Raw genomic sequence first — 54,487 nt, 5'->3', positions numbered from 1 at the left:
CACCGTCCAGGTCTATCGCTTCGGCGAGCTGGGCGAGTCAGACGACATCATGGAGCAGACCCAGGCCGGCATCCTGCAGTTCGTCAACCAGTCCCCCGGCTTCACCGGCGCGCTGATCCCCGAGGCGCAGATCTTCTTCGTCCCCTACCTGCTGCCCACCGATGAAGAGACCGTCATCGAGTTCTTCAACACCAGCGTGGCCATCAACGAGATGTTCCCGGAGCTCTACGCCGAGCAGGGCCTGGAGCTGCTGAAGATGTACCCGGAAGGCGAGATGGTCGTCACCCTGGACGAGCCCTTCACCTCGCCGGAAGACCTGCGCGGCAAGAACATCCGCACCATGACCAACCCGCTGCTCTCCGCCACCTACCGTGCCTTCGGCGCCAGCCCGACGCCGCTGCCCTGGGGCGAGGTATACGGCGGCCTGCAGACCGGCATCATCCAGGGCCAGGAGAACCCGATCTTCTGGATCGAGTCCGGCGGCCTCTACGAGGTCTCCCCGCACCTGGTCTACACCGGCCACGGCTGGTTCACCACCGCCATGATGGCCAACCAGGACTTCTTCGACGGCCTCTCCGAGGAGGAGCAGCAGCTGGTGCGTGACGCCAGCGAGCACGCCTACGAGATCATCATCGAGCACATCTCCGGGCTGGCCGACGAGTCCCTGGCCAAGATCCAGGAGGCCTCCGACGAGGTCACCGTGACCCGCCTCGACGAGGAGCAGATCGAGGCCTTCCGTGCCCGTGCTCCCGAGGTCGAGGAGGAGTTCATCGAGATGACCGGCGAACGCGGCCGCGAACTGCTCGAGCAGTTCCACGCCGACCTGGAGGCCGTGAGGGCCGACTGATCCCGGAGGATCAGCGCCACCGCAGCGAGCAAGGGGGTAGCCGGCAGGCTGCCCCCTTTTGTCTTCGACGCCCCGGACCCGTCGCGCCGGTTTCCCACGCCCCGCCCGGCCACCCGGCCGGCCACTCAGCGTTGAAGGCTCGACGGCATGACCCAGCCTGACAGCGTACTCTCGAAGAACGACAGCAATCATCGTGCGTGGGGAACGGACAGGAGCCCGCCGACATGGAAATGAACGAAGACGACATCGCCGAGAAGAACTACCGCTCGACGCTGCCCGGCCCGCTCGGGCCCATCGACACCTGGATCAGCCGCATCGAGGCGGTGATCCTGGCCATGGGCGTGATCCTCATGGCCGTCAACACCATCGCCAACGTGCTGAGTCGTTTCCTCCTCGGCGAGAGCCTGCACTTCTCCGAGGAGATCAACCGCATCCTGATCGTGATGATCACCTTCGCCGGCATCGGCTATGCGGCGCGCCACGGCCGACACATCCGCATGTCGGCCATCTATGACGCCGTGCCCACCGGCGGGCGACGCTGGATGATGATCATCATCTGCCTGTTCACCGCCGTGGTGATGTTCGTGCTCTGCTACTACTCGATCGGCTACATCTCCACGCTCTATGGCCGCGGGCGCGTGCTGCCCTCGCTGAGCATCCCGGTCTGGATCATGTACATCTGGGTACCGGTCGGCTTCGCCATTACCGGCATCCAGTACCTGCTGACCGCCATCAAGAACATGACCTCCCGCGACGTCTACCTCTCGACCCACGTGGTGGATGGCTACAAGGACACGGAAACGGAAGTCTGATCCCGAGCGAGGCACACCCCCATGACAACCATCATCCTCTCCATCATGATCGTGCTGCTGCTGCTAGGCTTCCCGATGATGATCCCCCTGGCCACGGCGGCCTTCGTCGGCTTCTACATGACTTTCGGCGGCCTCGGCCAGATGGAGACCCTCATCCAGCAGATGATGGGTGGCATCCGCCCCACGGCGCTGATCGCCGTGCCGATGTTCATCCTCGCCGCCGACATCATGACCCGCGGCCAGTCGGCCAACCGGCTGATCAACATGGTCATGGCCTTCGTGGGCCACATCAAGGGCGGCCTGGCCGTCTCCACCGCGGCCTCCTGCACCCTGTTCGGCGCGGTCTCCGGCTCCACCCAGGCCACCGTGGTCGCCGTGGGCTCGCCGCTGCGCCCGCGGATGCTCAAGGCCGGCTACAAGGACCCCTTCACCCTGGCGCTGATCATCAACTCCAGCGACATCGCCTTCCTGATCCCGCCGAGCATCGGCATGATCATCTACGGCGTCATCTCGGGGACCTCCATCGGCGAGCTGTTCATCGCCGGCATCGGGCCGGGCCTGCTGATCCTGGCCATGTTCTCGGCCTACTGCGTGGCCTACGCCTACATCAACAAGGTGCCCACGGAGCCCCGCTCCACCTGGAAGGAGCGCGCCATCTCGGTCAAGGACGCCCTCTGGCCACTGGGCTTCCCGGTGCTGATCGTCGGCGGCATCTACGGCGGCGTCTTCAGCCCCACCGAGGCGGCGGCGGCCTGCGTACTCTACGCGGTGCTGCTGGAGTTCGTGGTGTTCCGCTCGCTGAAGCTGCACCACATCTATGCCATCGCCAAGTCCACCGGCCTGATCACCGCGGTGGTGTTCATCCTGGTGGCGGTGGGCAACGGCTTCTCCTGGATCATCTCCTTCGCGCAGATCCCCCAGGCGATCCTGGAGGCGGTGGGCGTCAACGAGGCCGGGCCGATAGGCGTGCTGATCGCCATCTCGGTGGCCTTCTTCGTGGCCTGCATGTTCGTCGACCCCATCGTGGTGATCCTGGTGCTGACGCCGATCTTCGCCCCGGCCATCGCCGCCTCCGGCCTGGACCCGGTGCATGTCGGCGTGCTGATCACCCTGCAGGTGGCCATCGGCTCGGCGACGCCACCCTTCGGCTGCGACATCTTTACCGCCATCGCCATCTTCAAGCGCCCCTACTGGGAGGTGATCCGCGGCACCCCGCCCTTCGTCTTCATGCTGGTGCTGGCGGCGGCGCTGATCATCATGTTCCCGCAGATCGCCCTGTTCCTGCGCGACATGGCGTTCCGCTGATCCAAGGAGGCATTGACGATGTTCAATCGGATACTGGTACCGGTGGATGGCTCCAAGGGGGCCCTCAAGGCCCTGGAGAAGGGCACGGGGCTGGCGCTGCTGACCGGTGCGGAGCTCTACATCCTGTGCGTCTTCAAGCATCACAGCCTGCTCGAGGCGTCGCTCTCCATGGTGCGCCCCGACCGCCTCGACCTGCCCGACGACGCCCTCAAGGAATACGCCACCGAGATCGCCGTGCATGCCAAGTCCCATGCCATCGAAATGGGCGTGCCCGTGGAGAAGGTACGGGCCTTCGTCAAGGGCGGGCGCCCCTCGCGCACCATCGTGCGCTTCGCCCGCAAGCGCGAGTGCGACCTGATCGTGATCGGCGCCCAGGGCACCAACGGCGACAAGAGCCTGCTGCTGGGCAGCGTGGCACAGCGCGTCGCCGGCTCGGCCAACTGCCCCACCCTGGTGGTCTGAGCGCCGCCCTGCCGGGCCGGTTCTGCCCCGCCGCGTGCGGGTGCGGAACCGGCCCGGCCCTGTTAGAGTCCCATGGACCTCACCCACCGACGGCGCCATGGCGCCTGACCCACAAGGGCCTGTCCATGAAGAGACTGCTGACTACCGCCTCCCTCACCACCCTGCTCGCGGCCGCCCCCCTGGCGCTTGCCGCGCCGGAGACCGACGAGGAACGCCTCGGCTACAGCCTGGGCGTGACCCTCGGCCAGAGCATCCAGCAGGACGTCAACGACCTGGACGTCGACGCCTTCACCCAGGCGATCCGCGACGTCTTCGCCGGCGACGAGCTGGCCATGAGCGACGAGGAGATGGCCGACGCCCTGATGCGCTTCCAGCAGGAGGCCATGGCCACCCGCCAGGCCGAGGCCGAACAGCAGGCGGAGGCCAACCGCAGCGAGGGCGAGGCCTTCCTGGCGGCCAATGCCGAGGAGGAGGGCGTCGAGGTGACCGAGTCCGGCCTGCAGTACCGGGTCCTGGAAGCCGGTGACGGCGACACCCCCGGTGCCGAGGACAGCGTCGAGGTGCACTACGAGGGCACCCTGATCGACGGCACCGTCTTCGACAGCTCCTACGAGCGCGGCGAGCCGGTCAGCTTCCGGGTCGACCAGGTCATCGACGGCTGGCAGGAGGCCCTGCAGCTGATGAGCGTCGGCGATACCTGGGAGATCGTGATCCCCGCTGAGCTCGCCTATGGCGCCCAGGGCCAGGGGCCCATCGGCCCCTACGAGACGCTGATCTTCAGGGTCGAACTGCTCGACGTGATCGGTGACTGAGACCGCCATGCTCCGACGCTGCCTGCCGCTCGCCGGCCTCACCCTGGCGGGGCTGGCGGCCGCTCCCGTCGCCGCCGACCGGCTTCCCGACCTGCCCCGCCTGGCCACTGCCGCCGACGACGTCAGCGTGGTCGGCGTCTCCTCGGGAGGCTACATGGCCACCCAGCTGGCCGTCGCCTGGCCGGAACGCTTCAGCGGCCTTGGCGTGCTGGGCGCCGGTCCCTGGTCCTGCGCCCAGGGCACCCTGCGCCGGGCGCTGGGCCAATGCATGACCACCCGCCTGGGGCCGCCCGACCTGGACGAACTGGAGGCGCGCCGCCTCGGCTACCTGGAGCGCGACCTGGTGGGCAAGAGCGAGGACCTGGCCGAGCTCAGGGTCTTCGTCTGGCACGGCGAGGAGGACGATACGGTCGCCCCCGCGCTGGGCCGCGCCCTGGCCGAGCAGTTCCGGGGCTGGCTCGCGAATCCCGACCAGCAGCTCAGGGCCCGGGAGAGCGAGCGGGTCGGCCATGGCTGGCCCATCGGCCACCACGCCGAGCCGGCCCCCGCCACCGAGCTGGCCGGCTGCCGCCAGGGGGGCGGCACCCATGTGCTGAACTGCGACCTGGATATCGCCGGCGAGGCGCTGGGCTGGCTGCATGGCGAGCTGGCACCGCCGGCAGTGCCCGAGGGCCAGCTGCTGGCCTTCGACCAGGCCTCGGTGCGCGACGCCAAGGGCCTGGACGATGCCGGCTACCTGTTCGTGCCGGCGGCCTGCGAAGCGGGTGGGTGCGACCTCACGGTGGCCCTGCACGGCTGCGGGATGGGCGTCGAGCAGATCGGCGAGACCTTCGTCCGCCACAGCGGACTGAACGAGTGGGCGACCCGCAACCGGCGGGTGGTGCTCTATCCCCAGGCGGAGACCAGCCTGGCCAACCCCCAGGGCTGCTGGGACTGGTGGGGCTTCGCCGAGAGCACCTGGCAGCTCGATCCGCTCCATGACAGCCGCGAGGGGACCCAGGTCCGCGCGCTGATGGCGATGATCGAGCGCCTCCAGGAGTCGCCTCGCTGAGGCGAGGCCGCCGCGGCGCTAGAGCGCGTCGCGCAGCGCCGACAGCAGGCCGTGGGGGGCCGGCGAGTAGAGCACCCGCCGGAGGATCCGCCCCTCGCGGTCGACCAGGTAGAGCGAGGAGCTGTGGTCGATGGTATAGGCCATGGCCGACTCGGGCGTCTCGACCCGGCGCCACACCACCCCGTAGCGCTCGGCGATCTCCTCGAGCTGCGCCTCGGAGCCGGTGGCGCCGATGAAGGCGTCGCCGAAGAAGCCGGTATACTCGGCCAGCCGCTCCAGGGTGTCGCGCTCCGGGTCGACCGAGACCATCACCGGCACCACCCGCTCGCGACTCGCCTCGTCCAGCTCGGAGAGCGCCTGGCGAACCACCGCCATGCTCATGGGGCAGACGTCGGGGCAGTAGGTATAGCCGAAGAACAGCACCGCCAGCTGGTCCTCCTCGAGCTGGCTCAGCGAGAAGTCGCCGCGGGTCGAGGGCAGTTCCACGGGTCCCCCGCGCATGTCGCTGTCGGCATCGCCCGCCAGCTGCTGGTACCAGCCCAGGCCACCCACGGCCAGCGCCAGCACGATGACCGCCACGCCGGCCCAGATCCCCTTCCGCTTCATAGCGCACTTCTCTCCACGTCGAAATCGAATCCGCTGCCGATCCGCCCCCGGCCGGTGTCGACCACCACCCGGGCCCGCCAGGGCATCACTGCCTCGGTGCAGATCGGCACCTGTCCCTCGCCGCGAAAGACCCCGTCTCCCTGGCGGCGCAGCGGGTAGCGGTGCAGCCCCATGTCCATGTCGCGGCCGACGAAGTCGACCCTCACGGACTCGGCCTCGACGCCCGACAGGGTGACCGTCATCGGCAGGATCTCCAGGGCGCGGATCTCGCCCTCGGCCCCCAGGTCCAGGCGCAAGCTGCCGGTGCCACCCAGCGAGGCGACGCAGGGCCCGAGCTGCAGGTCGCAGCCGGCCTCCTCGGGAAACCAGTGCACCGACTCTCCCCCGCGAAGACTGTAGCTGGTGAGGTACCAGAGTGCCACGGCGACGGTCACCAGGGTGAAGAGGATCAGCAGCCGCAGCAGCGGGGGGCGCGAGACGGCGGTCTCTGTCGGCAAGGAACGGGACATGGCGGCGAACGCGGCACTCCATGGGAAGGCGTGATGGCGGTAAGCTTATCAGCATTCGCCTGTGGCAGAGTGCGCAAGGATGTCGCAGGGTACGCCGACGACGAGGAGACCGACATGCCGGGAGTGGCGAATGCACTGGGCCCCCTGTTCCTGCTGATCCTGCTGGGCGCCGTGCTCGGCTGGGCGCGCCAGCCGGGGGGCGACTTCTGGCCGCGGCTGGAGCGGCTCATCTATTTCCTGCTGTTCCCCGCCATGCTGGTCTCGACCCTGGCCACCGCCGACGTCAGCCAGGTGCCGGTGACCCGCCTGGCCGGGGCGCTGCTGGGGGCCATGGGCCTGTTCGGCGCCCTGCTCTGGGCGCTGCGCGGCTGGCTCGGCCTGGAGGCGCCCGCCTTCACCTCGGCCTTCCAGGGATCGCTGCGCTTCAACACCTATGTCGGGGTCGCCGGCGCCGCCGCCCTGCACGGTGGCCCGGGCGCCACCGTGGCGGCGGTGGCCGTGGCGCTGATGGTACCGGTGGTGAACGTGCTCTGCGTGGCCAGCTTCATCGCCGCGGGAACGCTCGGCGCTGGCAGCCTCGGCAAGAGCCTCGCCGCCCTGGTGCGCAACCCGCTGATCCTCGGCTGCCTGATCGGCATCGGCTTGAACGTCAGCGGCATCGGCCTGCCGGGCTGGAGCGAGGCCACCGTGGAACTGCTGGGACGGGCCGCCCTGCCGCTGGGCCTGGTGGCAGTGGGCGTGGCCCTGCGCCCCGCCGCCCTGATGCGGCTGGACCGGGGGGTGTGGGCCACCAACCTCGTCAAGCTGGGGCTGATGCCGGCCCTGGTGCTGGCCCTCGCCCTGGCGCTGGGCCTCGACCCGGTAAGCCGCGACGTGGCGCTGCTGTTCGCCGCGCTGCCCACCGCCACCTCGGCCTATATCCTGGCCCGGCAGCTGGGCGGCGATGCCGAGATGATGGCGGCGCTGATCACCGGACAGACCCTGCTGGCCATGGCCACCCTGCCCCTCTGGCTGCGCCTGGCCGGCGCCGGGTGAGGCAGCCAATAAAAAAGATTCGCATTTCTGTTGACGCAGTAAACGAGAATGATTACTCTTTCTTCATGGCGTTGATGAGGCGCCATGCCACGGCAGGAACCGCCAGTCGCCTGCCATGGTTTCTCCCTCCTCATTGCTAGTCACGGTCTTGCCGCCGCCCCATCGAGGGCGGCTTTTTTTGGTGTGGAGGGTCCCTCCTCATTGCTGCTCTTTACCACCCCAGGGTCTTGCCGCCGCCCTCACCCTACAAAAAACGATGCCCCCGCACGGGCGAGGGCATCGGGGGAGCGAAGCGAGCCTGATCAATCGTCGCGACGGTAGATCAGGTCCCAGACGCCGTGGCCGAGCTTCTCGCCGCGGGCCTCGAACTTGGTGAGCGGCCGGAACTCCGGTCGCGGCACATAGGGGGCGGTCTCCGGCGCAGCGGTGTTGGCATAGCCCGGGGCGGCATCCATCACCTCGGCCATCCACTCGGCGTAGGCCTCCCAGTCGGTGGCCATATGGAAGGTGCCGCCGACCTTGAGCCGACGGCGCACCAGTTCGACGAAGGCGGGCTGCACGATGCGCCGCTTGTGGTGCTTCTTCTTGGGCCAGGGGTCGGGGAAGAACAGCTGCAGGGTGTCCAGGCTTTCCTCCGGCAGGCACTCCTCGAGCACCCGCAGGGCGTCCTCCCGGTAGACCCGCAGGTTGGTCAGGCCGCGCTTGTCGGCCTCGTCGAGCAGCTTGCCCACGCCCGGGGCATGCACCTCGATGCCGATGAAGTCGGTGTCGGGATGGGTCTCGGCCTGCTCGATCAGCGAGGCACCCATGCCGAAGCCGATCTCCAGTACCCGGGGGGCACGCCGGCCGAACAGGGCGTCGAGGTCCTGGCGGCCGTCGGCCAGGGTCAGCCCCAGCCGCGGCCAGACCTCCTCGAGGCCGCGGGTCTGGGCCTGGGTCATGCGCCCGGCACGCAGCACATAGCTCTTGATGCCGGGGCGGTGCAGGGGCGCATCCGGGCCTTCCGGCCCGGTGGTGGCGGTATCGTCGCGGGACTGGTCACTCATGGGGCGGTCGAGGCTCTCGTTCTGGGCGCCTGTTTCAGGCGTTCGTTGCGGGCGATCGATGGACGCGTCAGCCGTTGATGCGGCCGGCGAAGGGGGAAGAGGGGTCGGCGCTCTGGCGGCGCGGCATGCGCCCGGCCAGGAAGGCCTCGCGGCCGGCCTCGACGGCCTTCTTCATGGCGCCGGCCATCAGCACCGGCTGGCGGGCATGGGCGATGGCGGAGTTCATCAGCACGCCGTCGCAGCCCAGCTCCATGGCCAGGGCGGCATCGGAGGCGGTCCCGATCCCGGCATCCACCAGCACCGGCACGCCGGCCTGCTCGATGATCAGGCGGACGTTGTGCGGGTTCTGGATGCCGTGGCCGGAGCCGATCAGCGAGCCCAGCGGCATGATGGCGCAGCAGCCCAGGCGCTCGAGCTCGCGGGCGACGATGGGGTCGTCGCTGGTGTAGACCATGACGTCGAAGCCGTCGGCGATCAGCGTCTCGGCGGCGGCCAGGGTCTCGACCACGTTGGGGTAGAGGGTCGTCTCGTCGCCCAGCACCTCGAGCTTGACCAGGCTGTGGCCGTCGAGCAGCTCCCGCGCCAGCCGGCAGGTGCGTACGGCATCCTTGGCGGTGTAGCAGCCGGCGGTATTGGGCAGCAGGGTATAGCGTTCCGGCGGCACCACGTCGAGCAGGTTGGGCTCGCCGGCCTCCTGCCCCAGGTTGGTGCGGCGCACCGCGAAGGTGACCACCTCGGCCCCGGAGGCGGCGATCGCCTCGCCGGTCTCGTCGAAGTCACGGTACTTGCCGGTTCCCACCAGCAGGCGGGAGGTGAACTCGCGCCCGGCGATACGCAGCGGCTGGTCCTGGAAGAAGTCTGTCATCGCGTCTGCCTTGTGTCGTTGTCTCGGGAGATCACCGTGGCCTCAGCCGCCACCGATGGCATGCACCACCTCGACCCGATCGCCCTCGGCCAGGCGGGTCGCGGCGTGCTCGCTCCTCGGCACGATCTCCTCGTTGACCTCCACGGCGATACGCCGGCCGGCGAGCCCCAGGGACTCGAGCAGCTGGGTGATCGTGGGGGCCGGGGTGAGCTCGGGCGCCAGGGTATGCGCCTCGCCATTGAGCTGGATCTGCATGGCGTCCTCTCTGCGCTATCGATGCTCTCGTTATCTGGCCGCTGGGCCCGCCGGACGGGCAGGAATCGCGGGCCCCCATTGTAGCCGACTCGGCCCGCGCGGGGTACGGTAGCGGCCATGACGTTCCCACCTCTCGGGGCTGATCCGGCAGCAGGCTTTCGAGGAGGCGCTGTGAACCCCTCTCTGGGCGCTACCGATGCCATCCCTGGCATAGGACCTCCTCTCCACCCTGCTCCCGGCGCCCCTCGTGGCTGAGCACCCGATATCGACCTGACCAGGATGCCATATGAGGGAGAACGGAATGCAGGACCGAGGCTGGTGGCTGGGGGCGGCGCTGTCGGGCGCCGTGGTGGTGATGGCGGGGGCCTTCGGCGCCCACGCCCTGGAGGGACAGCTGGCCCCGCGGCTGGCGGCGGCCTTCGAGACCGGGGTGCGCTACCAGGCCTGGCACACCCTGGCGCTGCTCGCCGTGCTGGCCTGGCGCGCCACCCGGCCCCTGGCCGGGCAGCGCCTGGCCATGGGCCTGTGGGCGGCCGGCATGGGGCTCTTCTCGGGCTCGCTCTACGCCATGGCGCTGACCGGCCTGGGCGGCCTGGGCATGATCACCCCGCTGGGTGGCGTGCTGCTGATCGCCGGCTGGCTGGCACTGGCGTCGGCCGTGCTGCGCGCCGGCTGAGCGGGCCAGGGATCAGTCGCGATCGGGCAGGGCGTAGGTGGCGGTGACCAGCGCCACCGGCGCCTCGTCGCCAGCCGAGAAGAGCTGCACCTCCCCCACCGCCAGGCGCCGGCCGAGCTTGAGGATGCGGGCGTTGGCGATCAGGTCCCGGTCGCCGCTGGGCCGCCGCAGGAAGCGGCAGTGCAGGTCGCTGGTCACGGCCATGGGCTCGGGGCCGATCTGGGCGAGGATCGCCACGTACAGCGCGACGTCGGCCAGGCCCATCAGGGTCGGGCCGGAGACGCTGGCCCCGGGGCGCAGGTGCTCGTCCTCGATCGCCAGGCTCACGGTGGCCCGCATGTGGCCGACGCCCTCGATCGTCCCGGAGCGCTGGGGAAAGACGTCGTCGAGGAAGTCCTCGATGGCGGCGGCGGTCATCACGGTCATCGGCTGGCTCCTGCGGGTCACGGCGAGGGACGATGGCCTCAACATAACCGAAAGCGCCCCGGGCAGGTACCCGGGGCGCTTCACGTTCGAACAGGTGAAAGCAGGAACAGCTCGAGGCTGTCTCGGCGACAGGCCATGACAACTTCACGACCTGTCCCCGACGCCTTGCATTGACGCCTTACTTGGCCTTGTGCACGGCGCGCCAGTGGTGCAGCAGCGGCTCGGTGTAGCCGGCGGGCTGAACGCGGCCCTTGAAGATCAGGTCGCTGGCGGCCTGGAAGGCACTGGAGCCCTCGAAGTTCGCGCTCATCGGCGTGTACTCCGGATCACCGGCATTCTGCTGGTCCACCACCTTGGCCATGCGCTGCAGGGTCTCCTGGACCCGCGCGGCATCCACCACGCCGTGGTGCAGCCAGTTGGCGATGTGCTGGCTGGAGATCCGCAGGGTGGCACGGTCCTCCATCAGGCCCACGTCGTGGATGTCCGGCACCTTGGAGCAGCCCACGCCGTGCTCGACCCAGCGCACCACGTAGCCGAGGATGCCCTGGCAGTTGTTGTCGAGCTCCTGCTGGATCTCCTCGTCGGACCAGTTGGCCTCGGCGGCCACCGGCACGGAGAGCAGGTCGTCCAGGAAGTCCGGCTCGCCCTGGGCCTCCAGCTCGCGCTGGATGGCGGTGACATCCACCTGATGGTAGTGCAGGGCGTGCAGGGTGGCGGCGGTGGGCGACGGCACCCAGGCGGTGTTGGCGCCGGCCTTGGGATGGCCGATCTTCTGCTCGAGCATGGCGGCCATCAGGTCCGGCATGGCCCACATGCCCTTGCCGATCTGGGCACGGCCGCGCAGGCCGCAGGCCAGGCCGACCTGGACGTTGTTCTTCTCGTAGGCCTGGATCCAGGCGGCGCCCTTCATGTCGCCCTTGCGGATCATCGGGCCCGCCTCCATGGCGGTGTGCATCTCGTCGCCGGTGCGGTCGAGGAAGCCGGTGTTGATGAACACCACCCGCGAGGCGGCCTCGGCGATGCACGCCTTGAGGTTCACCGTGGTGCGGCGCTCCTCGTCCATGATGCCCATCTTGAGAGTATCGCGGGCCATGCCGAGGAGGTCCTCGATGCGGCCGAACAGCTCGTTGGAGAAGGCGACCTCCTTCGGCCCGTGCATCTTCGGCTTGACGATGTACATGGAGCCTGCGCGGGAGTTGCGCGGCTCGTCCTCGCCCTTCTTCAGGTCGTGCAGCGCGATCAGGCCGGTGACGATGCCGTCGAGGATGCCCTCCGGCAGCTCGTTGCCCTCGGCGTCGAGCACCGCCGGGGTAGTCATCAGGTGGCCGACGTTGCGCACGAACATCAGCGAGCGGCCCGGCAGGGTGACGGTCTCGCCGTCGGCGTTGGTCCAGCGGCGGTCGCCGTGGAGGCGGCGAGTGATGGTCTTGCCGCCCTTCTCGACCTGCTCCTCCAGGTCGCCCTTCATCAGGCCTAGCCAGTTGCCGTAGACGCCCACCTTGTCCTCGGCATCCACCGCGGCCACGGAGTCCTCGCAGTCCATAATGGTGGTCAGCGCGGCCTCGACCACGACGTCCTTGATGCCGGCCGGGTCGGTCTTGCCGATGGGGTTGCTGGGGTCGATCTGGATCTCCAGGTGCAGGCCGTGGTTCACCAGCAGCAGCGACTCGGGGCTGGCGACGTCGCCACTGAAGCCGACCAGCTTGCCCGGGTCCTTGAGCCCGGTCTCGCGGCCGCCCTCCAGGGTCACCACCAGGTGGCCGTCACGCAGGGCGTACTTGACGGCATCGCGGTGGGAGCCGGTGGCCAGCGGGGCCGCACGGTCGAGCACACCGCGGGCGTAGGCGATGACCTTCTCGCCGCGCCGGGGATTGAAGCTCGTGCCCTTCTCGGCGCCGTCCTCCTCGGAGATGGCATCGGTGCCATAGAGGGCGTCATAGAGGCTGCCCCAGCGCGCGTTGGCGGCGTTCAGCGCATAGCGGGCGTTGCTCACCGGCACCACCAGCTGGGGGCCGGCCTGGACGGCGATCTCGCGGTCCACGTCGGCGGTGGTGACCGCGACGCTGGCCGGCGCCTCGACCAGGTAGCCGATCTCCTTCAGGAAGGCGCGGTAGGCGGCCATGTCGCCCACCGGGCCGGGATTCTCGCGATGCCAGGCGTCCAGCTGCTCCTGCAGGCGGTCACGCTCGGCGAGCAGTTCGCGGTTCTTCGGGGTCAGATCGTGAAAGAGGGCGTCGACGCCGGCCCAGAAGGCCTCGGCGTCGACTCCGGTGCCCGGGAGCGCCTGCTCGTTGATGAAACGGTCCAGCTCGGCGGCCACCTGAAGGCGGTGGCGAGTGACACGTTGGGTCATGGTGCATCTCCTCGTGCGGGGCAACCGGCCGGTGCGCTGCCGGGCTGCCGGGATCAGGGGTGAGTGACTGCATCAAGGGGATTTTGTGGAAAATACTTCCATATGTAAACCCGCAAACCGCCGTCAGCGCCGCTCGCTAGACCAAAAGATAAGGCAGGACGCACCGCAGCGCCCGCATTCGATGGCCTCGCCCACCGCATGAGGCTAGCATGGGTGAGCCCCCGCGGAGGACTCGATGAGCGACTTCACCCCCCTGCAGGCCCTGGGTCCCGTCAGGCTGGTCACACCGGCCGCGGCAGCGCCCGGCGGCGACCACCTGGAACGCTACCTGGGCCACTACGGCCTGGCGCCGCTGCTCGCCGAGCACGTGGGCCTGCACGTGGGCTACGTGGAGGCCGGCAACTTTCGCCTCTGGACCCAGGTATGGAGCCCGGCCCGACCGGTCGGCACCGCCTTCGTGGTCCACGGCTACTTCGACCACCTGGGGCTCTATCGCCACCTGCTGGAGCGCCTGCTCGACCGCAACTGGCGGGTGGTGCTCTGGGACCTGCCCGGCCACGGCCTCTCCAGCGGGGCCCGCGCCTCCATCGACGACTTCGATGACTACGGGGGCTGCCTGCACGCCCTGCAGCAGCATCTGGAGGAGGAGGGCCTGGCCCCGCGCCCCTGGATCGGGGTCGGCCAGAGCACCGGCGCGGCGATACTCGCCACCGATGCGCTGACCCGCGGCGACGACGGGCACTGGGCCGGCCTGGCCCTGCTGGCCCCGCTGGTGCGCCCCTGGGGCTGGAACCAGTCCAGCTGGCTGCACCTGCTGGTGGGGCCCTTCGTGCGCTCCATCCCGCGCAAGTTCCGCGCCAACTCCACCGACAGCGACTTCGCCGACTTCCTGCGCGAGGGCGACCCGCTGCAGGCCGATCGCGTGGCCATCGGCTGGGTCAGCGCCATGCGACGCTGGATGCCCCGGCTGCTCGCCCTGCCTCCCAACCCGGTGAAGACCCTGATCCTGCAGGGCGAACAGGACCTGACCGTGGACTGGGAGTGGAACCTCAACGTGCTGGAGCGCAAGTTCCCCAACGCCGAGATCCACCGCCACCCCGAGGCGCGCCACCATCTGGTCAACGAGGCGGAACCGATTCGCCAGTCGCTCTTCGACACCCTGGACCGCTTCATCGACGCCCTGGAGCCCACCGCCTCTCGACAGGAGACCGACCCGCCATGACCGCCCACCGGCTCTTCCCGCTGGCCCTGCTGCCGCTGCTGCTGATCGGCTGCGCCGCCGCCCCCGACCGCCCCGAGACCCTGCGCCAGGCCTTGCTCAACCTGGGCGAACGCGCCGCCGGCCGCGTGATGGAGGCCCCGGCCCTGCCCCACCCGCCATCCGGCCAGGTGCTGCTGCTGGCCGCTCCCGAGGTGAACGGCAGCCTCGCCATCGGCCGGGAGCGCTTCCGGGAGAGCCTGACCCGGGCCCTGCTGGCGGTGAGCGAGGGTCCCCAGGTGCTGGACTGGAACGAGGCCATGGCCGAGGGCAACGGCGACAACCAGTGGCGCCTGGAGAGCCGGCTGATGGCCGATGGCCCGCGCCTGCAGCTCTCCGACCGGGAGCTTTTGCCCTACCGGCTGACCCTGGTGCTGCGCCGCCCGGGCAGCGAGGAGGTCCTCTGGGAAGAGAGCCTCCAGGGCGCCCTGGACGCCACCGCGCTGTGAGTCAGCCCTTGAGCAGGCGATCGAGCTGCCGATAGCCGATCGCCTCGATCAGCTGCTCGCGCTCCGGCTTGGCCGCCCCTGCCAGGTCGGCCAGGGTCAGGGCCACCCGCAGCACCCGATGGTAGGCCCGGGCCGAGAGCTTGAGCCGCTCCAGCACGCCGGCCAGCCAGGCCCGGTCTGCCGCCCCCAGGTCGCAGGCGGCGTCCAGCTCCCGCCCCGCCAGGTGGGCATTCAGCCCCCCGCGCGCCAGCTGACGCGCCCGCGCCGCCACCACCCGGGCCCGCACCGCGGCCGATGACTCGCCGGCCTCCCCGGCGGTGAGCTGCTCCGGCGGCAGCGCCGGCACCTCCACCTGCAGGTCGATGCGGTCGAGCAGCGGGCCGGAGAGGCGTGCCTGGTAGCGCTGGATCTGAGCGGCCGTGCAGTGGCAGGCCTGGCGGGGATCGCCGAGGTGGCCGCAGGGGCAGGGGTTCATGGCGGCGACCAGCTGGAAGCGGGCCGGATAGCGACGCTCGTGGCTGGCCCGGGCGATATGGATCTGCCCCGATTCCATGGGCTCGCGCATCACCTCCAGCACGTGGCGGGAGAACTCCGGCAGCTCGTCGAGGAACAGCACGCCGTGATGGGCCAGGGATATCTCCCCCGGGCGCGGCCTGGAGCCACCGCCTACCAGCGCCACGGCGCTGGCGGTATGGTGCGGCGAGCGGAAGGGGCGCCGCCCCCACCCGGCAGCCAGGGGCAGGCCGCTCACCGACCGCACCGCCGCCACCTCCAGCGCCTCCTCCTCGGAGAGCGGCGGCAGGATGCCCGGCAGGCGGCTGGCCAGCATGGTCTTGCCGGTGCCCGGCGGGCCGGCGAACAGCAGGTTGTGGCCGCCGGCGGCGGCGACCTCCAGGGCCCGGCGGGCCAGGAACTGGCCCCTGACCTCGGCGAGGTCGGGCAGCGAGGTGTCGGCCTCCGGCGGCGACGCCAGCCGATGGGGCACGATGGGCGCCTGGCCCAGCAGGTGCGCCACCACCTCGAGCAGGTCGTCGGCGGGGAGCACCTCGAGGTTGCCGGCCAGGGCCGCCTCGTCGGCATTGGCCCGCGGCACGATCAGGCGCCGTCCCTTCCGGCGGGTGGCCATGGCCAGCGGCAACACGCCGGTCACCGGCCGCAACCGGCCGTCCAGCGCCAGCTCGCCGGCGCTCTCGATGCCGTCGAGGGCTCCGGGGGGCACCTGTCCCGAGGCCACCAGCAGACCCAGGGCGATGGGCAGGTCGAAGCGTCCGCCCTCCTTGGGCAGGTCGGCGGGCGCCAGGTTGAGCGTGATGCGTCGCAGGGGGTAGTCGAAGCCGGCGTTGACCAGGGCGCTGCGCACCCGCTCGCGGCTCTCCTTCACCGCCGCCTCGGGCAGCCCCACCAGGGTCATCCCCGGCAGGCCGTTGGCCAGGTGCACCTCGACCTGCACCTCGGGAGCCTCCAGGCCGAGCCCGGCCCGGGTGTGAACGATGGCCAGCGTCATGGGCGATCCCTCGCATGTCGTCTGCCCTCAGGCTAGTCCAGACGACGGCGGGGCGCCCGGCAGGGCTCAGCGACCGGCTTCGCCGCCGCCGGCATCCTCCTCCGGTTCGCCGGCATCGTCGCCCGCCTCGGGGCCGTCCGAGACGAGTTCGGCCGGGGCCTGCCCCTCGCCGGTGCGCTCCTCCAGCAGCGCCTCCAGGGCAGCGACCTGCTGCTCCAGGGCCTCCACCCGCGACCGGGTGCGCTGCAGGACGTCCATCAGGATGTCGAAATCCTCCCGGGACACCAACTCCAGGCGGTCGAAGGCACCGCGCACCACCTGCTGGATGCCCTTCTGCACCTCTTCCGGCGCCTGGGACGCGCCCTGGAGGCGGTCGCCGATCTGCTGGGCCAGGCGGCTGATGCGGTCGTGGCTCACCATGCTCTCTCTCCTGCTCGTATCAAGGGTCGCCTACAGGATACGCATGGCCCGGGCGGAACGCATGCCCGGCTTTCGCCCCGCCATGGCGCATCTGCACCACGGCCCGGCACCCTGTTGGTGCATCGCCCTTGACGAATAGTCGACGGCCGGGCTCGCATCGCCCGCAACCACCCCACAATCGACTGATAACACATGCATTTTCATCCTGCTGGCACGCTTTACGCTTGAGCATGGCAAGCCGGCACCGGCAGCCGACATCCAAGCCAACCGTGGAGACATGGGATGAAACTCATCACCGCCATCATCAAGCCCTTCAAGCTGGACGACGTCCGCGAGGCGCTGGCCGACAACGGCGTCCAGGGCATCACCGTCACCGAGGTCAAGGGCTTCGGCCGCCAGAAGGGCCATACCGAGCTCTACCGCGGCGCCGAGTACGTGGTCGACTTCCTGCCCAAGGTCAAGGTCGAGGTCGCCGTGGACGATTCGCGCCTGGAGACGGTCCTCGACGCCATCTGCAGCGCCGCCAACAGCGGCAAGATCGGTGACGGCAAGGTCTTCGTCACCCCGCTGGAGGACGTCATCCGCATCCGCACCGGTGAACGCGGCGCCGACGCCGTCTGACCGTTCCCCCTGCCCCTGGAGAGACTGCCATGAGTGAACTGACCGAATTGAGCTATGCGCTCGATACCTTCTACTTCCTGATCTGCGGCGTGCTGGTGATGTGGATGGCCGCCGGCTTCTCGATGCTGGAAGCCGGGCTGGTGCGTTCCAAGAACACCGCCGAGATCCTCACCAAGAACGTGGCCCTGTTCGCCATCGCCTGCACCATGTACCTGCTGGTGGGCTACTACATCATGTACTCCAGCCCCGAGGGCGGCATCCTGCCCAACCTGGGCTTCCTGCTGGGCGGCGAGAACAGCGTCGACGCGGTGCTCGCCGGCGGCGATGACGCCCCCTACTACTCCATGCGCGCCGACTACTTCTTCCAGGTGGTGTTCGTGGCCACCGCCATGTCCATCGTCTCGGGCGCCGTCGCCGAGCGCATGAAGCTGTGGGCCTTCCTGGCCTTCGCCGTGGTGATGACCGCCGTGATCTATCCGGTCTCCGGTTTCTGGACCTGGGGCGGCGGCTGGCTCGACGCCGCCGGCTTCTCCGACTTCGCCGGTTCCGGCATCGTGCACATGGCGGGTGCCGCCGCGGCCCTGGCCGGCGTGCTGATCCTCGGCCCGCGCAAGGGCAAGTACGGCAAGGACGGCAGCATCTACGCCATCCCCGGCGCCAACCTGCCGCTGGCCACCCTGGGCACCTTCATCCTGTGGATGGGCTGGTTCGGCTTCAACGGCGGCTCCGAGCTGAAGGTCTCCGACGTCGACTCCGCCAACAACGTCGCCCAGGTCATGGTCAACACCAACGCCGCGGCCGCCGGCGGCGTGATCGCCGCGCTGATCCTGGCCAAGCTGTGGTTCCGCAAGGCCGACCTGACCATGGCCCTCAACGGCGCCCTGGCCGGCCTGGTGGCCATCACCGCCGAGCCGCTGGCGCCCTCGGCGCTGGGCGCCACCCTCATCGGTGCCGTGGGCGGCGCCATCGTGGTGGCCTCCATCGTCGCCCTGGACAAGCTGAAGATCGACGACCCGGTCGGTGCCATCTCCGTGCACGGCGTGGTCGGCATCTGGGGCCTGCTGGCCGTGCCGCTCTCCAACGCAGACGCCACCTTCGGCGCCCAGCTGCTCGGCATCGTCGGCATCTTCGCCTGGGTGTTCGGCGCCAGCCTGGTCGTCTGGCTGATCCTCAAGGCCGTGATGGGCATCCGCGTCAGCGAGGAAGAGGAGTACGAGGGCGTCGATCTCGCCGAGTGCGGCATGGAGGCCTATCCCGAGTTCAGCGTCGCCAAGAAATGATCCCCATGGCGACGCCCACCGAGTGAGCTGGCGTGCTCCTCCTGGCCCCTTCGGGGGCCTTTTTTATTCCCGCCCCGCGCGGTGTATGCTAGAGGACAATCAGGCGCAAGCGGGTGGCCCGTCCACCGCACCGAACAGACGAGGAGTCCGACCATGAAACTGGTGACCGCCATCATCAAGCCCTTCAAGCTCGACGACGTGAGGGAGTCCCTCTCGGAGATCGGCGTCCAGGGCATCACCGTGACCGAGGTGAAGGGGTTCGGCCGCCAGAAGGGCCATACCGAGCTCTACCGGGGCGCCGAGTACGTGGTCGATTTCCTGCCCAAGGTGAAGCTCGAGGTCGCCGTGGACGACGACATGGCCGAGAAGGTGATCGACGCCATCACCCAGGTGGCCAATACCGGAAAGATCGGCGACGGCAAGATCTTCGTCACGCCGCTGGAGCAGGTGATCCGCATCCGCACCGGCGAGACCGGCAAGGACGCGGTGTAAGCGCCGAGCGCCGAGCGCCGAGCGCCGAGCGCCGAGCGCCGAGCGCCGAGCGCCGAGCGCCGAGCGCCGAGCGCCGAGCGCCGAGCGCCGAGCGCCGCAGGATGATGCCTGCGGCCTACCAAGTTCCAAACGAAAATCCCACCGGATACCGGGTCCGGTGGGATTTTCATCTTAAGCCACGACACTCCAGCCCGTTGCCGATCTGCTGGGCGCCGGGCGCTCGGTGCTAGGCGCTTACTTCTCCACGAAGGCCCGCTCGATCACGTAGTCGCCGGGGTCGCCCATGCGCGGCGAGATCTTGAAGCCCAGGTCGTCGAGCAGCGCGCTGGTCTCGTCGAGCATCGCCGGGCTGCCGCAGATCATGGCGCGGTCCTGCTTGGGATCCATGGGCGGCAGGCCGATATCCTCGAACAGCTTGCCCGTGCGGATATGGTCGGTGAGGCGCCCCATGGTGTGGAAGTCCTCGCGGGTCACCGTGGGGTAGTAGACCAGCTTCTCGGCGATCTCCTCGCCCAGGTACTCGTGGGCCGGCAGCTCCTGCTGGATGAAGTCGGCGTAGGCCAGCTCGCTGACATTGCGCACGCCGTGCACCAGCACCACCTTCTCGAAGCGCTCGTACACCTCCGGATCCTGGATCAGGCTCATGAAGGGCGCAAGGCCCGTGCCGGTGGAGAGGAAGTAGAGGTTGCGCCCCGGCAGCAGGTCGTCGGTCACCAGGGTGCCGGTGGGCTTGCGGCTCACCATGATCTGGTCGCCGACCTTGAGGTGCTGCAGCCGCGAGGTCAGCGGGCCATCGGGCACCTTGATGCTGAAGAACTCGAGGTGGTCCTCGTAGTTGGGGCTGGCGATGGAGTAGGCGCGCATCAGCGGCTTGCCGCCCACCTCCAGGCCGATCATCACGAACTGGCCGTTCTTGAAGCGCAGGCTACGCTCACGGGTGGTGCGGAAGCTGAACAGGGTGTCGTTCCAGTGGTGAACGCTGAGGACCTCTTCCAGGGCAAACTTGCTCATGCCGGCTCCTTGATGTTCCCGAACATCTGATATTCTTGAAAAGAATAAATAGACGGATAATATTTGCGTTGAATTCTAAGGGAGGGCGGGTTATCTGTTAAATGGATTGTATGGATAATGCTTATCCATATCCTTGATATAGGTCAGAGGAGGCACGTGCCATGCGCTACACCCTGCGCCAGCTGGAGGTCTTCGTCGCCGTGGCCCAGCACGAGAGCGTCTCCCGGGCGGCCCGCGCCCTCTCGCTCTCGCAGTCGGCGGCCAGCACCGCCCTGGCCGAGCTGGAGCGCCAGTTCGATTGCCAGCTGCTGGACCGGCTCGGCAAGCGGCTGAAGCTCAATGCCCTGGGGTTCCAGCTGCTGCCCAAGGCGGTGGCCCTGCTCGACCGTGCCGAGGAGGTGGAGGAGCTGCTGCGCGGCCAGCAGGGCATCGGCACCCTGGACGTGGGTGCCACCCTGACCATCGGCAACTACCTGGCCACCCTGCTGATCAGCGATTTCATGCAGCGCTACCCGGGCAGCCGGGTGCGTCTGGCGGTCCGCAACACCCGGGCGATCATCGAGGACGTGCGCCACCACGAGCTGGACCTGGGGCTGATAGAAGGCCACTGCGAGGCGGATGACATCATCACCCAGCCCTGGGTGGAGGACGAGCTGGCGGTCTTCTGCTCGCCCCGCCACCCCCTGGCCGGGGCCGGCGAGGTGGAGCTGGAGCGGCTGCTGCGCGAGGCCTGGATCATGCGCGAGCAGGGCTCCGGGACCCGCATGACCCTGGAGCAGGCCGCCCGCCATCGCCGCGGACGCTTCAATATCCTGCTCGAGCTGGAGCACACCGAGGGGATCAAGCGCGCGGTGGAGTCCGGGCTCGGCATCGGCTGCGTCTCGAAGCTGGCGCTGCGCGACGCCTTCCGCCGCGGCAGCCTGGTGCCGATTCCCACGCCGGAGCTGGACCTGAGCCGCCAGTTCGCCTTCATCTGGCACCGCCACAAGTACCTGGCCACCGGCATGCGCGAGTTCCTCAAGCTGTGTCGCCAGATGACCGAGGGAATCACGCGCAGCGACCAGATCGACCTGCCGCCGGTGCCCTGACGCCTGCGCCGCCGCGTCCTGTGCACCAACGGCAGCGGGCCCGGCAACGATGGCCGGGCCCGCGGGAGGAGACGGGGCTGGGGGGCGGGGTCAGCGCATGTCGCTGACGGCCTCCTGGATCTCCTCCAGGCTGGCCTTGGAGAGGTCCTTGGCCAGCGAGTGGATCACCAGCTTGGTGGTGGGGCCATCGAGCTTGTCGCGCAGCTGGCCCAGGAAGCGTGGCGGCGCCACCAGGATCAGCTTCTCCATGGTGTTGTCGACCCGGGCCCGGTAGATGCGCTCGGCAACCTCCTTGGCAAAGATCGTCTCCTCGTGGGTGCGGGCGGTGCTCTCCCCGCCGGAGGAGCGCGACGACGTGGACATGGACTCGTGCACGTCCGCCCCGCGATCGGTCACCAGATCGCCCTCATGCAGCCGGTTCGCGGCATGCACCAGGCTGTCCAGCTCGACCAGCTTGAGGGCATCACGCGTGAAGATCCTGGCCCGTGCTGCATCCGCCACCACGATATAGGTTGTCATAGCCGCTCCTTGATGCCGGTGGATGGGCGGGCGCCGTGCCGCGGTATCCCGCGGGGCACCCGCCTCTTGTTCAACATTGGCAATCCCGCCCGGGTTGGTCAACCCGCATCGGCCGCTGCACGGGAGAACTGCACCGGCGCGTGATCTGGGGTAGCATCCCGTGATGCTGGCACGGATGCCAGCGGGCCTCATCATCACGATGTGCATCCCCCGGGAGGACCCCCGATGCGACAGCTGCTGTTTCCCCGCCGCCCTCTGGGCCGCACCACCCTGATCACCTGTCACCTGCTGCTCCAGCTCGGCCTCGCAGCCGGCGCGATGCTGTGGCTGGCACCCCGCACCCCCTGGCTCGCCCCGCTGGGCTGGGCCGAGGCCTGGCCGGGCCTGGCCCTGGGCGGCGGCGCCTGGCTGCTGGCCGTCATCGGCCTGCGCCTGCTCGCCGAGCTGTGGCTGCTCCCCCACCATCTGGCGGCCCTGCGTCCCGGCTTCGCGCCGGGCGCCGTGATGACGCGCTCCTTCGACCGCCGGCCGGCGGTGCACGGCCAGGACACGGCCTGGACCAGCGAGGCGCGCACCATGGCCGCCCCGGAGGAGAGCGTCGGCCGCCCCCGGGTGACCCGTCCCGCCGAGCGCCTGCACCCGCGCGACAGCGAACCGACGCTGGACCTGGCCGCCGAAGGCGAGCCTGACCCGGCGCGGCGTCGGGAGCCACGGCTCTGACCCGCCGCCCCCGGCATCGCCGGGGGCCTTCGCGACTCAGTGGCCGAGGATCTGGCTGAGGAACAGCCGGGTGCGCTCCGACTGGGGGTCGTTGAAGAAGGGCTCCGGGGCGTTCTCCTCGATGATCTGACCCTGGTCCATGAAGATCACCCGGTCGGCCACGGTCTTGGCGAAGCCCATCTCGTGGGTCACGCAGAGCATGGTCATCCCCTCGCGGGCCAGCTCGACCATGACATCGAGCACCTCCTTGATCATCTCCGGATCCAGCGCGGAGGTGGGCTCGTCGAAGAGCATCACGTCCGGGTGCATGCAGAGCGAGCGGGCGATGGCCACCCGCTGCTGCTGGCCGCCGGAGAGCTGCCCCGGGTACTTGCGCGCCTGCTCGGCGATCTGCACCCGCTCCAGGTACTGCATCGCCTGGGCCTCGGCCTCGCGACGGGACTTCTTCTGCACCCACATGGGCGAGAGGCAGCAGTTCTCCAGCACCGTCAGGTGCGGGAAGAGGTTGAAGTGCTGGAAGACCATGCCGACGCTGCGGCGGACCTGCTCGATGCGCTTGACGTCCTGGGTCAGCGGCACGCCGCCCACCACGATCTCGCCCTGCTGGTGCTCCTCCAGGTGATTGATGCAGCGGATCAGCGTCGACTTGCCGGACCCCGAGGGGCCACAGATGACGATGCGCTCGCCGCGCTTCACCGTGAGGTCGATATCCCGCAGCACGTGGAAGTCGCCGTACCACTTGTTGACGCCGCGCATCTCGACCATCGGGGTCTCGGCGCCGGCCTGGGACTGGGTTGCCTGTTCACTCATTGTCGTCGTTCCTCGATTCGGGTGGCGCCGCTTCCTAGCGTTGATGGCCGGTATGCAGTTTCCGCTCCAGATACTGGCTGTAGCGCGACATGCTGAAGCAGAAGATCCAGAACATGAACGCGGCAAACACGTAGCCCTCCAGGGCGAAGCCCAGCCAGCGGGAGTCGGACAGCGCCGCCTGGACGATGCCCAGCAGGTCGAAGAGCCCGATGATCATCACCAGGGTGGTGTCCTTGAACAGCGAGATGAAGGTGTTGACGATGCCGGGGATCATCATCTTCAGCGCCTGGGGCAGCACGATCAGCCCCATGCGCATCCAGTAGCTCATGCCCAGCGCCGCGGCGGCCTCCTCCTGCCCCCGCGGGATCGCCTGCAGGCCGCCGCGGATCACCTCGGCCATGTAGGCGCTCTGGAACAGGGTGATGCCGATCAGCGCCCGCACCAGGCGGTCGACGCTGACCCCGGTGGGCAGGAAAAGCGGCAACATCACCGAGGCCATGAACAGGATGGTGATCAGCGGCACCCCGCGCCAGAACTCGATGAACACCACGCAGAAGCTCTTGACGATGGGCATCTGCGAGCGGCGCCCGAGGGCCAGCAGGATGCCGATGGGCAGGGCCGCCACCATCCCCACCACGGCCAGGATCAGGGTCAGCATCAGCCCGCCCCAGCGGTGGGTCTCCACCAGGGGCAGGCCGAAGTGGCCGCCGTAGAGCATCACGTAGGCGAACACCGGGAAGGCCAGCAGGGTCGCGATGGCCACCCAGCGCTTGAAGGGCAGCCGCGGGATCGCCAGCCAGGCGATCAGCACCGCGAAGCTGGCGAAGACGAGGTTCACCCGCCACAGCTCGTCGCGGGGGTAGAGCCCGTAGATGAACTGGGTCAGGCGGGCGTTGACGAACACCCAGCAGGCGCCCTCCCGTGAGCAGTCGTCGCGGCTGGTGCCGATCCAGTCGGCGTTGATGAAGGCCCACTGGATCGTCGGCGTCAGCAGCACGTAGAGCAGGTAGAGGCCCACCAGGGTGAACACCGTGTTCACCGGGCCGCTGAACAGGTTGGCGCGCAGCCAGGCCAGGGGGCCCACGGTGCGGATCGGTGCCGGCCGCGCCTCGATCATCTTGTCGTTGTGTGTCATGGCGCCTCTCCTAGCGTTCCACCAGCGCCACGCGGGCGTTGAACCAGTTCATGAACATCGACACCAGCAGGCTGATGGTGAGGTAGACCGCCATGGTCATGGCGATCACCTCGATGGCCTGCCCCGTCTGGTTGAGGGTCGTGCCGGCGAACACCGAGACCAGGTCCGGGTAGCCGATGGCGGTGGCCAGCGAGGAGTTCTTGATCAGGTTGAGGTACTGGCTGGTGAGCGGCGGGATGATCACCCGCAGCGCCTGGGGCACCACCACCAGCCGCAGCACCAGCCCCTGGGGCAGGCTCAGCGCCTGGGCCGCCTCGGTCTGGCCGTGGGGGATCGCCTGGATCCCCGAGCGCACGATCTCGGCGATGAACGAGGCCGTGTAGATGGAGAGCGCCAGCCACAGGGCCAGGAACTCCGGGATCACCGTGATGCCGCCGCGGAAGTTGAAGCCGCGCAGCTCCGGCACGTCCCAGGTCACCGGCACCCCGGTGACCACCAGCACCGCAAGCGGCAGGCCGACAATCAGCGCCAGGGATATCCAGCCCGCCGGCAGCCGCCGGCCGGTGGCCTCATGGCGGCGCTTGTTCCAGACGATCAGGGCGATGCTGGCGACCACGGCGACGGCCAGGGCCAGCGGGATCAGGCCGAAGCCGGACTCGAAGAGCGGCTCCGGCAGGAACAGGCCGCGCACGTTGAGGAACACCGCCTCGCCCAGGGACATGCTGTCCCGGGGGCTCGGCAGGGCGCGCAGCACGGCGAAGTACCAGAAGAAGATCTGCAGCAGCAGCGGGATGTTGCGGAAGATCTCGATGTAGCCGCTGGCCAGCCGGGCGATCAGCCAGTTGGGCGACAGCCGGGCGATCCCCACCGTGAAGCCGATGATCGTCGCCGCCAGCACGCCGAGGGCCGAGACCAGCAGGGTATTGAGCAGCCCGACCAGGAAGGTGCGGCCGTAGGTGCTCTGGGAGGAGTAGTCGATCAGGCTCTGGACGATGCCGAAGCCCGCGGTGTTGTTGAGAAAGCCGAAGCCAGTGGTGATGCCTCGCTGGGCGAGGTTCGCCTGGGTATTGCCGATGATGAAGATCAGGAAGGCCGCCACGGCGGCCACCAGCAGCAGCTGGAAGATCAACGCCCGCTTGGCGCGATCGCGCCAGAACGGCGGCCTGGGGCCCGCCGGCCGGGCCTGGGGTCTTGTGGACATGGGGGAGGTCTCCGCCTGGATCCGTCAAGCAGCGTGCGGGACCGCCGGCCCGGGATCCCCGGGGCGGCGGTCGGGTCGATTCCCCGGTGCCGGGCGGCACCGGGGGGCCGCTCAGCGGATCGGCGGGGCGTACTGGATGCCGCCCTCGGTCCACAGGGCGTTGATGCCGCGCTCGATCTCCAGCGGGGAGCCCATGCCGACGTTGCGGTCGAAGCTCTCGCCGTAGTTGCCCACCTGCTTGATGATGTTGTAGGCCCAGTCGGCGGACAGGCCCATGCCCTCGCCGTAGTTGCCGTCCTGGCCGAGCAGGCGCGCGATGTCCGGATCCTCGGACTCGAGCATCTCGTCGACGTTGTCCTGGGTGATGCCCATCTCCTCGGCGTTGAGCATGGCGAACAGCGACCACTTGACGATGTTGAGCCACTGGTCGTCACCCTGACGCACCACCGGGCCCAGCGGCTCCTTGGAGATGATCTCCGGCAGGATCATCGAGGCGTCCGGCTCGGCGAGCTGGATGCGCAGCGCGGCGAGCTGGGAGGTATCGGAGGTCAGCACGTCGCAGCGGCCGGCATCGTAGCCGCCGACGGTCTGCTCGGAGGTGTCGAAGACGATGGGGTCGAACTCCATGTCGTTGGCGCGGAAGTAGTCGGCCACGTTGAGCTCGGTGGTGGTGCCGGACTGCACGCAGATCGCCGCGCCATCGAGCTCCTTGGCGCTGGTGATGCCCATGTCGCGGTGGATCATGAAGCCGATGCCGTCGTAGAAGGTCACGCCGGTGAAGTTGAGGCCCAGGGTGGTGTCGCGGGTGGTGGTCCAGGTGGTGTTGCGGGAGAGCACGTCCACCTCGCCGGACTGCAGCGCGGTGAAGCGCTCCACGGCGTTGAGCGACACGTAGCGCACCGCCTCGGAATCGCCGAACACCGCGGCCGCCACGGCGCGGCAGACGTCGACATCCAGGCCCTGCCACTCGCCCGCGTCGTCCGGGGCCGAGAAGCCCGGCAGGCCATCGCTGACGCCGCACTGGACCGCGCCACGGTCGCGGGTCTCCTCGAGGGTGGAGGCCTGGGCGACGGAGGTGGCCGCGAAGGCCAGGGCGCCGGCGGAGGCCAGCAGGAGCAGCTTGTTGTTGTTCAGCATGGGGATCTTCCCTCGCATCTTGGAGTGTTGTTCGTGTTGTCACGCATGCCCGCAGCATGCGCGATGACTGCAGCAAGGATCATTCCATATCCGCCGGGTGCCAGGAATCCTGTGCTTTCAACGCTGCCGGGGGAGTGGAATCCCCGCCCCCGTGATACGGCCACGGCGCCGCCCTGGCGCACGGAGAGGCCCGGCGGCACCCCGGCGGTGCGTCAGGTGCGCCGAACGCGAGGCGCCCCGCGGCCGGTCTCGGCAGCGGGGCGCCAGGGGGTCGCGGGCGGGACCCTCGCGGCTCAGGCGCGCGGCCGCAGTCCCCGCCGCAGCAGGTGGAGCAGCACCACCGCGAAGGCGGCGCCGAGGGAGTTGGCGAGGATGTCGGCCCAGTCGCCGCCGCTGCGCCCCGGCACCGGGACCTGGGCAACTTCGATGGCGATGCCGAAGAGCACGGCGGCCAGGAAGGCACGCGGCAGGCGCACCCCGGCCAGGCCGATCAGCCCGGCCAGGCCGGCGTAGCCGACGAAGTGATTGAACTTGTCCCAGGGCAGGTTCGAGGGCATCTCGCTGCCCGGGGTCAGGCTGCCCAGGGCGATGGCCAGCGCCCCCAGGACGGCCAGCGCCGCCCACAGGCGGCGCCGGTCATGCAGGCCTCTCAGCCGGTTCCGCCAGGCCCCTTCAGCCATGCTGGATCCGGCGGTGGTAGGCCGGGCTCAGCTCGTGCAGCGCCTCCATGAAGGCGGTGACGTTGTCGGGGTTGGTGAACTGGCTGATGCCGTGGCCCAGGTTGAACACGTGCCCGGGGCCGGCGCCGTAGCTGTCGAGGATGCGCGCCACCTCGGCACGGATCGCCGTCGGGCGGGCGAACAGCACGTTCGGGTCCAAGTTGCCCTGCAGGGCCACCTTGTGGCCGACCCGGGCGCGGGCGTCGGCGAGCTCGGTGGTCCAGTCGATCCCCACGGCATCGGGGCCCGCCAGGGCGATGTCCTCGAGCCACTGGCCGCCGTTCTTGGTGAACAGGATCACCGGCACGCGCCTGCCGTCGTGGTCGCGGATCAGGCCGGCGACGATCTGCTCCATGTAGCGCAGCGAGAACTCCAGGTAGGCCGGGGTGGAGAGCGCCCCGCCCCAGGTGTCGAAGATCTGCACCGCCTGGGCGCCGGCACGGATCTGGGCGTTGAGGTACTCGGTGACCGCCGTGGCCAGGGTATCGAGCAGGTCATGCATCACGCTGGGCGTGTCGTAGAGCATGGTCTTGACGTGGCGGAAGTCCTTGCTGGAGCTGCCCTCGACCATGTAGGTGGCCAGGGTCCAGGGGCTGCCGGAGAAGCCGATCAGCGGCACCCGGCCGTTCAGCTCGCGACGGATGGTGGAGACCGCGCGCATCACGTAGTCCAGGTCGCGCTCGGCGTCGGGCACGGCGAGCGCCGCCACGTCCTCGGCGCTGCGCACCGGCTTGCGGAACTTGGGTCCCTCGCCGGTCTCGAAGTAGAGCCCCAGCCCCATGGCGTCGGGGATGGTGAGGATATCCGAGAAGAGGATCGCCGCATCCAGCGGGTAGCGCTCCAGGGGCTGCAGGGTGACCTCGCAGGCCAGGTCCTGGTTGCGACAGAGGTCCATGAAGTTCCCGGCCTCGGCGCGGGTGGCGCGGTACTCCGGCAGGTAGCGGCCGGCCTGGCGCATCATCCACACCGGGGTGCGGTCCACAGGCTGACGCGCCAGGGCGCGCAGAAAGCGATCGTTCTTGAGTTCCATGCAGGCGGTCATCCACGGGAAATGTGGGCCATATTGTACCCGATCATGGCGCCAGGGGCTGCGGTCGTGAGCCCGGCGCGGCTTCCTGCTAGAATAGGCCCCCACCCGCCGGCATCGCCCTGCCGTGGACCAAGAAGGGCCTGACACCGAGGTACCCCGTGACGATCCGATTCATCGCCGCCTCCCGGCTGCCCACCCCCTGGGCCACCTTCACCATGCATGGCTTCGAGGATGAAGCCACCGGCAAGGACCATATCGCCCTGACCCTGGGCGACGTCGCCGACGGCGAGCCGGTGCTGGGGAGGGTCCACTCCGAGTGCCTGACCGGCGATGCGCTGTTCTCGATGCGCTGCGACTGCGGCTACCAGCTGCAGGAGGCCCTGAAGCGCATCGCCGAGGCGGGGCGCGGGGTGCTGCTCTACCTGCGCCAGGAGGGGCGCGGCATCGGCCTGCTCAACAAGATCCGCGCCTACCACCTGCAGGATCAGGGGGCCGACACCGTGGAGGCCAACGAGCGCCTCGGCTTCGGTGCCGACCTGCGCCGCTATGACCTCTGCGTGCCGATGCTCGAGCACCTTGGCGTCGCATCGCTTAGACTGATGACCAACAACCCGCGCAAGGTCGAGGCCCTGACCAGCGCCGGCGTGCGCGTGGTGGTGCGGGTCCCGCTGACCACCGGCCTGAACCCCCACAACGAGCAGTACCTGTCCACCAAGGCCGGCAAGCTCGGCCACATGATGGCGCTGGGCGACTTCACCCAGGCCAGCGACGTGGACATCGAACGCAAGCCCTGAGGACGGGAACCCTTCCCGCCATCGGGGCGTCCCCTGACCAGGGAGGAGACCCGATGAACCGCTCATCCCGCGAGACGGACACCCCCTTCAGCGTCGTCGAGGAGTGGCTGCACAGCATCAGCCACGGCATCGGCGCGGTGCTGAGCCTGGCCGGGGCCACGGTGCTGCTGGTGCTGGCCAGCCTGGCGGCCCACGTGGACCCCTGGAAGCTGGCCGGTATCGGCCTCTACGGCACCAGCCTGGTGCTGCTCTACACCGCCTCGACGCTCTACCACGGCGTCCGCCACCCTCGCCTCAAGCGGCTGTTCCAGCTGCTGGACCACTGCGCCATCTACCTGCTGATCGCCGGCACCTACACGCCCTTCCTGCTGGTCAACCTGCGCGGCCCCACCGGCTGGACGCTGTTCGCCGTGGTCTGGTCCCTGGCGCTGGGGGGCATCGCCTGCAAGCTGCTCTGGCCCCACCGCTTCGCGGCGCTGCGGGTGGGGATCTACCTGCTGATGGGCTGGCTGATCCTCTTCGCCGGCGGAGAGATGGCCGAGCGGCTATCCGCCACGGGCATCGCCCTGCTGGTGGCCGGCGGCCTCACCTACACCCTCGGCGTGCTCTTCTACGCGATCCGCGCGATCCCCTTCAACCACGTCATCTGGCACCTCTTCGTGCTGGGCGGCAGCGCCTTCCACTACTTCGCGGTCTATACCGCCGTGCTGCCCCACGGCGTCTGACCCGGGACAGGCGACCGCCCCGCCCCTCGGCGAGGGAGACGGGGCGGCAGGGCGGCCTCGGCCGCGAGGCGCGGAACGCTCAGGGCAGCCGGGCGCGGATCGCCGCCTCGATGCCCTCGGCGTCCAGGCCGCACTCGGCCAGCAGCTCGGCGGGCTTGCCGTGCTCGACGAAGGCGTCAGGCAGCCCCAGGTTGAGCACCTCCGTCTTCACACCCTCGGCGGCCAGCAGCTCGTTGACCGCGCTGCCGGCGCCGCCGGCCACCACGTTCTCCTCCAGGGTCACCAGCAGGTCGTGGTCCGCGGCGGCGGCCAGCACCGCCTCGCGGTCCAGCGGCTTGATGCTGCGCATGTTGAGGTGGCTGGCATCAAGCCGCCCGGCCACCTCGGCGGCCGGCGTGTTGAGGCTGCCGAAGGCCAGCAGGGCGACCCGGCGCCCCGGCTCGGCGCGGCCCTCGCGGCGCACCCGAGCCTGGCCGATGGCGATGGGCGCCAGGTGGGCGGGGATCTCGACCCCGGGGCCGGTGCCCCGGGGGTAGCGCACCGCGGCGGGGCCGGGGTGGTGATAGGCGGCGCTCAGCATGGAGCGGCACTCCGCCTCGTCGGCCGGCGCCAGCACCACCAGGCCAGGCACGCAGCGCAGGTAGGAGAGGTCCAGGCTACCGTGGTGGGTGGGGCCATCCTCGCCCACCAGGCCGGCGCGGTCGATGGCGAAGGTGACGTCGAGCGCCTGCACCGCCACGTCATGGATCAGCTGGTCGTAGCCGCGCTGCAGGAAGGTCGAGTAGATCGCCACCACCGGCTTCATGCCCTCGCAGGCCATGCCGGCGGCCAGGGTCACGGCGTGCTGTTCGGCGATGGCGACGTCGAAGTAGCGCTCCGGGTACTCCCGGGAGAAGCGGATCAGGTCGGAGCCCTCGCGCATGGCCGGGGTGATGCCGATCAGCCGCGGGTCGGCGGCGGCCATGTCGCACAGCCAGTCGCCGAAGACGTTGCAGTACTTCTTCTTCGGCGGGGAGGGCGGGCTTGCCGGCGGCCTGACGGGCTTGAGCGGCGGCGGCACCTCGCCGTTCTTCTCAAGCTTGGTGATGGCGTGGTAGCCGATGGGGTCCGCCTCGGCGGGCAGGAAGCCGCGCCCCTTGCGGGTCTTGACGTGCAGGAACTGGGGCCCCTCCAGGTCGCGCATGTTGCGCAGGGTCTGCACCAGCAGCGGCAGGTCGTGGCCGTCGATGGGGCCGATGTAGTTGAAGCCCATCTCCTCGAAGAGCGTGGCCGGGCTGATCATGCCCTTCATGTGCTCCTCGGTGCGCCGCGCCAGCTCCAGGGCCCCGGGCAGGTGGGAGAGCACCTTCTTGCCGCCCTCGCGCATGGTGGTGTAGGGCTTGCTGGCCAGGATCCGCGCCAGGTAGCTGGCGATGCCGCCGACGTTCTCGGAGATCGACATCTCGTTGTCGTTGAGCACCACCAGCAGGTTGGCGTCCACGTGGCCGGCGTGGGCCAGGGCCTCGAAGGCCATGCCCGCGGTCAGCGCGCCGTCGCCGATCACCGCGCAGACGCGGCGCTGCTCGCCGCAGGCGCGGGCGGCCAGGGCCATGCCCAGGGCCGCCGAGATGGAGGTGCTGGAGTGGCCCACGCCGAAGGTGTCGAACTCCGATTCGGCGCGGCGCGGAAAGGCCGCCAGGCCGCCGTAGTGGCGGATGTTCGGCATCGCCTCGCGGCGCCCGGTGAGGATCTTGTGGGGGTAGGCCTGGTGGCCCACGTCCCATACCAGGCGGTCATGGGGCGTCTCCAGCGCCTGGTGCAGGGCCACGGTGAGCTCCACGACACCGAGGCCGGCCCCGAAGTGCCCCCCGGAGACCCCGACGCTGTAGAGCAGGTAGGCGCGCAGCTCGTCGGCCACCTGCGCCAGCTGCGCGGTGGTCATGGCGCGCAGCGCGGCCGGCGTCTCCAGGGTGTCGAGCAGCGGCGTGGCCGGGCGCTCGACGGGAATGTCATCGAACAGCTTCATGGGCTCATCTTGTCGGGTCAGTGGTCACGCTCGATCATGTATCGCGCCAGCGCCGCCAGCGGCATGGCGGGCTCGCCCAGCGGCTCCAGGGCGGCGACGGCCTGCTCGACCAGCTCGGCGGCCCGGCGACGGGCCCCCTCGAGCCCGAGCAGGGCGGGATAGGTGGGCTTGTCCCGGGCGGCGTCGGCCCCGGAGGCCTTGCCCAGGGTGACGGTATCTCCGGTGACGTCGAGCACGTCGTCGTGGATCTGGAAGGCCAGGCCGATGGCCCCGGCATAGGCCCCCAGGGCCGCCAGGCGCGGGTCGGCCTCGTCCACCGCCACCAGGCCGCCCAGCCGCACGGCCGCGCGAATCAGCGCGCCGGTCTTGTGGCCGTGCATGGTGGCCAGGGCCGTGACATCGGGGTGGCCGCCCACGGCGGCGAGGTCCAGCGCCTGGCCGGCCACCATGCCGTCGCGGCCGGCGGCCTCGGCCAGGGCGAGGATCAGCGCCGGGAGCCGTGGATGACCGGCCCGCGCCAGCACCTCGAAGGCCAGCGCCTGGAGGGCATCGCCGGCCAGGATCGCCGTGGCCTCGTCGAAGGCGCGGTGCACCGTGGGCTGGCCGCGGCGCAGGTCGTCGTCGTCCATGGCCGGCAGGTCATCGTGGACCAGCGAATAGGCGTGGACCAGCTCGATGGCCATGGCCGGGGCGTCCAGGGCGTCGTCCGCCGCGCCCAGGGCGCGGCCGGCGGCATAGACCAGCACCGGGCGCAGCCGCTTGCCCCCCACCAGCACGCCGTGGCGCATGGCGGCGTCGAGCCGCGGCGCGGGCGCCGCACGATCGACGAAGAGCGCCGCCAGGCCGGCGTCCACCCGGGCTCGATCCGCGGCCAGGCGGGCCGTCAGGGCGTCAGCGTTCACCGTCATCCTCCGCCGGCGGGGCGGCGAAGGGCTCGAGCTCGACGCCCCCGTCCGGCCCCTCGGTGAGGGTCCGCACCTTGAGCTCCGCCTCGTCGAGGCGCCGCTGGGCGTCGCGGGTCAGCCGCACGCCCTCCTCGAAGGCGGACAGCGAGCCCTCCAGCGACAGCTCGCCGGACTCCAGCCGCTCCACCAGCTGCTCCAGCCGCTCGACGGTGGCGGCGAAATCCATCGTGGCCGCCTCGCCGGCCTGGGGGCCGTCCGGCCGCTCGTTGCGCTCTGCCATGGTTGTGTCTGCCACGATCCTCGGGTCGGTCGGGATTGCCGAAAGGCCACAGTATACACGCTCCCCCCGGGGGGTCGTCTGCCCCGGCACCGCATCGGCGAACATGCAGGCGCTTCATCATGGCGCGCAGCATTTTCATCCTGGCTCATCCGACGCCTGTGGTAGAATCGGCGCCCTCCCACCTTACCTGACACTGCATGCGGCTCGCGCCGGAAGGGGTTGATTCAACCATGGCCAAGACGTCCCTGGACAAGAGCAAGATCAAGATCCTGCTGCTCGAGGGGGTCCACCAGAGCGCGGTGGACAATCTGCACAACGCGGGATACACCAGCATCGAGCACCTGCCCACCTCGCTGGACGAGGCGGCGCTGATCGAGAAGATCCGCGATGTCCACTTCATCGGCATCCGCTCGCGCACCCAGCTCACCGAGCGGGTCTTCGCCGCCGCCGAGAAGCTGGTGGCGGTGGGCTGCTTCTGCATCGGCACCAACCAGGTCGACCTCAACGCGGCCCTGGTACGCGGCATCCCGGTGTTCAACGCCCCCTACTCCAACACCCGCTCGGTGGCCGAGCTGGTGCTGGCCGAGGCGATCATGCTGCTGCGTGGCATCCCCGAGAAGAACGCCCGCGCCCACCGCGGCGGCTGGCTGAAGTCGGCGAAGAACTCCCATGAGGCCCGCGGCAAGACCCTGGGGATCGTCGGCTACGGCAGCATCGGCTCGCAGCTCTCGGTGCTGGCCGAGTCGCTGGGCTTCGACGTCATCTACTACGACGTGGTGACCAAGCTGGGCATGGGCAACGCCCGCCAGGTGCCCAGCCTCGACGACCTGCTGGCCCGCGCCGACGTGGTCAGCCTGCACGTGCCCGAGCTGCCCTCCACCAAGTGGATGATCGGCGCCGAGCAGATCGCCCGCATGAAGGAGGGCAGCATCCTGATCAACGCCTCCCGTGGCAGCGTGGTGGTGATCGAGGCCCTGGCCGAGGCCCTCGCGGCCGGCCGCCTCAACGGCGCCGCCATCGATGTCTTCCCGGTGGAGCCCAAGGGCAACGACGAGGAGTTCGTCAGCCCGCTGCGCGGCATGGACAACGTGATCCTGACCCCCCACGTGGGCGGCTCCACCCTGGAAGCCCAGGAGAACATCGGCATCGAGGTCTCAGAGAAGCTGATCACCTACTCCGACAACGGCACCACCGTCACCTCGGTCAACTTCCCCGAGGTCGCCCTGCCGGCCCACCCGGACAAGCATCGTCTGCTGCACATCCACGACAACGTGCCGGGAGTGCTCTCCGAGATCAACCGGGTGCTCTCCGAGAACGACATCAACATCTCCGGCCAGTACCTGCAGACCAACGAGAAGGTCGGCTACGTGGTGATCGACGTGGACAAGGCCTATGGCCCCCAGGCCCTCGAGGCCCTGCGCCAGGTGGAGCACACCCTCAAGGTCCGCGTGCTCTACTCCGAGACCAACAGCGCGGCGTAACCCCCCTCGCCGCCGCACCGCCCGGGGCCGCCGTGTCGCCACGACACGGCGGCCCTTCGCGTCCGGGCCCACCGGCACGGCGCCCCCTCCTTTGGTCGCAGCCCGCCCGACAGCGCCGCCACAGGCGCTAGGCTGACGCCTGCCGAACCGACCGGAGAGACCGATGACCGACCCGACCGCCCCCGTGCTGCGCCAGGACCACGACGGCGTGACCACCCTGACCCTCAACCGCCCCGGAAGCTTCAACGCCCTTTCCGAGGAGATGCTGGAGGCCCTGCAGGCCGAGCTGGCACGGCTGGCCGACGATGGCGGCGTGCGCTGCGTGGTGATCGCCGCCGAGGGGCGCGCCTTCTGCGCCGGCCACGACCTCAAGCAGATGCGCGCCAACCCCGACAAGGCCTACTACCAGACCCTGTTCGCCCGCTGCGGCGCGGTGATGCAGGCCATCGTCGAGCTGCCGGTGCCGGTCATCGCCCGGGTCCAGGGGCTGGCCACCGCCGCCGGCTGCCAGCTGGTGGCCAGCTGCGACCTGGCGGTGGCCGCGCGCTCGGCGCGGTTCGCCGTCTCCGGCATCAACGCCGGACTGTTCTGCTCTACCCCGGCGGTGGCGCTGTCGCGCAACGTGGCCCGCAAGCGCGCCATGGAGCTGCTCTTCACCGGCGAGTTCATCGACGCCGAGACCGCCCGCGACTGGGGGCTGGTCAACCGGATTGCCGACGACGCGGCCCTCGATACCGCCGTGGCCGAGCTCACCACCAGCATCTGCGCCAAGAGCGCGGTGGCGGTGCGCACCGGCAAGGCGATGTTCCAGCGCCAGCTGCAGATGCCGCTGGACGAGGCCTACGCCTTCGCCGGCGAGGTGATGGCCTGCAACATGATGGCCGAGGACGCCGGCGAGGGCATCGACGCCTTCATCGAGAAGCGTGCCCCGCAGTGGCGGGACCGCTGAGGCGCCTGCCACGGGCAATGGAAGCCATTTCCGCAACCGAGACAGGGCCGTGGCGACACGGTATCCTGTCCGCTGGCGTACCAACGCGGCACGAGGAGAGACCGGGTGAGTGAAGTCAAGCGCAGGACGGCGGGGCGCCCCGCCGGATCAGGCAAGTCGGCCAGTGGCCACAGCCAGTCACTGGTGCGCGGGCTCAACCTGCTCGAGCGCCTGGCCGCCAGCCCCGGGGGCCTGGCGCTCTCCGAGGTGGCCGAGCAGGCCGACCTGGCGCCCTCGACGACCCACCGCCTGCTGCAGGCGCTGCAGAGCCAGGGCTTCGTCACCCAGGACAGCGAGCTCGGCGTCTGGAAGATCGACGTGAAGACCTTCCGCATCGGCAACAGCTTCCTCGAGGCCCGCGACTTCGTGGCTACCAGCCGCCCCTTCCTGCGCCGCCTCACCGCCCTGACCGGCGAGACCGCCAACCTGGGCATCCGCGATGGCGGCACGGCGGTGTTCCTCGCCCAGAGCGAATCGTCGCAGATGATGCGCATGATCACCCGGCTGGGCTCCCGCGCCCCGCTGCACGCCTCCGGCGTCGGCAAGGCGCTGATGGCCTGGCTGCCGGACGACGAGTTCGAGCGCATCCTCGCCGAGCAGGGCCTCGCCCGGGTCACCGAGAATACCCTGCACACGCCGGAGACCCTGCGCGAGGGAATGGCCGAGATCCGCCGCCAGGGCTTCGCCTGCGACCGCGAGGAGCACGCCATCGGCCTGCAGTGCGTGGCCGCCTGCATCCACGACGAGCACGGCATCCCGCTGGCCGCCATCTCGGTCTCGGGGCCCAAGGCGCGCATCCCCGAGTCGCGGCTCCCCGAACTCGGCGAACTGGTGCGCACCACCGCCGCCGAGATCACCGCCCTGCTGGGCGGACGGGTGCCGGAACCGCCCGCCTCCCCGGGGCCATGACGCGCCTCGCCTGCCGGCTGCCCCTGCTGGCCGTGGCGGTGATGCTCACCGCCACGGCCCAAGGTGACCTGCTCCCGCAGGGAGATCGGGTCATCGACACGGCGCAGTCGCTGGTATGGCAGCGCTGCAGCAAGGGGCAGGCCTTTGCCGACGAACGCTGCCAGGGGACGGCCACCCGGATGACCTTCCTGGAGGCCCGAGCCGAGGCCAGGGCCCGGCACAGCCGGGCGTGCCCCTGGCGGCTGCCCCGCTTCCACGAGCTGAACGCCCTGCGGCTGCCGAGCCCCGCCGAGCACGGACCGGCGATCGACACCGCCGCCTTTCCGGATACCCCGGCCGGCTGGTACTGGACCGAGGCCAGCGCCGGCGGTCACTCCCAGCAGGACTGCTTCGTGGACTTCGCCGGGGCGGGCAGGACCCGCTGCAACATGGGCGGCAGCTTCTACCTCAGGCTGGTGATGGATCATGACGGCGAGGCGCCTTCCCCCACCTGCCGCACGCCCTGAGCGCCCCTTCGATGGCACGAGGCAACCTGACACACTTCCTGTGGTAAGATCCTTCGCAACCGTAACATTCGGCTGCCATGGCCCGGACGCCCTCGAGGCCAGGGCCCTTTGCAACTCCTGGAGAGAGGGAACCGGCTCGTATCATGTCATCCGCCACCGAATGCGTCTCCGCCCTCATCGATGACTTCCAGCAGCGCCGTCCGATCCGTGCCGGCTCGCTGATCATCACCGTCTACGGCGATGCCATCGTGCCCCGCGGCGGTACCGTCTGGCTGGGCAGCCTGTCGAAGCTGGTGGAGCCCATCGGCATCAACGAGCGGCTGGTGCGCACCTCGGTCTATCGCCTGACCCGGGAGACCTGGCTGCAGGGGGAGAAGGTGGGCCGGCGCAGCTACTACAGCCTGAGCGGGCCGGGGCGGCGCCGCTTCGAGCAGGCCTTCAAGCGCGTCTATCACGGCGTCCAGGCGCCCTGGTCGGGCCAGTGGACCCTGGTGCTGCTGAGCCAGCTGGACAGCAGCCGACGCCAGAAGGTGCGCGACGAGCTGGAGTGGCTGGGCTTCGGCCACTTCGCCCCGGGGCTGCTCGCCCACCCCATGCTCGGCCGCAGCGAGGCCATGGCCGCCCTCCAGGAGCTGGGCGCCGCCGACGAGGCCATCGTGCTGCAGACCGAGGCCCTGGAGCCCCTGGCCAGCAAGCCGCTGCGCCTGCAGGTGCGCGAGAGCTGGAACCTCGACGAGCTGGCCGAGCATTACCAGCGCTTCCTGACCCTCTTCCGCCCGCTGTGGAAGGCGCTCAACGAGGAGAACCACCTCGACGAGGAGGCCTGCTTCATCGCCCGCACCCTGCTGATCCACGAGTACCGCCGGGTGCAGCTGCGCGACCCCCAGCTGCCCGACGAGCTGCTGCCCACCGCCTGGGAGGGGCGCAACGCCCACCAGCTGTGCCGCAACATCTACCGCATGATCTACCGCCGCGCCGAGAGCTGGCTCGACCGCCACCTGGAGACCGCCGAGGGTCCCCTGCCGGCCCCCGGCCCCAGCTTCTACCGACGCTTCGGCGGGCTGGACTAGGGCCCTGTGGCCGGCGCCTGCGCCCGGCCGACCCCACACGCGAACGCCCCCTGCCATGGCTCATGGCAGGGGGCGCTTGCTTCGTCACCGCCGGCAACGCCGGCGTGTCCCGTCACCTCATGAGCGGTCCTGCTGGCCCAGGGTCTGCTGCTTGGGCTGGGTATCGCCGGCGTTCAGCCGCGGCCGGCCGGCCTCCAGCTCGGCCAGCGGCTCGCAGGGCTCCAGGCTGTCGCGGCAGCGCTCGGTCAGGCGCTGGTACTCGCGGGTGCCCTGCTGCTTCCAGGCGATCTCCTCGTCGCTCAGCTCCCGCTTGACCTTGGCCGGCGCGCCCATCACCAGCGACCGGGGCGGGCACTCGAAGCCGGTCTTGACGAAGGCCGCCGCGGCGACGATGGAGCGGGCGCCGATCACCGCGTTGTCCATCACCACGGCGTTCATGCCCACCATGGCGTCCTGGCCCACCACGCAGCCGTGCAGCACCGCGCCATGGCCGATATGGCCATCCTTCTCCACCCGGGTGACGCAGCCGGGGAAGCCATGCATCACGCAGGTGTCCTGGAGGTTGGCCCCCTCCTCCAGCACCAGCTGGCCGAAGTCGCCGCGCATCACCGCGCCGGGGCCCACGTAGCAGCCCGGGCCGACGATGACGTCACCGATCAGCACCGCGGTGGGATGCACATAGGCGGTGGGGTGTACCACCGGGGTGACCCCCTCGAGTCGATAACAGGGCATCTGGTGTCTCCTCAGTCAGGCTGGCCGTGGCGACGGCTCTGCACCACCACGAAGCGACGGGCCACGAAGCCCTGGTCGCACAGGGAAGCGTTGGCCGCCGGGTTGCCGCCGGTGGCGTGGAAGTCGCTGAAGGCGGCGGACTGGTTGACGAAGACGCCGCCGTCCAGATTCAGCGACAGCGGAGCCGCCACCGCCATGGCCAGCTCCTCGAACTGCTCGGCCACGGCGTCATCGGTGGTGTAGGCCCCCAGGGTGATGGCGCCCTTCTCGCCGATCACCTCGCGGGCGAGCCGGATGCTGTGGGCGGTGCTGTCGGTGGCGATCACGAAGCTGATCGGGCCGAACCGCTCCTCGCCGAAGGCGTCGCGCCGGCTGGCGTCCACCTTGAGCAGCAGCGGGGTGTGGATGCGCGCCCGGGGGTACTGGGCGTGCTCGCGGGGCTCGCTGTCCAGCAGCACCTCGCCCAGGCCGCGGCACGCGTCGATGCGGGCGGCGGTGGCCGGCGACTGGATGGCCCCCAGCACGGCGCAGGCACGGTCGTTGTCGGAGAGGAACGTCTCGACGGCCCTGGCCAGGGCGCCGGCCACCTCGTCGAAGGAGAGTCGGCCCTCGGCGGTCCTGATGCCCTCCTTCGGCACGTAGATCGCCTGGGGACTCGTGCACATCTGGCCGGCGTAGAGACTCAGGCTGAAGGCGAGGTTCTGGGCCACCGGCTTGATCTGCTCGACGCTGTCGATGATCACGGTGTTGATGCCGGCCTTCTCGGTGAAGACCTGGGCCTGGGTCGCGTTCTGCTCCAGCCACTCGCCGAAGGCGTTGGAGCCGGTGAAGTCGATCAGCTTCACGGCCGGCTCCAGGGCCAGTTGCTTGGTCACCGGGGCCTCGGCGGTATCCGGCACCAGGCTGACCAGGCAGGGGTCGAAGCCGGCCTCCTCGAGCACCTCCTGGGCGACCCGGGCGGTCATGGCCACCGGCAGGATGGCGGCCGGGTGCGGCTTGAGGATCACCGGGTTGCCGGTGGCCAGGCTGGCGAACAGCCCCGGGTAGGTGTTCCAGGTGGGGAAGGTGGAGCAGGCCACCACCAGGGAGATGCCGCGGGGCACGATGTGGTAGCGCTTGTCGAGCACCAGGGGGTCATGCTTCCCCTGGGGCTTCACCCACCTGGCCGTCGCCGGCACCCGGGACATCGCCTGCCAGGCATAGGTCACGGCCTCGAGGCCGCGGTCCTGGGCGTGGGGGCCGCCGGCCTGGAAGGCCATCATCGGCGCCTGGCCGCTGGTGTGGGTCACCGCCTGGGCAATGTCCGGGCTCATGGCGTTCAGGCGCGCCAGGATCTCCAGGCAGACACCCACCCGGGCCTCGGCGCCGGCGTCGCGCCAGGCGGGCATCGCCGCCTGCATCGCCGCGATCAGCGCGCCCTGCTCGGGCTGGTCATAGGTCACGCCCAGCTCGAAGCCGTAGGGGGAGGCCTCGCCACCCACCTGGCCGGCCACCGCCGGCACCTTGAGGGGGAAGGGCCGTCCGAGCAGGGCCTCGAAGCGCCGGGAGGCCCCCTTCACCGCCTCCTCCGGATACTTCTTGATGTTCTCGGGAAAGGGGCTCCAGAAACCGCGGCTGGTAATGGCCTCGACGGCCTGGTCGAGGGTCTCGCGGTGACGGTCGAACAACTGCTGGGCGTGTCGTGACATTGCGGTTCCTGCGCAGCGGGAGGCTGTATTCGATACGATATTGATAGAAAGACTATCCATAGCGTAACAAAACATCAAACCCCGACTCGCCACGCCTTCTCCCGGGCGCCCGAGACAAGCCCAAAGTCCATATTAATATCAGATGGTTACGGGAGAACACCGCGTCACCAGCGGCGGGTTTCGACCATGGTATAACCTCGCCTTCCGGGCGGGCGATTTGCTGTCACAACCTCCTGAAAAGCAAGCCGAATCCTTGGGGCCTACGGCATAAACGATACATCATGTCGACCACGTTCGATTTGATGCGTATCAAAAAAAACCTATACTCGACCCAGGCTCACCCGCACTGACCGCGGGCCCTTGCCGTGCCTACCCCGTGCCGAAGACGAGGACACCATGCCGAATCACCTGATCGTCGAGGAGCCGCAGAGAGGGGTGCTGCGCATCACCCTGCACCGCCCGGAGGCGCTTAACGCCCTCAACACCGCCCTGCTGGGGGAGCTGGCCGAGTCCCTCACCGCCGCCGAGCAGGACCCCGAGGTGCGCGCCGTGGTGATCACCGGCAGCCAGCGCGCCTTCGCCGCCGGCGCCGACATCAAGGAGATGGCCGAGCGCGACCTGGTGGGCATCCTCGAGGATCCCCGCCAGCGCCACTGGGCCACCATCGCCCGCTTCGGCAAGCCGATCGTCGCCGCCGTCAACGGCTTCTGCCTGGGGGGTGGCTGCGAGCTCGCCATGCACGCCGACATCCTGGTCGCCGGCGAGGACGCCCGCTTCGGCCAGCCCGAGATCAACCTCGGCATCATGCCCGGCGCCGGCGGCACCCAGCGCCTGGTGCGCGCCGTGGGCAAGGCGCTGGCCACCCAGATGGTGCTCACCGGCGAGCCGATCTCCGCTCGCCGCGCCCGGGAGGCGGGCCTGGTCAGCGAGATCACCCAGCCCGAGCTGACCGTGGAGCGCGCCATCGCCATCGCCGAGACCATCGCCACCAAGGCGCCGCTGGCCGTGCGCCTGGCCCGGGAGGCGCTGCACAAGGCCGAGGACACCGACCTGGCCACCGGCCTGCGCTTCGAGCGCCACGCCTTCACCCTGCTGGCCGGCACCGACGATCGCGAAGAGGGCATCCGCGCCTTCCAGGAAAAACGCCCCGCCACCTTCAGCGGCCACTGAACACAGGAAATCGATCATGAGTGAAGCGCCCCTGCTCTACACCGTGGAAGACGGCGTCGCCCGCCTCACGCTGAACCGCCCCGACAGCCTCAACAGCTTCAACGCCGAGCTGCACGCCGAGATGCGCCAGGCCCTCAAGGCCGTGCGCCAGGACAGCAGCGTGCGCGCCCTGCTGCTCACCGGCAACGGCCGCGGCTTCTGCGCCGGCCAGGACCTCTCCGACCGCAACGTGGCCCCCGGCGCCGAGGCGCCGGACCTGGGCGAATCCCTCGAGAAGCGCTACAACCCCATGCTGCGCGCCCTGCGCGACCTCCCCTTCCCCACCGTCTGTGCGGTGAACGGCGTGGCCGCCGGCGCCGGTGCCAACATCGCCCTGACCTGCGACATCGTGCTGGCGGCGCGCTCCGCCAGCTTCATCCAGGCCTTCTGCCGGATCGGCCTGGTGCCGGATTCCGGCGGCACCTGGAGCCTGCCGCGCCTGGTGGGCATGGCCCGCGCCAAGGGGCTGGCCATGCTGGGCGACAAGCTCAGCGCCGAGCAGGCCGAGCAGTGGGGCATGATCTGGAAGGTGGTGGACGACGAATCCCTGCAGGACGAGGCGCTCACCCTGGCCCGCCACCTGGCCACCCAGCCGACCCGGGGCCTGGCGCTGATCAAGCGCGCCCTGCACGCCAGCGCCGACAACGACTTCGACGCCCAGCTCGACCTGGAGCGCGACCTGCAGCGCCTGGCCGGCCGCACCGCCGACTACCGCGAGGGCGTGGCCGCCTTCATGGAGAAACGCCAGCCCAGCTTCAAGGGGGAGTGACCATGCTCGTCCTGACGACGGCTCACGCGCTTGGTGCGCGGATGGACAAACGCGCTTCACACACCAGCTTCAAGGGGGAGTGAGATGCCCGCCCTCGCAACCCACGACATCATCGCCGTGATCGGCGCCGGCGCCATGGGCGCCGGCATCGCCCAGGTGGCGGCCCAGGCCGGCCATCCGGTGCGCCTCTACGACAACCGCGACGGCGCCGCCCGGGCCGGCATCGATGGCGTGCGCCGCCAGCTCGAGAAGCGCGTGGCCCGGGGCAAGATGGCTCAGGACGAGGTCGACGCCATCATCGCGCGCATGGCGCCGGCCGCCACCCTGGCGGAGCTTGCCGACAGCCGCCTGGTGGTGGAGGCCATCGTCGAGAACCTGGAGGTCAAGCGCGGCGTCTTCGCCGAGCTGGAGGCCCTCTGCGGCCCCGACACCCTGCTCACCAGCAACACCTCCTCGCTCTCCATCACCTCCATCGCCGCCGGCCTCGAGCGCCCCGAGCGCGTGGCCGGCCTGCACTTCTTCAACCCCGCGCCGGTGATGAAGCTGGTCGAGGTGATCTCGGGCCTGGCCACCGACGCCGAGGTCGCCGAGACCCTCCATGCCACCGCCGCGGCCTGGGGCAAGGTGCCGGTCCACGCCAGCTCCACGCCCGGCTTCATCGTCAACCGCGTCGCCCGCCCCTTCTACGCCGAGGGGCTGCGCCTGATGCAGGAGGGCGTGGCCGCCCCCGCCACCCTGGACGCCCTGCTGCGCCAGGCCGGCGGCTTTCGCATGGGGCCCTTCGAGCTGATGGACCTGATCGGCCACGACGTCAACTACGCCGTGACCCGCTCGGTGTTCGACGCCTACTACGGCGACACCCGCTTCGAGCCCTCCCTGGTGCAGCAGGCACTGGTGGAGGCCGACCGACTGGGGCGCAAGAGCGGCCAGGGCTTCTACGACTATCGAGAGCGTGAAGGGCAGCGTGACGGTGCCACCTCCGTCGCGCCCGACTTCGCTCCCGCCGCCGAGGCCGAGCTGCCGCCGCTGGTGGCCGAAGGCCAGCTCGGCGCCATCGCGCCGCTGGTGGCCCGCGCCGAGGCCGCCGGTGTCGCGGTGGTGCGCCGGGAGAGCATCTCCGGCGAGGCCCGCCTGCGCCTGGGCGGCCTGACGCTCGCGCTGAGCGACGGTCGCTGCGCCGCCGAGCGTGCCCGGGACGAGGGCCTCGAGGCCCTGGTGCTGTTCGATCTCTGTCTGGACTACGGGCACGCCAGCGCCATTGCCCTGGCGGCAAGCCCCGGCGTCGACGCCGAGGCCCGCGAGCAGGCCACCGCGCTCTTCCAGCGCCTGGGCCTGGACGTTGCCTGGCTCACCGATACCCCTGGCCTCGCGGTGCTGCGCACCGTGGCGATGCTCGCCAACGAGGCCGCCGACGCCGTGCTCCAGGGCGTGTGCAGCGCCCGGGACGGCGATCTCGCCATGCAGGCCGGCGTCAACTACCCGCGCGGGCCCCTGGCCTGGGCCGATGCGCTGGGCCTGGCCTTCGTCCACCGCACCCTGACCCACCTGCAGCAGAGCTACGGCGAGGAGCGCTACCGCGCCTCCTTCCTGCTGCGACGCAAGGCCCTGGCCGAGGAGACCTTCCATGACTGATCGCGATCTGAGCCCCCAGCAGCTGGCCGAGGCCTGCGCCGACGCCATGTTCTCCCGCGACAACGCCAGCCGGGGCCTGGGCATGCGCATCGAGAGCGTGGCCCCGGGGCGCGCCGTGCTGACCATGACCGTGCGCGAGGAGATGGTGCAGGGCCACGGCCACTGCCACGGCGGCTTCATCTTCACCCTGGCGGACTCCGCCTTCGCCTTCGCCTGCAACAGCTATGACGAGGCCACCGTGGCGTCGGGCTGCAGCATCGACTACCTGGGCCCGGGCCAGCTCGGCGACGTGCTCACCGCCACCGCCGAGGAGCGCAGCCGCCGCGGCCGCACCGGTATCTACGACATCACCGTGCGCAACCAGCACGGCGATGAGGTCGCCCTGTTCCGCGGCCGCTCCTACAAGATCCGCGGCACCGTTCGCCGCCTGGAAGAGACCGCCGCAGAGAGCCAAGCATGAAAGACGCCCTGATCATCGACGCCATCCGCACCCCCATCGGCCGCTACGGCGGCGCCCTCTCCCCGGTACGTCCCGACGACCTGGGCGCCGTGCCCCTGCGCGCCCTGATGGCGCGCAACCCCACGGTCGAGTGGACAGAGATCGACGACATCTTCTACGGCTGCGCCAACCAGGCCGGCGAGGACAACCGCAACGTGGCCCGCATGTCGGCGCTACTGGCCGGCCTGCCGGTGGAGGTGCCCGGCACCACCCTCAACCGCCTGTGCGGTTCCGGCATGGACGCCATCGGCAACGCCGCCCGCGCCATCAAGGCGGGCGAGGCGGGGCTGATGATCGCCGGCGGCGTCGAGTCCATGTCCCGGGCGCCCTTCGTGATGGGCAAGGCCGAGCAGGCCTTCTCGCGCAGCGCCGAGGTCTTCGACACCACCATCGGCTGGCGCTTCGTCAATCGCCAGATGAAGGCGCAGTTCGGCATCGACTCCATGCCGGAGACCGCCGAGAACGTCGCCGAGCAGTTCAACATCTCCCGGGAAGACCAGGACGCCTTCGCCCTGCGCAGCCAGCAGCGCACCGCCGCCGCCATGGAGGCGGGCCGCCTGGCCGAGGAGATCGTTCCCGTCGAGGTGCCGCGCCGCAAGCAGGCGCCGCAGGTGGTCGATACCGACGAGCACCCCCGTGCCTCCACCACCCTGGAGCAGCTGGCCAAGTTGCCCACCCCCTTCCGCGAGGGCGGCAGCGTCACCGCCGGCAACGCCTCCGGGGTCAACGACGGCGCCTGCGCCCTGCTGCTCGCCTCGCCGGAAGCCGCCGAGCGCTACGGACTCCGGGCCCGCGCCCGGGTGGTGGGCATGGCCACCGCCGGCGTCGAGCCGCGCATCATGGGCTTCGGCCCGGCCCCGGCGAGCCGCAAGGTGCTCGAACAGACCGGCCTGACCCTCGACCAGATGGACGTGATAGAGCTCAACGAGGCCTTCGCCGCCCAGGCGCTGGCCGTGACCCGCGACCTCGGCCTTCCCGACGACGCCGGGCACGTCAACCCCAATGGCGGCGCCATTGCCCTGGGCCACCCGCTGGGCATGAGCGGGGCCCGCCTGGTGACCACCGCCCTGCATGAACTGGAACGCCGGCAGGGACGCTACGCGCTGTGCACCATGTGCATCGGCGTGGGTCAGGGCATCGCCCTGATCATCGAGCGCCTCTGAGACAGCGCACAACAACATCCCCTGCGACCGGAGATTCCCGATGAACCAGACCGTGAAGCGTATCGACACCGCCAGCCTCGACCCCCTGGAGACCGCCAGCCTCGACGAGCTGCGCGCCACCCAGGTCCAGCGCCTGCAGTGGAGCCTCAAGCACGCCTACGACAACGTGCCCTTCTATCGCGACTCCTTCGACCGCGCCGGCGTGCACCCCGAGGATGTCAGGAGCCTCGAGGACCTAGGCAAGCTCCCCTTCACCACCAAGGCCGACCTGCGCGACCACTACCCCTTCGGCATGTTCGCCACGCCGATGAGCGAGATCGTGCGGGTCCACGCCTCCAGCGGCACCACCGGCCAGCCCACCGTGGTGGGCTACACCCAGCGTGACATCGACACCTGGGCCGACGTGGTGGCCCGCTCCATCCGTGCCGCCGGCGGCACCCGCAACGACAAGGTGCACGTGGCCTACGGCTACGGCCTGTTCACCGGCGGGCTCGGCGCCCACTACGGCGCCGAGCGCCTGGGCTGCGCGGTGATCCCGATGTCCGGCGGCCAGACCGAGAAGCAGGTCCAGCTGATCCGCGACTTCCAGCCGGACATCATCATGGTCACCCCCTCCTACATGCTCAACATCGCCGACGAGATGGAGCGCCAGGGCATCGACCCGCACCAGCTGCCGCTGCGCGCCGGCATCTTCGGCGCCGAGCCCTGGACCAACGACATGCGCCTGGCGCTGGAGCGGCGCCTGGGCATCGACGCCCTGGACATCTACGGCCTCTCCGAGGTGATGGGGCCGGGGGTGGGCATGGAGTGCCTGGAGACCAAGGATGGCCCGACCATCTGGGAGGACCACTTCTACCCCGAGATCATCGACCCGGTCACCGGCGAGGTGTTGCCGGACGGCGAGTATGGCGAGCTGGTCTTCACCACCCTCACCAAGGAGGCGCTGCCAGTGATCCGCTACCGCACCCGCGACCTCACCCGCCTGCTGCCGGGCACCGCGCGTCCCATGCGCCGCATCGACAAGATCACCGGCCGCAGCGACGACATGCTGATCATCCGCGGGGTCAACGTCTTCCCGACCCAGATCGAGGAGCAGCTGCTCAAGATCGAGCAGCTCTCCCCCCACTACGAGATCGAGGTCACCCGCCAGGGCAACATGGACATGGTCCGGGTCCGCGTCGAGGCATGCAGCAACGACGTGGCCCGGGACCCGGTGACCTGCGAGCAGCTGGGCAAGCACCTGCAGCACGCCATCAAGACCTACGTGGGCATCAGCACCCAGGTCGATGTCTGCGGCGTGGAGGAGGTCATGCGCTCCGTCGGCAAGGCCAGGCGCGTCAAGGACCTGCGCTGATCGACAATTGCGACACAGATTAAACTTTTGGATCTTGTTTATCGTGTCGCTTTTACGGTCTATCTGCTATGCTGAGCTGACAGCTCGAGCAGCACAGGCTCAAATCCAACAATGGAGAGTGTCACGATGTCCTCCGAACAGCAGCTATCTCTTCAAGAACAGCAGTTTATGGACAAGATCAAGGCTGAAGAGAAGATCGAGCCCAAGGACTGGATGCCCGAGAAGTACCGCAAGAACCTGATACGCCAGATCTCCCAGCATGCGCATTCCGAAGTCATCGGGATGCAGCCGGAGGGCAACTTCCTCACCCGGGCCCCCTCCCTGCGCCGCAAGGCGATCCTGCTGTCGAAGATCCAGGATGAGGCCGGCCACGGGCTCTACCTCTACAGCGCGGCGGAGACCCTGGGAATCTCCCGCGACGAGATGATCGAGGCACTGCAGAGCGGCCGGGCCAAGTACGCCTCCATCTTCAACTACCCGGCCCTGACCTGGGCCGACATGGGGGCGATCGGCTGGCTGGTGGATGGCGCAGCCATCGTCAACCAGGTATCCCTGCAGCGCACCTCCTATGGCCCCTACTCCCGCGGCATGATTCGCATCTGCAAGGAAGAGAGTTTCCATCAGCGTCAGGGCTACGACATCATGCTGAGCCTGGTCAACGGCAGTCCCGAACAGAAGGCCATGGCCCAGGACGCGCTGAACCGGTTCTACTGGCCGGCACTGATGATGTTCGGTCCCCACGACTCCGAGTCCGCGCACTCCGCCAAGTCCATGGAGTGGAAGATCAAGCGCGAGACCAACGATGACCTCCGGCAGAAGTTCATCGACCAGACCGCGTCACAGATCGAATTCCTGGGGCTCGAGCACCCGGACAAGGACCTGAAGTGGAACGAGGAACGCGGCCACTACGACAGCGGCGAGATCGACTGGGAGGAGTTCCATAACGTGATCGCCGGTAACGGTCACTGCAACCGTCAGCGCCTGGAGCACCATATCAAGGCGCACCAGGAAGGCGCCTGGGTGCGTGAAGCGCTGGCTGCCTACAACGCCAAGAAACAAGCCAAGCACACCGAAGCCGCCTGAGGAGTTATCGTCATGCAAGACAACGCCCTGGAACTCTTTGAGGTCTTTATCCGCTCCAAGCGCGGGCTCGACCACAAGCATGTCGGCAGCCTGCACTCCGAAGACCACGAACAGGCGCTGGAGTATGCCCGAGATGTCTATACCCGACGCAGCGAAGGCGTAAGCATCTGGGTGGTCAAGTCAAGCGACATCTGCGCCTCACAGGAAGACGACGCGGAAGACTTCTTCGATCCCAACGATGACAAACCCTATCGGCACGCGACTTATTACGAACTCCCCGATGCCGTCAACAACATGTAGCCGCTCAGGAGACTACGTAATGAGTGATACCCTCAAGGATGCCACCCTCGAATATGCGGTTCGCCTGGGCGATGACGCCAACGTCCTGGGTCACCGAATCTCCGAATGGGTCAGTCATGGCCCCTTCCTGGAGGAAGACATCGCCTATGCCAACGTGGCGCTGGACTACATCGGTCGCGCCCGCATGTTCTACGGCTATGCGTCGGAGCTGGCCAGCGATGGGCGCACCGAGGACGACTTCGCCTACATGCGCGACGACCGTCAGTACCAGAACCTGCTGCTGATGGAGATGCCGAGGGGAGACTTTGCCTACTCCCAGGTTCGCCAGCTGCTCATCGATGTCTACTACAACCTGCTGCTGCCCCAGCTCGCCGAGTCCAGGGACGATACCCTGGCCGCCATCGCCGCCAAGGCGATCAAGGAGAGCCGCTATCACCTGCGCCGAAGCCGGGACTGGGTGCTGCGTCTGGGCGATGGCACCGAAGAGAGTCATCGACGCACCCAGGCCGCACTGGACAGCCTGTGGGGATACACCCACGAGATGTTCGAGATGGACGAGACCGAGCGACTGCTGGCCGACAGCGGCATTGCCGTCGACACCACCAGGCTGCGTGACGAGTGGCATCGGCAGGTCAGCAGCATCCTCACGGAAGCGACCCTGAGCGTGCCGGAAGATGGCTGGGCAGTGCGCGGTGGGCGCATCGGCTATCACACCGAGAACCTGGGCCACCTGCTGACGGAAATGCAGTTCGTACACCGCTCCTACCCTGGCTGCCAGTGGTAACCGCGTAACGGGTGCCCGATCATGAGTGCAATTTCATTGATGCCGGAAGAACATTACCACCGGCTGAGACAGCGTGACGCGTCCGAGGTCAGGGCGCTCTGGGATCTGCTCGATGAGGTCAAGGATCCTGAAATACCGGTGTTGAGCATCTGGGATCTCGGGATCCTGCGTGATATCGAGCGTCGGGGTGAACACATTATCGTGACCATAACACCGACCTATTCCGGCTGCCCGGCAATGGATACCATTACCGAAGATATCGCGGCTGCCCTGAGCGCAAAAGGCTACAGCAGCCATGAAGTCAAGGTTCAGCTATCACCGGCCTGGAGTTCCGAATGGATGTCGCCGGAGGGGCGTCGAAAACTGCGTAACTATGGGGTCGCCCCCCCGGAAGATGCCGATGCCACCGAGGACGGCCTGACACCGGATGCCCATGCACTGTGCCCGCATTGTGGCTCGAGTGATACACGACTCCTCAGCGAATTCGGCTCCACTGCCTGCAAGGCACTGTTCCAGTGCCAGGCATGCAGGGAGACCTTCGATTATTTCAAGAAAATATAGGCTACGTGATGTCTGACACGAACTTCTATACGTTGAGAATCGCCGACGTCCAGCCGGAAACAGATACCGCCATCCGCGTGACCTTCGATGTTCCCGATGAGCTGAAGGAAACCTTCAACTTCATTCAGGGCCAGTTCCTGACGCTGCGGACCCGAATCGAGGGAGAGGAGGTGCGCCGCTCCTACTCCATCTGCTCCGGCGTCAATGACGGGCACATGCGCGTCGGGATAAAGCGCGTCAAGAACGGAGTGTTCTCCAACTTCGCCAACGACCATTTCAAGCGCGGCATGGAGATCGATGTCATGCCGCCCCAGGGGAACTTCCATACCCCGCTAGATCCCGGGAACGCCAAGCGCTACATGTGCATTGCCGCGGGTTCCGGCATCACACCGATCCTGTCCATCATCAAGTCGGTGCTCGACATGGAGCCCGAGAGCAGGGTGACACTGATCTACGGCAACCGCCGCAGCAACTCGGTCATGTTCAAGGATGAGCTGAGCTTCGTGAAGAACCGCCACCTGGACCGCTTCCAGTGGATCAACATCATGAACTACGAGGATCAGGGAGCAGACCTTCTTAACGGCATCATCGACAACAGGAAAGGCTATGCCCTGCAGAAGAGCGGCCTGATCGATATCAGGAATACCGACGAGGCCTTTATCTGCGGCCCCGAGGCCATGATGGCTGAAGTCTCCCATGGCTTCCGCCTCGAGGGCCTTAGCAATGAGCAGATCCATTACGAACTCTTCGCCAACTCCGCGGCAGACTCCAGGAAGATGCTCGAGAAGGCACAGCAGCGCATCGCGGAATACGGTGAGGAGAAGACCAGCAAGGTCACCGTGGTCGCCGATGGCCGCTCGGTGATGTTCGACCTGGCCACGGTGGGCGAGAACATCCTGGACGCCGGCATTGCCAACGGCATGGACCTTCCCTACTCCTGCAAGGCGGGCGTCTGCTCCACCTGCAAGTGCAAGCTGGTCGTCGGCGAAGTCGACATGGACGTGACCCACGGCCTGGAGAAGCATGAGATCGAAGCGGGCTATGTGCTGAGCTGCCAGGCTCATCCCCTTTCCGATGAAGTGACGCTCGATTTCGATCAGCGCTGAGCCTGGCCGAGCCACCCGTCCCTCTCGATGCGCCCCCATTGCGCCCCGCTCTAGTCAGGGTGACTCACCGACGTGAGTCACCGGCCCACACTTTTCACTGGGAGAACACCTGATGTCCGTCCTTCAGAGTTTCATTGCCGGCCAGTGGCTGGGGGAAACGCCCGCCAGGGCGCTGCCCAGCGCCGTCAACGGCGATACCGTTGCCCATACCCATGAGGAAGCCATCGACTTCGCCCAGGCGGTCGACTACGCCCGCCGCATCGGCGTAAGGAACCTCCTGGCGCTGGACTTCCAGCAGCGGGCCGCCATCCTCAAGGAACTGGCCATCTACATCCAGGGCCGCAAGGATGAGCTCTACGCGATCTCTCATCATACCGGCTGCACCAGAGCCGATTCCTGGATCGACATCGACGGCGGCTTCGGCACCCTGTTCACCTACGCCTCCACCGGCCGCAAGGAGCTGCCCTCCGGCAACGTGGCCCATGAAGGGCCCGTGACCCAGCTGGGCAAGGATAACCACTTCAACGGCACCCATATCCTGGTGCCCCGCCGCGGTGTTTCCGTGCACATCAACGCCTTCAACTTCCCCATCTGGGGGATGCTGGAGAAGTTCGCCCCGGCCTTCCTGGCGGGCATGCCCTGCATCGTCAAGCCGGCGACCGCCACCAGCTACCTCACGGAAGCCGCCGTGCGCGTCATCAACGACTCCGGCCTGCTGCCCGAGGGGGCCCTGCAGCTGGTCATCGGCGGCACCGGCGACCTGCTGGACCGGCTGGAAGAGCAGGACTTCGTCACCTTCACCGGCTCTGCCAGCACCGCCCTGAAGCTCAAGAGCCACCCCAACATCATGGCGAAGAGCATCCCCTTCAATGCCGAAGCGGATTCTCTCAACAGCGCCATCATGGCCCCGGACGTCACGCCGGAGGACGACGAGTTCGATATCTTCGCCAGGGAAGTGGTGAAGGAGATGACCGCCAAGGCCGGCCAGAAATGTACCGCCATCCGTCGCGTGCTGGTGCCGGCCGAACGGCTGGATGCCCTGGTCGAACGCCTCACGGAGCGCCTGGACAAGATCACCTTCGGCAATCCGGCCGAGGAGGGCGTGCGCATGGGCGCGCTCGCCTCCCGGGACCAGCTCCGTGACGTCACGGACGCCATCGAACGCCTGCTGGCCACCAGCGAATGCGTCTATGGGCGTGCCGAGGGCCTCAAGCCCGTGGGGGAAGGCGTGGAGAACGGCGCCTATATCGCCCCCCACCTGCTGGTCAACCGCAACCCGTTGAACGATGGCGGCGCCCACGACATCGAGGCCTTCGGCCCGGTGACGACCCTGATGCCCTACCACGGCATCGACGAGGCCCTGGCCCTCGCCGCCAAGGGCAAGGGCAGCCTGGTCACCACCCTGACCACCCGGGACCCGGCCATCGCCGCCGAGATGATCCCGGTACTGGCCGCCCAGCATGGCCGCCTGCATATCCTCGACGCCGAAGCGTCCAGGGAGTCCACCGGGCACGGCTCACCGCTGCCGATGCTCAAGCACGGCGGCCCCGGTCGCGCCGGCGGCGGGGAAGAGCTCGGCGGCATCCGCGCGGTGCATCACTACCTGCAGCGCACCGCCATCCAGGGCTCGCCCACCATGGTCGCCGCGGTGACCCGTGAATACGTGCGTGGCGCCCGGGTGATCGAACACGATATTCACCCCTTCCGTCGCCACTTCGACGACCTGCAGGTGGGCGAGTCCCTGCTGACCCATCGCCGCACCGTCACCGAAGCCGACATCGTCAACTTCGGCTGCCTCTCCGGCGACCACTTCTACATGCACTTCGACGAGATCGCCGCCAAGGAGACCCAGTTCGGCCAGCGCATCGCCCACGGCTACTTCGTGCTCTCCGCCGCCGCCGGCCTGTTCGTCTACCCGGGCGAGGGCCCCGTGCTGGCCAACTACGGCCTCGACACCCTGCGGTTCATCACCCCGGTCGCCATCGGCGACACCATCCGTGCGCGCCTCACCTGCAAGCGCAAGATCGACCAGGGCCGTACCTCTCCCGAGGGGCACCCCCAGGGCGTGGTCATGTGGGACGTGGCGGTCACCAACCAGCACGACGAGCTGGTGGCCAGCTATGACATCCTGACCCTGGTGGCGAAGCGACAGTAGTCGCCACCAGCGCTCCCTGCCAAGCCGCCTGCCGGGGCCGCGGCCCCGGCCCCGGCCTACCCACCATCCCATTCGACGACTCCCCTACATGCGACGACCGCGCCCAGCCGAGAGAGGCTGGGTGCGGCCTCCTGCGTCTTATGCCGTCGCCGGTTCGGCCTCCCGGTCCCCGCGGCCCATGAAGGCCTCGGCGTTGGGGCAGAAGCCGCGGCACGCCTCGGCCTCGGAGAAGGCGCGCATCGCCTGCCAGCAGCGGCCCACCTCGGAGCAGCGGTTGCATCGCTCCTCGAGCCCGGCCAGCTCCGCCTCGGCGATGGCCGCCGGGTCCACCGCGAAGGTGGTCATCATCGCCGGCATCAGCACCTCGGAGGAGCGGAAGTCGGCCACCCGACGGTCGTCCAGGCTGCGCGCCACCGCCTTCTCCAGCGGCGGACTGAGCGGCTGCTCCAGGTCCCGGGCCAGTTGCTCGAGCGCCTCGGGGGCGTGGCGGCGCAGCTCGCGAACGACCCGCTCGCCCTGAATATAATCTGACAGCCTCTCCATAACGCTCTCCTTTCTCTGGTATCACTTCATGGCATGCTGTCAGCTTAGTGGAAAGGAGAAGCCCCCGGTTTGACCGAGGTCAAACCGGGGGCTTCTTGATACACTTCAAAGATTTCAAATCTATAAATGGTGTCGCTTATGCAGCCGCGCGCTGCTGCGACCCGGCGCCACGGTCGGCCCTCAATAGAGCAGCTGGGGCAGGAACAGCACGATCGCCGGGAACACCAGCACCAGCAGCGCCCGTATCGTACCGGCCACCCAGAACGGCGTCACGCCACGGAAGATCGTCCCCGTGGAAACGTCCGGCAGCACCGCCCGCAGCACGAAGACGTTCATCCCCACCGGCGGCGTGATCAGGCTGATCTCGATCACGATCACCACCAGGATGCCGAACCACACCAGGTCGTAGCCCAGCCCCGCCACCACCGGGAAGAACACCGGCACCGTCAGCAGCAGCATCGACATGCTCTCGAACACGCAGCCCAGCACCACGTAGATGGCGATGATCGTCAGGATCACCACGAAGGGCGCCACGTTCAGCCCGTTGACCAGCGCCAGCAGGTCATTGGGCAGCCCGGCCCGGTTGACGAAGTTGGCGAAGATCAGCGCCGTCAGCACCACCGCGAACAGCATCGCCGTGGTCCGCACCGTGTCCATCAGCACCGCCATCAGCACCCGCGGCGTCAGCGCGCGGCGAATCAGGGCGATCAGGAAGGCGCCCATGGCGCCGATGCCGGCCGCCTCGGTGGGCGTGAACACCCCCAGGTAGATGCCGCCGATCACCAGCACGAA

General features: G+C 69.0%; 58 protein-coding genes (1 of these 58 cut by a window edge). 34 read left to right on the top strand and 24 right to left on the bottom strand.

The window, feature by feature from the left end; translation table 11 throughout:
* The 6 genes from BDK63_RS08215 to BDK63_RS08190 form a co-directional block, all read left to right on the top strand.
* Positions 1–847, top strand: the 3' portion of a protein-coding gene (locus BDK63_RS08215) for a TRAP transporter substrate-binding protein (RefSeq protein WP_183330887.1). 170 nt of this gene lie to the left of the window's left edge; 847 of the gene's 1,017 nt are visible here — the last part of the coding sequence; its start codon lies off the left edge, out of view; it ends in the stop codon at positions 845–847.
* Between the two features lie 224 nt (positions 848–1,071).
* The gene (locus tag BDK63_RS08210) at positions 1,072–1,659 is read left to right on the top strand and encodes a TRAP transporter small permease (protein ID WP_183330886.1); all 588 of its coding nucleotides are present in this window, start codon (positions 1,072–1,074) and stop codon (positions 1,657–1,659) included.
* Between the two features lie 21 nt (positions 1,660–1,680).
* Positions 1,681–2,964, top strand: a complete 1,284-nt coding sequence (locus BDK63_RS08205) for a TRAP transporter large permease (protein WP_183330885.1) — start codon at positions 1,681–1,683, stop codon at positions 2,962–2,964.
* Between the two features lie 18 nt (positions 2,965–2,982).
* A complete protein-coding gene (locus BDK63_RS08200) occupies positions 2,983–3,426 on the top strand; it encodes a universal stress protein (RefSeq protein WP_183330884.1) in 444 nt (147 codons plus the stop codon).
* A gap of 125 nt (positions 3,427–3,551) precedes the next feature.
* Positions 3,552–4,238, top strand: coding sequence for a BamJ family beta-barrel-assembly machinery protein (bamJ, locus tag BDK63_RS08195; RefSeq protein ID WP_183330883.1), 687 nt, complete (start codon positions 3,552–3,554; stop codon positions 4,236–4,238).
* 7 nt (positions 4,239–4,245) lie between these two features.
* Positions 4,246–5,289 (top strand): alpha/beta hydrolase family protein, encoded by a 1,044-nt coding sequence (locus tag BDK63_RS08190; RefSeq protein WP_183330882.1) that lies wholly within the window; start codon positions 4,246–4,248, stop codon positions 5,287–5,289.
* A gap of 18 nt (positions 5,290–5,307) precedes the next feature.
* Here the strand turns inward: BDK63_RS08190 and BDK63_RS08185 are convergent, their stop codons facing one another.
* Positions 5,308–5,895 carry an SCO family protein gene (locus BDK63_RS08185; protein WP_183330881.1) on the bottom strand — a complete coding sequence of 196 codons (588 nt, stop codon included), beginning with the start codon at positions 5,893–5,895 and terminating at the stop codon, positions 5,308–5,310.
* Entirely contained in the window at positions 5,892–6,404 is a 513-nt protein-coding gene (locus tag BDK63_RS08180) for a hypothetical protein (protein ID WP_183330880.1), read from the bottom strand. The genes BDK63_RS08185 and BDK63_RS08180 overlap by 4 nt, the downstream gene beginning before the upstream one ends.
* Before the next feature lie 114 nt (positions 6,405–6,518).
* Here BDK63_RS08180 and BDK63_RS08175 point away from each other — a divergent pair, with 114 nt between their 5' ends.
* Entirely contained in the window at positions 6,519–7,439 is a 921-nt protein-coding gene (locus tag BDK63_RS08175) for an AEC family transporter (protein ID WP_183330879.1), read from the top strand.
* A gap of 302 nt (positions 7,440–7,741) precedes the next feature.
* Here BDK63_RS08175 and trmB read toward each other — a convergent pair whose 3' ends face one another.
* The 3 genes from trmB to thiS all read right to left on the bottom strand — a co-directional run bounded on the left by trmB (position 7,742) and on the right by thiS (position 9,605).
* On the bottom strand, positions 7,742–8,485 hold the full coding sequence (trmB, locus tag BDK63_RS08170) for a tRNA (guanosine(46)-N7)-methyltransferase TrmB (RefSeq protein ID WP_183330878.1): 744 nt from the start codon (positions 8,483–8,485) through the stop codon (positions 7,742–7,744).
* 67 nt (positions 8,486–8,552) lie between these two features.
* Positions 8,553–9,350 carry a thiazole synthase gene (locus BDK63_RS08165; RefSeq protein ID WP_183330877.1) on the bottom strand — a complete coding sequence of 266 codons (798 nt, stop codon included), beginning with the start codon at positions 9,348–9,350 and terminating at the stop codon, positions 8,553–8,555.
* A 42-nt stretch (positions 9,351–9,392) separates the two neighbouring features.
* The gene (gene thiS, locus BDK63_RS08160; protein WP_183330876.1) at positions 9,393–9,605 is read right to left on the bottom strand and encodes a sulfur carrier protein ThiS; all 213 of its coding nucleotides are present in this window, start codon (positions 9,603–9,605) and stop codon (positions 9,393–9,395) included.
* A gap of 301 nt (positions 9,606–9,906) precedes the next feature.
* On the opposite strand from thiS, the gene BDK63_RS08155 reads away from it, so the two are divergent.
* A complete protein-coding gene (locus tag BDK63_RS08155) occupies positions 9,907–10,281 on the top strand; it encodes a DUF423 domain-containing protein (protein ID WP_183330875.1) in 375 nt (124 codons plus the stop codon).
* A 12-nt stretch (positions 10,282–10,293) separates the two neighbouring features.
* Here BDK63_RS08155 and BDK63_RS08150 read toward each other — a convergent pair whose 3' ends face one another.
* Positions 10,294–10,707: a PaaI family thioesterase gene (locus tag BDK63_RS08150; protein ID WP_183330874.1), complete on the bottom strand. Its 414-nt coding sequence runs from the start codon at positions 10,705–10,707 to the stop codon at positions 10,294–10,296.
* Between the two features lie 178 nt (positions 10,708–10,885).
* Positions 10,886–13,060, bottom strand: a complete 2,175-nt coding sequence (locus BDK63_RS08145; RefSeq protein ID WP_183330873.1) for a malate synthase G — start codon at positions 13,058–13,060, stop codon at positions 10,886–10,888.
* Positions 13,061–13,295: 235 nt separating this feature from the next.
* Here BDK63_RS08145 and BDK63_RS08140 point away from each other — a divergent pair, with 235 nt between their 5' ends.
* Positions 13,296–14,282: an alpha/beta hydrolase gene (locus BDK63_RS08140; RefSeq protein ID WP_183330872.1), complete on the top strand. Its 987-nt coding sequence runs from the start codon at positions 13,296–13,298 to the stop codon at positions 14,280–14,282.
* On the top strand, positions 14,279–14,767 hold the full coding sequence (locus tag BDK63_RS08135; protein ID WP_183330871.1) for a hypothetical protein: 489 nt from the start codon (positions 14,279–14,281) through the stop codon (positions 14,765–14,767). The genes BDK63_RS08140 and BDK63_RS08135 overlap by 4 nt, the downstream gene beginning before the upstream one ends.
* A gap of 1 nt (position 14,768) precedes the next feature.
* On the opposite strand, the gene BDK63_RS08130 is transcribed toward BDK63_RS08135, so the two are convergent.
* Together BDK63_RS08130 and BDK63_RS08125 are read right to left on the bottom strand one after the other, a co-directional pair.
* Entirely contained in the window at positions 14,769–16,271 is a 1,503-nt protein-coding gene (locus BDK63_RS08130; protein ID WP_183330870.1) for a YifB family Mg chelatase-like AAA ATPase, read from the bottom strand.
* A 66-nt stretch (positions 16,272–16,337) separates the two neighbouring features.
* On the bottom strand, positions 16,338–16,691 hold the full coding sequence (locus tag BDK63_RS08125) for an accessory factor UbiK family protein (protein ID WP_183330869.1): 354 nt from the start codon (positions 16,689–16,691) through the stop codon (positions 16,338–16,340).
* A gap of 282 nt (positions 16,692–16,973) precedes the next feature.
* Between BDK63_RS08125 and BDK63_RS08120 the strand changes: the two genes are divergently transcribed.
* From BDK63_RS08120 to glnK, 3 genes are all read left to right on the top strand, one after another.
* Entirely contained in the window at positions 16,974–17,312 is a 339-nt protein-coding gene (locus BDK63_RS08120; protein ID WP_106231078.1) for a P-II family nitrogen regulator, read from the top strand.
* Between the two features lie 29 nt (positions 17,313–17,341).
* Positions 17,342–18,592, top strand: a complete 1,251-nt coding sequence (locus BDK63_RS08115; RefSeq protein ID WP_183330868.1) for an ammonium transporter — start codon at positions 17,342–17,344, stop codon at positions 18,590–18,592.
* A 153-nt stretch (positions 18,593–18,745) separates the two neighbouring features.
* The gene (gene glnK, locus BDK63_RS08110; RefSeq protein WP_110069051.1) at positions 18,746–19,084 is read left to right on the top strand and encodes a P-II family nitrogen regulator; all 339 of its coding nucleotides are present in this window, start codon (positions 18,746–18,748) and stop codon (positions 19,082–19,084) included.
* 234 nt (positions 19,085–19,318) lie between these two features.
* Here the strand turns inward: glnK and BDK63_RS08105 are convergent, their stop codons facing one another.
* On the bottom strand, positions 19,319–20,095 hold the full coding sequence (locus tag BDK63_RS08105) for a ferredoxin--NADP reductase (protein WP_183330867.1): 777 nt from the start codon (positions 20,093–20,095) through the stop codon (positions 19,319–19,321).
* A gap of 161 nt (positions 20,096–20,256) precedes the next feature.
* Here BDK63_RS08105 and BDK63_RS08100 point away from each other — a divergent pair, with 161 nt between their 5' ends.
* Complete coding sequence (locus BDK63_RS08100; protein ID WP_183330866.1) at positions 20,257–21,183, top strand: LysR family transcriptional regulator; 927 nt, start codon at positions 20,257–20,259, stop codon at positions 21,181–21,183.
* Positions 21,184–21,273: 90 nt separating this feature from the next.
* Here the strand turns inward: BDK63_RS08100 and BDK63_RS08095 are convergent, their stop codons facing one another.
* Positions 21,274–21,702, bottom strand: a complete 429-nt coding sequence (locus tag BDK63_RS08095; RefSeq protein ID WP_183330865.1) for a host attachment protein — start codon at positions 21,700–21,702, stop codon at positions 21,274–21,276.
* A gap of 225 nt (positions 21,703–21,927) precedes the next feature.
* Here BDK63_RS08095 and BDK63_RS08090 point away from each other — a divergent pair, with 225 nt between their 5' ends.
* Positions 21,928–22,422: a hypothetical protein gene (locus BDK63_RS08090; protein WP_183330864.1), complete on the top strand. Its 495-nt coding sequence runs from the start codon at positions 21,928–21,930 to the stop codon at positions 22,420–22,422.
* 36 nt (positions 22,423–22,458) lie between these two features.
* Here the strand turns inward: BDK63_RS08090 and BDK63_RS08085 are convergent, their stop codons facing one another.
* From BDK63_RS08085 to hemE, 6 genes are all read right to left on the bottom strand, one after another.
* Positions 22,459–23,187, bottom strand: coding sequence for an amino acid ABC transporter ATP-binding protein (locus BDK63_RS08085; protein WP_183330985.1), 729 nt, complete (start codon positions 23,185–23,187; stop codon positions 22,459–22,461).
* Between the two features lie 79 nt (positions 23,188–23,266).
* On the bottom strand, positions 23,267–24,367 hold the full coding sequence (locus BDK63_RS08080) for an amino acid ABC transporter permease (RefSeq protein WP_183330863.1): 1,101 nt from the start codon (positions 24,365–24,367) through the stop codon (positions 23,267–23,269).
* A gap of 10 nt (positions 24,368–24,377) precedes the next feature.
* A complete protein-coding gene (locus BDK63_RS08075; RefSeq protein ID WP_183330862.1) occupies positions 24,378–25,568 on the bottom strand; it encodes an amino acid ABC transporter permease in 1,191 nt (396 codons plus the stop codon).
* A gap of 111 nt (positions 25,569–25,679) precedes the next feature.
* Complete coding sequence (locus BDK63_RS08070; RefSeq protein WP_183330861.1) at positions 25,680–26,705, bottom strand: amino acid ABC transporter substrate-binding protein; 1,026 nt, start codon at positions 26,703–26,705, stop codon at positions 25,680–25,682.
* Between the two features lie 293 nt (positions 26,706–26,998).
* Complete coding sequence (locus tag BDK63_RS08065; protein ID WP_183330860.1) at positions 26,999–27,385, bottom strand: VanZ family protein; 387 nt, start codon at positions 27,383–27,385, stop codon at positions 26,999–27,001.
* Positions 27,378–28,454, bottom strand: coding sequence for a uroporphyrinogen decarboxylase (gene hemE / locus BDK63_RS08060; RefSeq protein ID WP_183330859.1), 1,077 nt, complete (start codon positions 28,452–28,454; stop codon positions 27,378–27,380). The genes BDK63_RS08065 and hemE overlap by 8 nt, the downstream gene beginning before the upstream one ends.
* A gap of 158 nt (positions 28,455–28,612) precedes the next feature.
* Between hemE and ribA the strand changes: the two genes are divergently transcribed.
* Together ribA and trhA are read left to right on the top strand one after the other, a co-directional pair.
* Entirely contained in the window at positions 28,613–29,248 is a 636-nt protein-coding gene (ribA, locus tag BDK63_RS08055; RefSeq protein WP_183330858.1) for a GTP cyclohydrolase II, read from the top strand.
* Positions 29,249–29,301: 53 nt separating this feature from the next.
* Complete coding sequence (gene trhA, locus BDK63_RS08050) at positions 29,302–29,973, top strand: PAQR family membrane homeostasis protein TrhA (RefSeq protein ID WP_183330857.1); 672 nt, start codon at positions 29,302–29,304, stop codon at positions 29,971–29,973.
* Positions 29,974–30,052: 79 nt separating this feature from the next.
* Here trhA and dxs read toward each other — a convergent pair whose 3' ends face one another.
* Genes dxs through BDK63_RS08035 form a run of 3 tightly spaced genes read right to left on the bottom strand, consistent with a single transcriptional unit; the run spans position 30,053 to position 33,163 of the window.
* Positions 30,053–31,978 (bottom strand): 1-deoxy-D-xylulose-5-phosphate synthase, encoded by a 1,926-nt coding sequence (gene dxs / locus BDK63_RS08045; protein WP_183330856.1) that lies wholly within the window; start codon positions 31,976–31,978, stop codon positions 30,053–30,055.
* A gap of 17 nt (positions 31,979–31,995) precedes the next feature.
* A complete protein-coding gene (locus BDK63_RS08040) occupies positions 31,996–32,886 on the bottom strand; it encodes a polyprenyl synthetase family protein (protein ID WP_183330855.1) in 891 nt (296 codons plus the stop codon).
* A complete protein-coding gene (locus BDK63_RS08035; RefSeq protein ID WP_183330854.1) occupies positions 32,870–33,163 on the bottom strand; it encodes an exodeoxyribonuclease VII small subunit in 294 nt (97 codons plus the stop codon). The genes BDK63_RS08040 and BDK63_RS08035 overlap by 17 nt, the downstream gene beginning before the upstream one ends.
* Positions 33,164–33,393: 230 nt before the next feature.
* Here BDK63_RS08035 and serA point away from each other — a divergent pair, with 230 nt between their 5' ends.
* From serA to paaX, 5 genes are all read left to right on the top strand, one after another.
* Positions 33,394–34,644 (top strand): phosphoglycerate dehydrogenase, encoded by a 1,251-nt coding sequence (gene serA, locus BDK63_RS08030; RefSeq protein WP_183330853.1) that lies wholly within the window; start codon positions 33,394–33,396, stop codon positions 34,642–34,644.
* Positions 34,645–34,807: 163 nt separating this feature from the next.
* Positions 34,808–35,593: an enoyl-CoA hydratase gene (locus tag BDK63_RS08025; protein ID WP_183330852.1), complete on the top strand. Its 786-nt coding sequence runs from the start codon at positions 34,808–34,810 to the stop codon at positions 35,591–35,593.
* A gap of 105 nt (positions 35,594–35,698) precedes the next feature.
* On the top strand, positions 35,699–36,541 hold the full coding sequence (locus BDK63_RS08020; RefSeq protein ID WP_183330851.1) for an IclR family transcriptional regulator domain-containing protein: 843 nt from the start codon (positions 35,699–35,701) through the stop codon (positions 36,539–36,541).
* Positions 36,538–37,047 carry an Lcl C-terminal domain-containing protein gene (locus tag BDK63_RS08015; RefSeq protein WP_183330850.1) on the top strand — a complete coding sequence of 170 codons (510 nt, stop codon included), beginning with the start codon at positions 36,538–36,540 and terminating at the stop codon, positions 37,045–37,047. Before BDK63_RS08020 ends, BDK63_RS08015 begins: the two co-directional genes overlap by 4 nt.
* Positions 37,048–37,190: 143 nt before the next feature.
* Positions 37,191–38,117, top strand: a complete 927-nt coding sequence (paaX, locus tag BDK63_RS08010) for a phenylacetic acid degradation operon negative regulatory protein PaaX (protein ID WP_183330849.1) — start codon at positions 37,191–37,193, stop codon at positions 38,115–38,117.
* Positions 38,118–38,234: 117 nt separating this feature from the next.
* Here the strand turns inward: paaX and paaY are convergent, their stop codons facing one another.
* Entirely contained in the window at positions 38,235–38,849 is a 615-nt protein-coding gene (gene paaY / locus BDK63_RS08005) for a phenylacetic acid degradation protein PaaY (RefSeq protein WP_183330848.1), read from the bottom strand.
* 11 nt (positions 38,850–38,860) lie between these two features.
* Positions 38,861–40,537, bottom strand: a complete 1,677-nt coding sequence (gene paaN / locus BDK63_RS08000) for a phenylacetic acid degradation protein PaaN (RefSeq protein ID WP_183330847.1) — start codon at positions 40,535–40,537, stop codon at positions 38,861–38,863.
* 396 nt (positions 40,538–40,933) lie between these two features.
* Here paaN and paaF point away from each other — a divergent pair, with 396 nt between their 5' ends.
* The 12 genes from paaF to paaZ all read left to right on the top strand — a co-directional run bounded on the left by paaF (position 40,934) and on the right by paaZ (position 53,152).
* Entirely contained in the window at positions 40,934–41,707 is a 774-nt protein-coding gene (gene paaF / locus BDK63_RS07995) for a 2,3-dehydroadipyl-CoA hydratase PaaF (RefSeq protein WP_183330846.1), read from the top strand.
* Between the two features lie 16 nt (positions 41,708–41,723).
* The gene (gene paaG / locus BDK63_RS07990) at positions 41,724–42,515 is read left to right on the top strand and encodes a 2-(1,2-epoxy-1,2-dihydrophenyl)acetyl-CoA isomerase PaaG (RefSeq protein ID WP_183330845.1); all 792 of its coding nucleotides are present in this window, start codon (positions 41,724–41,726) and stop codon (positions 42,513–42,515) included.
* Between the two features lie 84 nt (positions 42,516–42,599).
* Complete coding sequence (gene paaH / locus BDK63_RS07985) at positions 42,600–44,147, top strand: 3-hydroxyacyl-CoA dehydrogenase PaaH (protein ID WP_183330844.1); 1,548 nt, start codon at positions 42,600–42,602, stop codon at positions 44,145–44,147.
* Positions 44,140–44,607, top strand: coding sequence for a hydroxyphenylacetyl-CoA thioesterase PaaI (gene paaI / locus BDK63_RS07980; RefSeq protein ID WP_183330843.1), 468 nt, complete (start codon positions 44,140–44,142; stop codon positions 44,605–44,607). Before paaH ends, paaI begins: the two co-directional genes overlap by 8 nt.
* On the top strand, positions 44,604–45,809 hold the full coding sequence (pcaF, locus tag BDK63_RS07975) for a 3-oxoadipyl-CoA thiolase (RefSeq protein ID WP_183330842.1): 1,206 nt from the start codon (positions 44,604–44,606) through the stop codon (positions 45,807–45,809). Before paaI ends, pcaF begins: the two co-directional genes overlap by 4 nt.
* A 40-nt stretch (positions 45,810–45,849) precedes the next feature.
* Positions 45,850–47,163 carry a phenylacetate--CoA ligase PaaK gene (paaK, locus tag BDK63_RS07970; RefSeq protein WP_183330841.1) on the top strand — a complete coding sequence of 438 codons (1,314 nt, stop codon included), beginning with the start codon at positions 45,850–45,852 and terminating at the stop codon, positions 47,161–47,163.
* A gap of 126 nt (positions 47,164–47,289) precedes the next feature.
* Positions 47,290–48,246: a 1,2-phenylacetyl-CoA epoxidase subunit PaaA gene (paaA, locus tag BDK63_RS07965; RefSeq protein WP_246385949.1), complete on the top strand. Its 957-nt coding sequence runs from the start codon at positions 47,290–47,292 to the stop codon at positions 48,244–48,246.
* A gap of 12 nt (positions 48,247–48,258) precedes the next feature.
* The gene (gene paaB, locus BDK63_RS07960) at positions 48,259–48,546 is read left to right on the top strand and encodes a 1,2-phenylacetyl-CoA epoxidase subunit PaaB (protein WP_183330839.1); all 288 of its coding nucleotides are present in this window, start codon (positions 48,259–48,261) and stop codon (positions 48,544–48,546) included.
* A gap of 19 nt (positions 48,547–48,565) precedes the next feature.
* Positions 48,566–49,330, top strand: coding sequence for a 1,2-phenylacetyl-CoA epoxidase subunit PaaC (paaC, locus tag BDK63_RS07955; protein WP_183330838.1), 765 nt, complete (start codon positions 48,566–48,568; stop codon positions 49,328–49,330).
* Between the two features lie 21 nt (positions 49,331–49,351).
* Complete coding sequence (gene paaD, locus BDK63_RS07950; RefSeq protein WP_183330837.1) at positions 49,352–49,891, top strand: 1,2-phenylacetyl-CoA epoxidase subunit PaaD; 540 nt, start codon at positions 49,352–49,354, stop codon at positions 49,889–49,891.
* Positions 49,855–50,997: a 1,2-phenylacetyl-CoA epoxidase subunit PaaE gene (paaE, locus tag BDK63_RS07945; protein WP_281379260.1), complete on the top strand. Its 1,143-nt coding sequence runs from the start codon at positions 49,855–49,857 to the stop codon at positions 50,995–50,997. Before paaD ends, paaE begins: the two co-directional genes overlap by 37 nt.
* 112 nt (positions 50,998–51,109) lie before the next feature.
* Complete coding sequence (paaZ, locus tag BDK63_RS07940) at positions 51,110–53,152, top strand: phenylacetic acid degradation bifunctional protein PaaZ (RefSeq protein ID WP_183330836.1); 2,043 nt, start codon at positions 51,110–51,112, stop codon at positions 53,150–53,152.
* Positions 53,153–53,290: 138 nt separating this feature from the next.
* On the opposite strand, the gene BDK63_RS07935 is transcribed toward paaZ, so the two are convergent.
* Positions 53,291–53,695: a hypothetical protein gene (locus tag BDK63_RS07935; RefSeq protein WP_183330835.1), complete on the bottom strand. Its 405-nt coding sequence runs from the start codon at positions 53,693–53,695 to the stop codon at positions 53,291–53,293.
* Positions 53,696–53,875: 180 nt separating this feature from the next.
* The coding region (locus BDK63_RS07930; RefSeq protein WP_183330834.1) for a TRAP transporter large permease subunit at positions 53,876–54,487 on the bottom strand (612 nt) is incomplete at its 5' end.

It is taken from the genome of Halomonas campaniensis (assembly GCF_014193375.1).
GTDB lineage: Bacteria > Pseudomonadota > Gammaproteobacteria > Pseudomonadales > Halomonadaceae > Halomonas > Halomonas campaniensis.
Note: the sequence above shows the minus strand (reverse complement) of the source record. Positions and strands in the feature narration are given on the sequence as shown.

Coding starts and splice junctions, on each gene's coding strand:
- paaH (WP_183330844.1), top strand. CDS start 42,600: ATGCCCGCCCTCGCAACCCACGACATCATCGCCGTGATCGGCGCCGGC.
- BDK63_RS08175 (WP_183330879.1), top strand. CDS start 6,519: ATGCCGGGAGTGGCGAATGCACTGGGCCCCCTGTTCCTGCTGATCCTG.
- BDK63_RS08135 (WP_183330871.1), top strand. CDS start 14,279: ATGACCGCCCACCGGCTCTTCCCGCTGGCCCTGCTGCCGCTGCTGCTG.
- paaE (WP_281379260.1), top strand. CDS start 49,855: ATGCAGGGAGACCTTCGATTATTTCAAGAAAATATAGGCTACGTGATG.
- BDK63_RS07935 (WP_183330835.1), bottom strand. CDS start 53,695: ATGGAGAGGCTGTCAGATTATATTCAGGGCGAGCGGGTCGTTCGCGAG.
- BDK63_RS08190 (WP_183330882.1), top strand. CDS start 4,246: ATGCTCCGACGCTGCCTGCCGCTCGCCGGCCTCACCCTGGCGGGGCTG.
- BDK63_RS08040 (WP_183330855.1), bottom strand. CDS start 32,886: ATGACGGTGAACGCTGACGCCCTGACGGCCCGCCTGGCCGCGGATCGA.
- BDK63_RS08100 (WP_183330866.1), top strand. CDS start 20,257: ATGCGCTACACCCTGCGCCAGCTGGAGGTCTTCGTCGCCGTGGCCCAG.
- BDK63_RS08105 (WP_183330867.1), bottom strand. CDS start 20,095: ATGAGCAAGTTTGCCCTGGAAGAGGTCCTCAGCGTTCACCACTGGAAC.
- paaF (WP_183330846.1), top strand. CDS start 40,934: ATGCCGAATCACCTGATCGTCGAGGAGCCGCAGAGAGGGGTGCTGCGC.
- BDK63_RS08115 (WP_183330868.1), top strand. CDS start 17,342: ATGAGTGAACTGACCGAATTGAGCTATGCGCTCGATACCTTCTACTTC.
- trmB (WP_183330878.1), bottom strand. CDS start 8,485: ATGAGTGACCAGTCCCGCGACGATACCGCCACCACCGGGCCGGAAGGC.
- BDK63_RS08180 (WP_183330880.1), bottom strand. CDS start 6,404: ATGTCCCGTTCCTTGCCGACAGAGACCGCCGTCTCGCGCCCCCCGCTG.
- paaD (WP_183330837.1), top strand. CDS start 49,352: ATGAGTGCAATTTCATTGATGCCGGAAGAACATTACCACCGGCTGAGA.
- dxs (WP_183330856.1), bottom strand. CDS start 31,978: ATGAAGCTGTTCGATGACATTCCCGTCGAGCGCCCGGCCACGCCGCTG.
- BDK63_RS08205 (WP_183330885.1), top strand. CDS start 1,681: ATGACAACCATCATCCTCTCCATCATGATCGTGCTGCTGCTGCTAGGC.
- BDK63_RS08095 (WP_183330865.1), bottom strand. CDS start 21,702: ATGACAACCTATATCGTGGTGGCGGATGCAGCACGGGCCAGGATCTTC.
- glnK (WP_110069051.1), top strand. CDS start 18,746: ATGAAACTGGTGACCGCCATCATCAAGCCCTTCAAGCTCGACGACGTG.
- BDK63_RS08085 (WP_183330985.1), bottom strand. CDS start 23,187: ATGGTCGAGATGCGCGGCGTCAACAAGTGGTACGGCGACTTCCACGTG.
- BDK63_RS08200 (WP_183330884.1), top strand. CDS start 2,983: ATGTTCAATCGGATACTGGTACCGGTGGATGGCTCCAAGGGGGCCCTC.
- paaC (WP_183330838.1), top strand. CDS start 48,566: ATGAGTGATACCCTCAAGGATGCCACCCTCGAATATGCGGTTCGCCTG.
- BDK63_RS08185 (WP_183330881.1), bottom strand. CDS start 5,895: ATGAAGCGGAAGGGGATCTGGGCCGGCGTGGCGGTCATCGTGCTGGCG.
- trhA (WP_183330857.1), top strand. CDS start 29,302: ATGAACCGCTCATCCCGCGAGACGGACACCCCCTTCAGCGTCGTCGAG.
- bamJ (WP_183330883.1), top strand. CDS start 3,552: ATGAAGAGACTGCTGACTACCGCCTCCCTCACCACCCTGCTCGCGGCC.
- BDK63_RS08075 (WP_183330862.1), bottom strand. CDS start 25,568: ATGTCCACAAGACCCCAGGCCCGGCCGGCGGGCCCCAGGCCGCCGTTC.
- paaG (WP_183330845.1), top strand. CDS start 41,724: ATGAGTGAAGCGCCCCTGCTCTACACCGTGGAAGACGGCGTCGCCCGC.
- BDK63_RS08155 (WP_183330875.1), top strand. CDS start 9,907: ATGCAGGACCGAGGCTGGTGGCTGGGGGCGGCGCTGTCGGGCGCCGTG.
- BDK63_RS08035 (WP_183330854.1), bottom strand. CDS start 33,163: ATGGCAGAGCGCAACGAGCGGCCGGACGGCCCCCAGGCCGGCGAGGCG.
- paaY (WP_183330848.1), bottom strand. CDS start 38,849: ATGCCCTGTTATCGACTCGAGGGGGTCACCCCGGTGGTACACCCCACC.
- BDK63_RS08150 (WP_183330874.1), bottom strand. CDS start 10,707: ATGACCGTGATGACCGCCGCCGCCATCGAGGACTTCCTCGACGACGTC.
- BDK63_RS08210 (WP_183330886.1), top strand. CDS start 1,072: ATGGAAATGAACGAAGACGACATCGCCGAGAAGAACTACCGCTCGACG.
- BDK63_RS08065 (WP_183330860.1), bottom strand. CDS start 27,385: ATGGCTGAAGGGGCCTGGCGGAACCGGCTGAGAGGCCTGCATGACCGG.
- hemE (WP_183330859.1), bottom strand. CDS start 28,454: ATGGAACTCAAGAACGATCGCTTTCTGCGCGCCCTGGCGCGTCAGCCT.
- BDK63_RS08025 (WP_183330852.1), top strand. CDS start 34,808: ATGACCGACCCGACCGCCCCCGTGCTGCGCCAGGACCACGACGGCGTG.
- BDK63_RS08070 (WP_183330861.1), bottom strand. CDS start 26,705: ATGCTGAACAACAACAAGCTGCTCCTGCTGGCCTCCGCCGGCGCCCTG.
- paaN (WP_183330847.1), bottom strand. CDS start 40,537: ATGTCACGACACGCCCAGCAGTTGTTCGACCGTCACCGCGAGACCCTC.
- paaZ (WP_183330836.1), top strand. CDS start 51,110: ATGTCCGTCCTTCAGAGTTTCATTGCCGGCCAGTGGCTGGGGGAAACG.
- paaI (WP_183330843.1), top strand. CDS start 44,140: ATGACTGATCGCGATCTGAGCCCCCAGCAGCTGGCCGAGGCCTGCGCC.
- BDK63_RS08140 (WP_183330872.1), top strand. CDS start 13,296: ATGAGCGACTTCACCCCCCTGCAGGCCCTGGGTCCCGTCAGGCTGGTC.
- BDK63_RS08120 (WP_106231078.1), top strand. CDS start 16,974: ATGAAACTCATCACCGCCATCATCAAGCCCTTCAAGCTGGACGACGTC.
- BDK63_RS08125 (WP_183330869.1), bottom strand. CDS start 16,691: ATGGTGAGCCACGACCGCATCAGCCGCCTGGCCCAGCAGATCGGCGAC.
- paaB (WP_183330839.1), top strand. CDS start 48,259: ATGCAAGACAACGCCCTGGAACTCTTTGAGGTCTTTATCCGCTCCAAG.
- BDK63_RS08080 (WP_183330863.1), bottom strand. CDS start 24,367: ATGACACACAACGACAAGATGATCGAGGCGCGGCCGGCACCGATCCGC.
- BDK63_RS08130 (WP_183330870.1), bottom strand. CDS start 16,271: ATGACGCTGGCCATCGTTCACACCCGGGCCGGGCTCGGCCTGGAGGCT.
- thiS (WP_183330876.1), bottom strand. CDS start 9,605: ATGCAGATCCAGCTCAATGGCGAGGCGCATACCCTGGCGCCCGAGCTC.
- BDK63_RS08090 (WP_183330864.1), top strand. CDS start 21,928: ATGCGACAGCTGCTGTTTCCCCGCCGCCCTCTGGGCCGCACCACCCTG.
- paaK (WP_183330841.1), top strand. CDS start 45,850: ATGAACCAGACCGTGAAGCGTATCGACACCGCCAGCCTCGACCCCCTG.
- BDK63_RS08015 (WP_183330850.1), top strand. CDS start 36,538: ATGACGCGCCTCGCCTGCCGGCTGCCCCTGCTGGCCGTGGCGGTGATG.
- paaX (WP_183330849.1), top strand. CDS start 37,191: ATGTCATCCGCCACCGAATGCGTCTCCGCCCTCATCGATGACTTCCAG.
- paaA (WP_246385949.1), top strand. CDS start 47,290: ATGTCCTCCGAACAGCAGCTATCTCTTCAAGAACAGCAGTTTATGGAC.
- BDK63_RS08165 (WP_183330877.1), bottom strand. CDS start 9,350: ATGACAGACTTCTTCCAGGACCAGCCGCTGCGTATCGCCGGGCGCGAG.
- serA (WP_183330853.1), top strand. CDS start 33,394: ATGGCCAAGACGTCCCTGGACAAGAGCAAGATCAAGATCCTGCTGCTC.
- pcaF (WP_183330842.1), top strand. CDS start 44,604: ATGAAAGACGCCCTGATCATCGACGCCATCCGCACCCCCATCGGCCGC.
- BDK63_RS08145 (WP_183330873.1), bottom strand. CDS start 13,060: ATGACCCAACGTGTCACTCGCCACCGCCTTCAGGTGGCCGCCGAGCTG.